The following is a 50510-nucleotide window of genomic DNA, read 5'->3' as shown; positions in this document are numbered from 1 at the left end:
GAGCGCTACGCGCTCAGGACCGAACGGCCTCGCTGCGCTCGGCCGGGGCCCTTCGGGCCCGGCTCTGCGCTTCGCTCCGAGCCATGGCCGGCCCTTCGGGCCGGGGTCCTCCGCTTCGCTTCGGACTGCTCGAGTTCCGCTGCGCTCCACTCTCGACGGGGGCGGGCCCGGGCGCGCTTCGCGCGGTAGGTGACCCCGTTTCACGGGGTCCGAGCCTTCGGCCTGTTGGGGTGTCCGCTTCGCTCCCACCCCGGACCCTTCCGGCTTCGCCTCCAGGCTTTAGGGCCCGCTACGCGGTCCCGGCTGGCAGCAAGAGGGGCGCTAGTCACTTCATCCCCGGGTCCTGGAGTGAGCGCAACCGTTGAATCCTGTCCCCAGGGTGTCGGGGTCACTCGTTCGTGCCGGGTTCCAGTATAGCGCATGCATCAGGATGATGCAGCATGTACCTTTGGAAGAAATTAGACGTAGGGTCCTGGTTATTCGGTCCAGGCTTTCCAGCCGTCGACGCCGGAGTCGCACTTCCGCGATCAATTGCCCTTTGATGAGCACCCTCTGGCGACTGGTCAGGAGAGCTGAAGGAGGCGAATGTTGCGGTCACAAATGCGCGCTCCGTCTGCGACCTGTGGCAGGGCGTCGACGGAGCGCGCACGCGTTAGCGGTTGCTGGTGCTCATCAGATGTGCGGCTACTCGCGATCCGAGCTCGCCACCGATGATTCCCGCGATGAGCGCGATGACGAATTCAGCAAAGCCGTCAACGGGGAGCACGATCAGGGCGAGCCCGGCGAGTCCCACAGCTCCGGCCATGTGGGGGCCGTGGTTGTTGAGCAGTGCGGCGAGGCGGCGAGTGGATGCGGTGGAGTTCATGCTTAAAGACTACGGGATTACTTCCAATTACGCAATACTCGGAGGGCTGCCACTCCGGGTGGTGGGTGCTAGAGATTGTCGCGAGGGGCGGCGCTGCTTGGCCGGCTCTGTCCCCGCCCTGCGGAGACCTGTTCACCGCGTTCGCTGCGTCATCCAGTGTCTGTGAAGCGGGCACAAGCTAGGTCAGCACACAGCACGGCAGTGGACAGGGAACCAGAATCCCTTTCGGCGTACTCGATTTCTGCTCGCGCATCCCGTCGCCGCACAGTCAGGGTTACATCGGCATCCAGCGCTGTCACCAGCGCTGGATCGTCGGTGTCCACCGCAGCCACGACAGGCACATGCAACACTCGCGCGATGTGGGTCAGCGCCTGTACCGCCGCGGGCAGCGCGCGGCCGGACAGTGGCACGGCCGGGTCGTGGGCCCGTTGTAGTCGGTCAACGACGACCAGCGCCAATCCTTCGATGTCTCTTGAAACCTCAGCGATAGTTGATGCCGTCGACCCTGCCCCGTCGTCGATGTGCCACACCGAACCCGCCAGGCCCGAAAGCTGTTCACCCACGGCAGCCGCTCGCTGCTGATCTTCGTCGGTTAGCTCGCCTGTTCGCAGAGCCCGGTAGTTCACTAGGGCCTCCGCCGCGATCACCCGCATCGCTACATCCGCCCGAGTTAGCCCCGAAGCCGCGTAGAGCACCGGCCGATGCCGGCGCAGCGCCGTTTCCCTGGCTACCGCAGCGACAAGCAGGGACGGCCCCGAACCGGGGGCGCCTGCAACGAGGGTCAGCTTCCCTGGCATCAGCCCGCCCACGAGCTCGTCCAGGGCGTTCAGGCCGAACCGCGCCGCCTCACGCGACGGACCGTCCATTCCCTGGGGCGCCAGCACTTCCTGGAGCACGTCGCCCAACGCCGATACAGACCGGCGGCGCACGGCGTCAGACGGTACGGAACGATCGGGCATGGAGGACTCCAGAAGACAAGGCGCAGACGCTCGGCGCACGCCGCTACGGCACATCGACCTGTAGCAAGAAGAGGGGCGGCGCTCGTAACACTAGTCCCTTAGCGGGTACATACGACAGCCCAATCGACATTGTGTAATTGCTTTTATTGCTGTACTGTGTGAGTTGCGGCCAGCGAGGCCGACCTTGCCCGAAGAGGTCACGTTAAGGAGCTGGGAACATGAGGAAGTGCAGCCAGTGCGACACCAGCAATGGTCCGCAGGACAAGAACTGCATGGTCTGCGACTCCCCCTTTCCCGCCTCCCGAGTCCGCATCAACCTGACGGGGCGCAGATCGACCGTTCGGCGCGACCGGCCCGGCCGCTGATCCGGCCGACACGGGACAGAATCAGGAGCTCACACCACATGATCACGAACACCACCGAGAAGCTGCCCCTTCAGGCCAACGGACATGAATTTCCTGGGGTCAACGAGGTGGAGGTGATGTGGTACGTCGACACGCCATTCGTACACACCATGACCACGCTCAACTGCACTGTCTGCGGCATGTACCCCAAACAGCAGGTCGTCGACAAGGCCGTCCAGGTGCTTGACCCTTGCCCCTACCCGAATGGCATCATCACCAAGATCACCCTGAACGTGACGTCCGGGAAGATCATCGTCGCGGCCGACCTGCGGCCCATCTACGACTGGGACAGCCGCGCTGTCCCCAGCATCAATTCGAGTCTCGGTATGGCCCAGGCGTCGGAGGCCATGGCCGCTATCGGCTGCGCCTACGGCTTCGTTCTCCACGGTGCCGGTCTGTACCGGACCGGCCCCGACAGCTACGTCATCGCCAACCCGGAACTCGACCAGTACAGCGACCCGGTGCTCCCTGAGGACGACTGTCTGGCGGACATCAGCGGCGCGGTGTGGGCCTACTCCATCGCAGACTTCGAACACTGGAAGGCCCGAGGCGGCGACCGCGCCGCACTCGACCGGCTGCACACCGTTGTGGACGTGCCACCAGGGGCCTACCAGTTCACCAACCACCAGGGTGAGCGCGACTTCGTGGCCGACTCCGCCGACACTGTCATCTTCACGCACATCGAGCGCATCGCCTGATGCCAGTCAGCTGCGCCCCATTTGGAGCGAGGACTCTCCCCCTGGGGCGGAGCAGGAGGACAATCTCCTAGGGGCGCCGAATTCACCGCCCGCCATTGATACCGGAGGTTCAATTATGCAGACGCTCAGCGCCGGCCCATGGCGCCGATGGTCTTTGTTCTGGGGCGCGCCGTGCGCGGTCATCGCGCTCGGCACTGTGTGGCTCGCCGTCGCGACAGGCGTTCGTTCGACGGCCGCAACCGCCATGGTGATCGTCGGCGCCCTGGCCGCTCTCTTCACGTTCGTTCTGTCCATGCCCCGTCATGGCAACCGTCGCGACGAGGGGTGATCTCTCCTCCCCGCCCCACCCGACCGGCCGCTCACTCTGAGCGGCCTCTCGCATGTCCGATTTATCCACGCGGGCTCAGCCCGCCCCCACCCGCCCCGGCAACGCACCCACCACACCCGTCGACACCCCTTCCGCTATCGCCGCATCACCCAAAGCCCCTACCGAACCCAGCACCCACCCAGCCACCTCACCCCCACAGCACCCACCCCCGAACCACCTCACCTCCCACGGCACCACGCCCAACCACCTCGCCTGGCCATCTCTCCGTTTTCAACTCACCGTGTCCCCTTCGTCAATCTGCTCTCCCCTGCTCTGCTCCGCTCTTCTTGCCCTCCTACTCCTCCTCTCCAATTCGCCGGCCTCTCTCACCCCATCTCGCCTTCCGTTCCTGCCTAACTAGCCCTGTAGGGAAGTAGTCGGCGTTCCGCGGCCCTTCAAAAGCATGGCCTGACCTGGTCTTTTGACCCATTCAGAGGTTGGTCCCGGTGCGACCAGAGGCGCGACCAGGAGCGCGACCAGAGGCGCGACCAGGAGCGCGACCAGGAGCGCGACCAGAGGCGCGACCTCGTACGACCCGGCGCAGACGGACGATCAGCCGCCGTCCCTACCTGACGCCGGCCGCATGTCTCGGGCGACCTAGGCCCGGCTCACCTGACGTGCGCGGTGTTGCACCCGTTAGGGGTGAATTCGCCTCCCTGGATCGCTGGACGCACGAGGTAGACCTAGATCACCCCACCGCCGCCGTGCGGCCACCGGGGAGATTCCACCTCCTTCGCCGACCAGGACGGGCCTCCTGCTGAGGTGTTTTCTCCTCCGTGCCTAGTTCCGATCATGAAGGGTGAATTCGCCCCTCCTGGAGGAGGGCGGAATCACCTCCGGCGGCCGGTTGCCAGCTCGGCGGTTGGGGGGCGGCGGTTCCTCCCTGGCACACGGCGTGGCGGCTCCGAGGGTGGTGCTCCGGGTTATGCAATCAGGTCGACCGGATGCAGGCAGCAGCAGAGGTGACGTTCGCCGCTGCTGTAGGTGTAGCCGTGGCCGTGGCAGTCGGGGCAGTTCCGGTCGTGCTCCTGCGGGACACCGGCCGTGCAGTCGACCGGTTCGGCCCAGACGGGCACGAAGATGTCGTCGCCCTGATCGTCCCAGGTGAGGGTGGCCATGACGATGCCGTCTCCGCCGCAGCCGCCGGGACAGTTCGGTTCGTGCGGTTGGTCGTCCTCGTCGCCCAGTGCTTCGAGATACGTGTCCAGCAGGTACTGGCGGGCGTTCTCTTCGGTCGTGCGCGGGTGCCCGTCGAGTTTTCGTACGTGGTGGCCGGCCTGAGCTGCTGCCTGCTCAGCGGCGTGGTCGGCGGGTGCGAGTGCCGCCGCCTTCCAGAGCAGGAGCCCGCGTGTGACGTGGTGTCGGCGCATCTGGGCGTACGCATCCGTGGCCAGGCCGCCGTTCTGGCATGCCTTGGCCACGGCATACGACCGGAGCATGTCGCGGACGAGCCGGGACTCGGTCGGGTAGCGCGAGGGCAGGGCGGCGGGCTCGGCCTCCTGGTCCACGGCAGAAGACATGAGGGCGGCTCCGGGCCGGGGGCCGGCGTGGTGGTGCAGGTCGGCGTAGGTGGTGCGCAGATGGTCGATTCCAGAGCGACGGGTGGTTGGCAGGTGGAAGCCGTCGTGGGCGAGGAGTTCGGTCCCCAGTCCGCGTGCGGCGTTGTGGACCTCGGGATCGTGGGCTCCCCGCAGGGCAAGGACATCGTAGAGGGCGCCGAGGTGGATGAGGTGGGCTCGTCTGATCCGGTGAAGTTGGTCAGTGCGGTAAGTGTCGGGGTGTTCGAAGGTGTCGTCGCGCTGCAGGTTGGCCCAGCGGGCTTCGAGGATCACGCGCTGGACGGATGCGCGTTCCTGGGCGTAGGCGGCGATGGCGTGTTCAGGCAGGTGCGTCGTCGAGATGGCCACGGGTGTCGTTCCTGTTCGGTCGGGAGGGAGCGGTGCGCGGGCGTGATCGCGATGCAGGTGGTTGTGGTGATGCCGTCGAGCCGGCCCTGGTCGTCGTAGGCGAGCTCGAGTTCGAGGCTTCGGTGGTCCACGTGCGGGCGCGGGGCGAGGCCGCAGGTGCTGTGGGCGACGTCGCCAGCGGTGTGTGGCGGGTTGGCAGATGTTCCTGCGGCCGAGGACCAGATCGACGAGCCAGTCCTGTGTGGCGGCGCTGTCCGCGCGCCAGGTGCACGAGGGAATCGGCAGGGCTGGGATCGGTTCGGTGTCCGTGGGCTGGTCATTTGCCTCTGGTGTCTAGCGGGGGTCGTGGATCGGCGAAGGGCCCGGCGAGTGCTGGGCCCTTCGCCGGTTCAGGTTCAGAAGTGGTCGCCGACTTCGACGCTGTCGTATTCGTCGGGGGTGACGGTCTCCCAGCCGGTCTCGTTGCCGTCCTGCAGCTTCAGCTCCCACTTCGCGGGGGTCCGGTATCCCTTGAAGACGGGGACCGCGGTCATCCCGCAGGGAGCGGAGGAGTCGTTCTTCCCTGGTGTGCTCGGGCCCGGGGCGGAGTGGGGCGGCGTCTGCTTGGAGGCGTCGCCGCGGGACGGGTTCGATTGGGGCTTCGGCTTCGGCTTCGAGGTGTCGGTACGCGGCCGAGGCTTCGGAGGATTCGGGCGGGAGAGGGTGGTGCGAGAGGTCTGCGAGCGCGCGGAGCGGCAAGCGGCCGGCCGTTCGACGTTCTCGTAGATCGGGCCCGCAGCGGGCCGGACGCGCTTCTCCACGACCTTTCCGTGGTCCAGGTCGGCGTCCCCGCATCCGGTGAGGATCAGGGCCGCGGAAATTGCTCCTGCCGTGGTGATGGAGCGCAAAGCGGTGCGGTGCATGGTGAGTCCTTGAGGTCTGTGGCTGATGTGGTCAGGCCGGTGGGCGGCCGCGTGGCGATGTGCGGCCGCCCTGCTTGTCTCAGGTGCCGGGAAGCCCAGCGACCAGGCGGTTGTAGAGCTCGATATTGGACAGAGCTAGCGGGTGGGCGCCGGCGGCGCTGACGCCGATGTTTCCGGGGAGTCGCCTGAGAAGGTCGAACCGACGCTCCGCACCGAACGGGACGAACTGCCAGCGCACGTTTTCGTGGGCAGTGGCCTGGAGGAAGTCGCGGGTGGCCGGTTCGTCCTGCGGCTCTACATCGGTCTGGAACACGACGAAGGCTGGGATGGACGCCTGGTAGGCCGTGGATGCGCGGTAGTGGGTGCGGACTGCTTCCATCGCCGGGCGGTATCGCGGTGTACCCGTGCCGCCCAGGAGTTCGTGCAACTCGCCAACGCGGCCCTGGTGCGCGCCGAGAGCGTCTACAAAGGCCTGCCGGCTCTGGAAGGCACCGCGTCGCGCGAACGTGTACATCTCGTCGGAGAAGAAGCCGACCGGAACCTTGCCGTCAGCGTCGAGGTGTGCGGAGAGGCTGAGGACCTGGTCGCCGAGTCGTTGGACTGCCCCGCTCTCGAAATGGTGCCTCATGGGGGCGGAGCGGCTGAACAGGAAGTAGACCGCCCTGCGGCTGCCGATGAGTTCTCGGGCTCGGAGGCTCTTCTCGGCGTCCTTGTACATGGCGATGAGGTCGGGCGCGGTTCCGGCTACCTTGTCGAGGCTGATGGCCGACGTCTTCTCAAGGGAGTGGGTGGCGGGCATGACGGACTCCTGGGTGGGAACGGCGGTTGGTCACTACTAGAGGTGTGCTTCGCAGCGTCCGTGTGACATCGCGGCGTGATGTTTCTCGGGCGAGTGGGAGGGGACGTCACCCCGTGGCATCGGCCCGTGTTCCCGTGCGGTCAGTGGGCTAGGAGCTCGTCGAGGATCCTGTCGATGTCGAGCGCGTCGGACTCGCCGTTTTCGGGCACCGCCTCGTAGGTCTCATCGAGCCACGACGTGACGGGCGCCACGAGGCCTTCGAGGCGTGCGAAGCCGTCGGGGGACTCCAGCTCGATGCTGAAGCTGGGGTCTTGGGTGGCCCCGATCGGGGTGATCTTCACGTCCCCGATGCCGGCGGGTGCCGTCATACCTTGCGCCAGCAGCTCGCGGGCGAACGTCCATAGGACTACCTCGTCGGGCAAGACGTCGAAGGAGAACTGAACGGCGTAAGGGTCGGCGCTCAAGTAGTAGAGCCTCACGGGCACGGGGACTCGTGTGCCGTGCCTGCCCACGAGCGTCATATGGATCTTCTTTTCCAGACCGGGAAAGCCCATGGATGATTCCTGTTCTTCGGCGTTGAGAGCCCGCCGATGACGGCGGGGTGGGGCGGCGGTTGGTAGCAACGCCCTGCAGTACCAAAAGACTACCGCGCTATTTCCATTTAAGCAATATAGAAGTGCCTCCTCTCCCGTCTCTTGGGAACTTCGCCGGCGAGGCGCTGTTTGGGTGCGAAGGCCGGGTGGTGGATCTTGAACGGCAAGATCGGTTCTCGCAGGTCACCATCGGTTCTTGATCACGTCGCGCTTTGAGCCTGATCGGCCGGGGCCGCTGATCATGGCCAATCAGGATCCGATGGACGCCGATCAACCGTCCATTCACCGCAGGGACTCGATGGCCTCCTCCAGCGCGGCCAGGTAGAAGCCGCGAGGCGCGCCGTCGAGTTCCCTGATTCGCTCGGAGGTCAGCTCGACCTGCGCGGCGTCCAGTTCGCGCCGTACGGCTTTGCCGAGCTCCCGGAGACGGTGGATGTCGCTCTTCTCGTCCCAGCGGCCCCAGCGCTCGGCGTCGAGGGCCCGCAGGTGCGCGTGGAGCTGGTCGTAGGTGAGATAGGCCGGGTTCTTCTCGAGCATGAAGGCTCCGCGCAGGACCTGGAGGATCGTCGGCAGTTCCTCGGGCCTGTCGTGGTGTGCAGCGGGTGTGTCAGCGGCCAGGAGGTCCAGGAGTGTCCGCCATTGGGCGTCGAGACTGGCCTCGGAAAGGGTGAACGTGAGGTCGGGCAGGCCCGCGGCCGCGCGCTCGGCGCCGACCTTGGCCGCGTACTCCGCGGTGACTTCGCGGACCTTGTACCGCATCGGGCGGTCAGGCATGCCGGGCAGGCCTTGCGCGTAGATCTGGCCGGCATCGTTGACCTCGGTGTGAGTGGCCGCCCTCAGGAGGTCAGCGCGGTAGCCCTCGGCGAGTGCGCCGGCGCCCAGGAGTTCGGTGACGTCGACGCGGCGGCAGGAACCGAGCAGTTTCCCGGACAGTTTCGGGCCGACCGCCTCGCCTAGCCAGTCTTTGGTGCCGAATTGGCTTCCGCCGATCACCCAGATTCCTTCTTTGCGGCCGACTAGAAGCAGCCGGATGAGCAGGGTCTTCGCCTGGGGCGAGAGCTGGGCCCACTCGTCGACGAAAACGACGATGGCGGGGTGTTCGGGCGAGACGCGCCACTTGTTGCCCCAGCTGTAGCGGGCACGTAGCCGGGCTCGGGCAGAGCACAGTGTGAGGAGGAACTGCAGGGTGGCGACGATCTTGTCGTCATCCATGCAGGCGTCGAGGGTGATTGCCTCGCCGAGGTCCCCGACGCCGGTTCCGACCGGGTCGAGGTTGAAGGCGACGGCGTCGCGGCAGGCGGTGACCACTTCGGCCAGCGCCAGCATGACGCCGCTCTTGCCGGCGCCGGAGTCGGCGACCATCAGAAGCATCAGCCCTGCGAGGGCGAAGGCGAGCTCCCGGGTGTCCATGGAGACGCCGTAGTCAGCTGGCTCGGTGATCGACATGGACAGTGGGGCGCGGTACGGAACGTCGCCGACGAGCTCCGGGCTGAAGGCAGAGCGCTGCATCATGCGGATGGTGCAGGCGTCTCCTGCGTCAGGATCACCTTCGATGAGCAGGCCGTTGCGGCGCAGCTTGAGCAGGGTGATCAGGCCCTTGTAGGTGTCGTCCTTGTTGAGGTCGTCGGGGGTGCCGGTGTTGAACGTGACGCGAGCAGACCATCCCCAGGGTTCCCCGGTGACGTCGGTGACCTGGTCGACGTCCTGGCCTTCGTGCAGGAGGGCGCGGAGCAGGGCTTCGCCGGCTTCTTCGGCGGTGGATGCCTGGGCGATCGGGAAGGGGGTGCGGTCTTCCTCCGGGCCGTCGCCGCCGGGGGCGCCGGCCGTCGTTGCGTCCTCCGGCGCCGGAGGGTCCAGTTCGGGCAGCAGCAGGTCCTCGGGGATGGGACGTTCGACGAGTTCAAGGGGATGGTGGGTCAGCCACCCTCCGCCTATGGCGAGCATCGGGACAGCAGCGAGCAGGCTCGCGGGGACGCTCGCGGCCGCGGTGCCCGCGGCGCCGAGGGCGGGAACGAGGGCGGTGAAGCGGCCGAGTGCCATCAGGGAGCGGGCCCTGCGGATCTGTTCTTGCGACGGCTGGTCGGCTGTGAAGGGGACCGCTTCGAGTGCGGTGAGCCCGTTGCGGTGGCGCCGGATTTCCTGGCTGAGGCTGCGGATCTTCTGCTTTTCGGACGCTTCGATGCCATAGGCGGCCGCGTCTTCGAGTAGGCGGTTGAGCTTCCTCTCACCACGGCGGATGGCGCTTCGTGCTTCGTCCCGGCGGGCTTGGTCCGCTTCCAAGGGCTTGTTGATGATCCTGCGGCGGATCTCATCGTCGGACATGTAGCCGGCGCGTAGCCAGTAGCGGGCTGCGGAGAGGCCGTGTCGCAGGCCGGGGAGAGTGTGTCGGGCGATGGCGGCCGCCGCCGTGTGGGTGCAGTGGGCCACGAGCCGGACTGCGATCCGGAGTCGCTGGCGGATGCCGGGACGAGCCGTGGGTGCCTGCTCTTCTTGCTGGGGGCCGGAGTCCTCATCGTCGACGAGCTCGGCGAACACGAGTTCGCCGTAAGGGGCGAGCTCTGCGCTGTCCGGCGCGGCGTCCTGGGGGCGGCGGTGCATGCGTGTGGGCTCCTCGAGCAGTGGTGCGGGGCGGAAGCGGTCCGCCGCTCACGTGCGGGGCAGGTGCGCGGATCACCGTCGGCGTCAACCGCCGAAGATCCAGAGGCCGACGTTGTTGCCGGTGAGTGTGGTGGCGCTGACGATTACGCCCATGAAGCCGAGTGTGGTGCCGTAGCAGACGGCCGCGACGGTTGCTAAGGCCATCTCCTTCCAGTCCCGGGGCTTCCCTTTCGCGGCGTACAGGCGGATGCCGTACCAGACCAGTCCGCACAATCCGATCCCGGCGCCGCCCGCGGACACGGGGGTTACTGCCGAGCGGGGCGGATTCACGTTGACGGTGGCTCCGGCTACCCCCTCCGCCGCTGTCGCACCTGCCACGTTCATGACCTGGCGCGCGGCGCCGGCGGCCTCACCGAGGACGCCTCCGGAGTTCACCGTGACCAGAAGGACGAAGATGAAGACGAGGAGGAACGTCTTCCACTTCTTGAGGACCTTGTACTTGAAGCCTGCGACGACGGCCGTGGTGGCCATGGCGCCGAACAGCAGTGCGCCGAAGCCGGCGTTGGCGGTCGAATTGTTGAAGAGGTCGATGGAGAGGTACATGCTCAGGCTCCGGTAAGAAGGTGTACGAAGGCGCGCCAGGTGAGGATGGCTGCGCCTGAGATCAGGGCCCAGATCACAGGGCGGGTGATGATCCAGCCGAGGCGGGAGCGTGCGAAGAGCCAGGCGAGCCGTCCTGCGGTCTTGACGGTGGTGATGGCGGCACGGCACACCGTCCCAACCGGACCGCGGACGGCGGTTCCGATGCCGATTGCGCCAATGGCCCCCAGGACGACACCTGCCGTGACCAGGGGTGCCGCCGGCCCCCGGACCGTTGCGGCAGCGGCCACCCAGTGTGAAGCGGGGGCTCCGTGGATGGGCACAAGGTTGGCGACCGCGAGGCACAAGAGGTTTCGGGCAATCTGTAGTCGGCTCCAGTCGACGTCATTGCCGTCGGCATCGGTGTTGTGCGTGCGTTCGATAATGGCGGCGAGCAGGTCGGTCCAGCCCAGCCCGAACGCGGCTCCGGCGAACTTCTCGACACCGCGGCTGAGGACTTCGGTGAGGTCGAGGCCAGTGTCAGCAGGAGTAGGAAGATGGTCTGGCAGCTCGGGAGGTGGGACGGTGCCAGTGACTGCGCAACGCGTCAGGCTGGGGTGGGCCAGAGGGCAGGTGTTGCTGAGTAGGCAGCCCATGCAGCAGCCGGCCGGCGTGCCGAGGGGGGCTGGTTCTCCCTGGTTCTTCGAGACGTTGATGTATGGAGAGGTCATCCGTGGCCACCCGTTTCGGCCGTGGGCGTGGAGGTCGTGCTGGGCCGATGGTGCGTGGATGGGGTCGAGGTGCTGGTGACCACGTACAACCCGGCCCTGCGGCGGTGCGGGGTATCCGTACCGCTCACGACAGGCTCGGTTCGTCCGCTCGGTACGGCGAAGGGTGTGAACGCTCCTCCCTGTCGGCCGTCGGCATGCCGCTGGCCCGGGCTCGCGTCTTCAGCAGCCGGGTTGAAGCCCGGGGGCAGCATGGGCAGGTGGCCGTGCAACGCGTGCGGATCGGCTCCGGTGCTGGTCGGGACGATGGCTGTGGTCGGCTGGGTGGATACGTGGCACAAGTCCGAGCCGTCTGCTCCGGAGCGGTGGGCTTCTCCCTGGCTCGTGGGGCTGCAGGACACGTAGATCGTTTCCTCCCACTGCTGACCTCTCTGTGCGGCGTGCCGTATTTCCTTCTGCCGGCGCGCACGCTTGGCCTGGTCTTCCGTCTGTGCTTCCAGGCGGCTTGCGCGGTCGGTGGCGGACTCCTTGCCTTCGTAATGTGTCTGGGCGAGCCTGTGGTCGTCACTGGCGAACAGCCACTGCAGGCCGATCAGCCGTAGGCGAAGAAGCGGTCGTCCTCGGTCGGGGCGGTGGGTCATGGTGAGCTGGCTCCTGATCTCTGGAGGGGAGTCCCGTCCAGGCCCGGGAAGAGTGGGCCGGCGCTCCCTGTGTGACGCTCTGGGGCCGTCGATGGGCTGGAGCGGATGTTCAGATGCGAGCGAGGTGCTGTCCAAGCTGGTGCAGCGCCTCGGCGTTGAGGTAGTTGGCGAGCTCCAGTGCACGGCTGTCGGCGATCGTGTCCCCGTCCGTGCGGACCTCGTCGGAGATGCTGCGCTTGCTCAGCAGCTGCCGCTTGGCGACGAGGCGTTCCACCGCCGCGCGCTCCTTGGCCTCGAGCACCATCTGCGCTGCCTCGCTTTTCGCACCGCTGGGGCGCTCGTCTTCGTACTGGTCGTTCCGGTGTGCCCGTTCCGCTCCGACCGGGGCATCGCGTTCCCCTGCCCGATCCGTTCCGCTTCGCTCCGCCGTGCGGCCGTCGGGTGTTGCTGCATAGGGTGCGAGTTCTGTTGCCGGGCTGCTCGCACCGGCCGAAGTACGGGCCGATAGGGCGCGATGGAGTGGAACGCGGGGAGTTGCCTGGTCCGTCGTGGGGAAGTCGAGTGGAACGGCGGCTTCGCTCCGGCCTGCTGCTCCGGTGCGTGCTCCGGCGTCTGGGGCTGGTGCCCGCTCTGTTCCGTTCGGCTGTTCCCAGATGGCGCGCCTTGTTCCGTCCGGTGCGTACTCGATCCGGTGGAACAGGGGGATCGCCCCAGGGCCGGCGCCGCCGCCGGCGAAGAGGCTGGCAGTCGGAACGCGGGGGATCACGATGCGGTGCAGGGTCGTCCCGGAACGGAGCGCGTTCCGGTCGGCCAGCTCGGCTCGGGCCGCGTTCCAGGCGCGTTCCAGGGTGGAGAGCGACGCGTTCTCGATCGTCAGGGACCAGGCCGTCCAGGACCGCACTGGGAAGCGGAGCCAGCGGATCAGTCCGATCTTCGGTCGTGCTCGGGAGACCAGCCCTTGCTCGCGCAGGTACTCGCGGTGGACCAGAGAGGCGTACAGCTCCCACAGCACCATGCCGACGATGCTCATCGTCGCGAAGGCGACGGAGGCCTGGGTTGGCCGCCCGCCGGGGCCGCAGTGGTGGGCGTAGTTCATGGCGGCCGCGCCGGCCGCGAACACCCAGGTCATGATCCGGTAGACGGTTCCGGCATCTCCCTGCTGCCTTGCCTGGTGGTACATCCATCCGGTGAAGGCAGTGGTGAGCTCCCACGCGGCGGCGAAGCCGAGGGCGAAGACGGTCCACCACCCAAAGGCGTCCTTGGCGTAGTCGGTCTGGGACCACCAGGCCACGGCCATCGGGGCGAGGATGGGGCCCGAGACCAGGACGCGGCGGGCCTGGTTGCGCACGAGCTCACGTGACCATCGGTGCGTCTGCGCGAGTCGGTGGGCGAGCGTGGGGCGCCCCTTGGACCTCCTGTGTTCGATGCGTTGCATCGCACGCCGGTGGCGACCCTGCTGTCGCACCTCTTTCCGTTCCTGCCTGCGCGCTGGACGCGATCGTGCTCGCGCCCGGGCTTGCGTGGCCTCGGTGAGCAGTCGGTCGGCCTCGTCGCTCTTCTTCGTTGCCTCGACGTGGCGGTGGGTGGCCTGCTCGATCAGGTCTGCGGCTCGCTGCTCAGCGGACGTGACCATCGTTGCCGCGGTCCTGCGCAGGTCCTCGGCGTCGCGGGTGGCGCGCTCCCGCTGTGCTGCGATGTCCAGCATCGCCTGACGGCGCAGTTCCGTGTCGGTGTCCGCCGCTTCCTGGCGGATGCGCGTGGCTTCAGCCTCAGCGCTGCGGAGCCGGCTGGTGGCCTGGGCTGCTTCGAGCCGGGCTGCGCTGCCGAGCTGGTCAGCTTGAATCTTGGCCTCGTCGAGGACTCTGTCGGCACGCTGCTGTGCCGTCTCATCGGTGGTGCGCGCCCGGGTTGCCGCGTCGTCGAGGACACGCTGGGCTTTCGCCTCCGCGGCGCTGATGATCTGGGTCGATTCGCGAAGGGCGGCTTCCTTTGTCGCTGCGGCTTGGTCAGCTGCGCTGGCCGCGGTGATCGAGCTCGCTTCGCGTGTCCGCTGCTGGATCTCCCGTGCCCTGTGTTCCGCCTCCTCGCACACGCGGGTGGCCTGGACGCGGGCGGCAGAGAGACAGGCTTCGGCCTGCGTCATCGCTTCGGTCCTGATTCCCTCGCGCTCTTCCTTCGCCAAGTCGACGATGTCGGCTGCCCGGTCACGGGCGTGCGCGGAGAGCACCAGGACGTCGACTGCTTCCGGGGTGGCGAGCCCCTGGCTGGAGATGTCCGCGGACCGCCAAATGGTCGGGGCCGGCGAGGTCTTCGGGGGCTGGCGCCGCCGGCGACGAGCCTTGCTGCTCACCGTCGTGCTCCTTCTTCGGGGCGTGCGCTGTCCTGATAGGTCTGGCGCGGTGTCTGGGATGGCGTGAGGGGATGGCTGACACTGCGACGGTGGCCTCCTTCCCCGGGCTGGGGCCGACCTTCCGTGCCTGTGCTGCTGGCTGTTCCGGGTCCTGCGCCGCGTCGGCGTCGTAGGGGCCGAAGAGCGCTTGGTCCAGGAAGGCCTCGTTTGCGGTCGGGCCGTCCAAGGGCGGGTTCGTCACGGAGCTCATGAAGTGTTCGTCCGGCGTCCGAGCGCGAAGAGACGGGCGCACATCCCGTGTTTGTGGGCGTCGGCCTGGTCGTCGAATCCGTAGTGGGCGAGCAGGCCAGCGTCGATGGTCAACTGGCAGGTGGCCGGGCGGCGGAGGTGCCCGCTGTGGACGCCGCGTTTGCTTTGGAGGTTGTTCTCGTTCTTCGTGAGTGTCATCGCGTTACTCGCAGAAGTGACAGAACGGGGGAAACGGCAAAGAAGGCGCAGTCGCGCATCGACTGCTGCTCGTAGCCGAGATTGCTCTGCAGGGACACCGTGGAAGTCACTGCGGCGCGATGAGGCGCCCATGACGGACCTGGCAGGCTGCCCCTCCGTGGCCGATGCACCTCGTCAGAGGTCGCCGCGCGGGCGGGGCCGGCTGTTCTCGTCCACGTTGTTCTCCGTCGTGCGGGCCAGCTCCCGCCGCGGGAGCTGGGGCCGGTCGTGAAAGTGCACGCTGGCGGAATCGGCGGCGCTGCCGACGGCGGTCTCCGTCCGTACGGGAGCGGGCTGTTCGAGCCATTGGCGGTAGGCGTCGGCTTCCCTGCGGGCCCGCCCCCACAGGATCAGGAGGACACCCACGAGAGCGTCCAGGCGGGGCTCAGTGCCGTCCTGCGGCAGTCTCAGCAAAGTGACCGGCGTTTCGGCCTTCGCCTGCAGCGCTTGCATCAGGGTGTGGTTGAGGGCGCGGAGCTGGTCGATGTCGGAGGAGGGGGCGGGGGGCGGTGTGCCGTGCTCGGTCATGCCGTCCACCCCGTCACCAGCCGGCGTTCGCGCGTGAGGGTCTGGTAGTCACTGGCGGCTGCCCGGAGGGCGGTGTCCGTCGCATTGCGAACCTCCGGCTTGAGCGACAGCCGCATGTAGGACTGGGCGAGCTTCGTCACCTCGCGGGCCGCGCACAGTCGCTTGGAGCGCTGCTCGGCCGGGCGGGCGTCGAGAGCCTCGGCCTTGGCCAGCCGCTCGCGATGGGCTTTGCCCAGAGCCAGCTGGTCTTCCTCGGTGGCTCCGCCGCGCACCATCAGGTCGCGAGGGTGTTCGGGATAGCGCAGGGCGAGTTCGAGGCAGGCAGCGACGACGGGGCACGGCGCGCAGTATCGGGCGATGGTGCTCTCGCGGCGCCTCTGCCACTCGTCGGTCGGCTCGTCGTCGGCCTGCTGGAAGGCGTCGACGTCTTTCGTGCCACTGCAACGTCCGAGCAGGAGCGCCTCGCTCAGCCTGGGCTCACGCATCTGGCCTGCGATGAGTCGACCGTCGGGGCCGGAGAGGTAGCCCCCATCGGCGAGGGCGGCCACCGAGTACATGCCGGCCAGCGCGGTCGCGATCTCGCCGTCGGTCTCGTCGTCGGTCTCGTGCAGTAACTCGTATGTCGGACTGGTCATTGCGTCGTCTGTCCTTCGTAGGCGGGATCGGGTGGCGGGCATGTTGCATCGCCCGGCGCATCCAATCTGGACTATCTGGAGTACTCCAGGTAGTCCAGATGGTGCAGTGCTTTCCCGATCCCGTCAAGTGGCACTGCCACGACGACAGCCCTGCATGCCCCCGCACTTGCGCGTGCGGCAGTATGTGCCACATGGCCACGACCCCGACCAGCAGGCTCAGTCTCGCCGACCAGCTGCGCGCTGAGATCCTCAACGGCGTACCCGGCCGCGCGCCCGGCACCATCATGTCGGGGCGCCAGCTCGCCGAGCATCTCGGATGCGCACGCAAGACGCTGATCGGGGCCATGCAGATCCTTGAACAGGAGGGCCTGATCAGGCCCGTCCCCAAGGTCGGCTACGTCATTCTTTCGCCGGCTAACGCCTTCGCCGCGCACATCGACGCGGACGGCCGCGTCCGCCCGAACCAAGCGCAGGCCGGCGATACGGTCGAGCTGGTCACCACCACCGTACAAAGGGCGCCCGACGTAGTCGCGGCGGCACTGGGAGGGCCGAAGGAGATGAGCGTCGTCCTGCGCCAGAGTGTCCTCGGGCGAAGCGGCGTTCCTTGGGCGGTGCGCGAGCTGTTCGTTCCGCGGGGTACCGTCGACACCGCAGCCCGGCTCCTGGAGCCAGACCTCGTGGATGAAGCCGCAATCCTCGATGCGGCCGGCCTGGAGGAATCCGGACACCGGCACGTCATCTCAGCTCGGCTGGCGACCGGCCAGGAGACTGCGTTGCTCAAGTCCCGCACGGGTGTCGCACTTTCAGTCCAGCGCGTGAGCTACAGCGGGTCGAAGGCACGGAGTTGCGAGTTCACGATCATCCGCGCAGATAGAGTCACTTTGACCGATCAGTCTGGGAAAGTGCCTAACTATGGCGAATCTGGGGTGGAATGATCCCTGATCAGCGCGATGTACGGCTTGTACCCGTCCATCGACAGGCTGTGCACTTCCGTTGCCGTTGGGGATAGGGTGACCCTCGATTGATCTACTGCTAGCCCTGACAACACGATGCCCCCGGACCTTGAGCAAGTCCGAGGGCGTGTATCGAGTTCGAGAAACCGAATAAGGCGGTGTCTCGTGGTGGAGCGTACCCGCACCCACACGCAATTGCACAGTCAGCCCGGCTTCCTCGCCGCGCCCAAGGCGCCGACGGACCGGGGCTTTTTGCTGTGCGGACACCGCTCATCGCTCACCGCCCTGATCGAGGAGGGCGGGATGTCGTAGAGATGCCGGGCGGGCGCCCCCCAGCAGGGAGCGCTCCTCGCCCTTCTGTGCCGCATCGGAGTTAGCAGCTCCCATGCAGGCCCTCACCGCTCATTCGGAGTTACCAGCCCCGTCGAGCGAAGAACCAGACCGCGAGGTCTGGATGATCACTGCCTCCCAGCAGCAACGGCCCCGAGGGGCCTCATTCATCCCTGGATAGCACCAGGGAGGAACCGGAGTACATCTTGCAGTACCGCGATGCCTTTTGTCAGCTCAGCAGCCCTCCAGGGCCGGCGTTCTCGGCCATTCGTCGATCAATCGCCACCTCCCAGTCACACGACGTGACGGCATTTCGCCCCGGTGTGCCCGAATCGGGAGTCTCGTTCGCTTCTGCTCGTCGCACGGGGAGGGGCCACCTGCCCAGCAGGTCATCGGCGTCCGCACCGTGCCCAGGTGGCACCGCGCGCTGATCCCGCTCCCGCGGTCAAGGTTTGGGTCCAGGTCCCCTTCGTCCTGGTTCGCCTTGGCCACGGGCTGTCCGCGCTCGTCTGCACCGCATGCCGTGCTTCAGGAGGCGCGCGTCCGGCACCTCCGGGTGCACTGATGACGCCGCAGGGCTGACCCCCTCTGATCGCAGCCGAGCGTCTGGTCCTGTCTGCAAGGCCGTCTTCTCCGTCCACCGGAGGAACGGCACCTCGAGCACCCGTCGACGGGTCGTCACCCCGCCGACGACGTGCGGGAGAAGTGTGTCCAGATCTGTAATCCTCACCACCGCCGAGTCGCCCGGTCCGGTCCTGCCACGGCCGACGCCGGCCCATTCCCGCGTGCCCGGCTCGGATCGACCGATACGGCGCCAGCGCGTCAAGGTGCCGATGCGCCTGGTTGAGTGCTCTCACTACGCCGACGTCGCTCTGGCCGTCTACATGAAGATCAAAGCCCTGGGCCAGCGCCCCGAGGGCTGCACTGCCGGGACCACAGTCCTTGCTTCCTACCTCGGGCTTTCGCGCTCGTCCGTCGAGCGTGGCATCGCCCAGCTACGCAGGCCCGGGCCGGATGGCGTGATCGAGCTGCCACTGAACCAGCGTCGCTCTCTGCCAGGTGGTTCCGGTACCACCGCCCGGCGTCGCGTTCGACCCATGCGGCGTGACGAGCGTTTCATCTGGCTGCCCGTCGCCGCCTGTGAAGATCTCAGTCCGCGGGAGCTCCGCGCATTCGCCGTGCTCTCCTTCGCCCAGGCCCAGCGCATCCCGCTCACCGAGGGCGAGCTCGCCGACCACCTGCACCACCACTCCGGTCCTCGTGCCGGCAGCGCACTGTCTGCGTCGGCCGCGGGGAAGGTCGTTGACGCGCTCGAAGGGTCCGGGTGGATCACTGTCCTTCGGCGGAGCGGAGCACAGGGCCGGCATCAGGTCATCGCCCACGACATCCCGTCGGCTCCAGGGGCGCCCGCGCCCGCCACAACGGTGTCAGCGTCTGTGTGCCCTGATGAGGGATCGGGTGTGGCGGCTGATGAAGGATCGCTCGCGTATAGGGAAGACCACAGTATTGACCGACCTGATGACGAGCGACCTTCCTCACCCGCCGTAGGCGAGCTACAGGTAGTAGAGGGCGCTCCTCCTGTGGATAACTCCAGCCTTCTCCACGAGGCAAGTTGTGAAGACGAGGACGACTTCGCGCTCCGCGCGGATGAGGTACTCCCCCACGCCCAGGACGGCCAGACCCTCCGGGCACGCTACAACGGCCCGTCGCTGACCCTGCACCCGCGGATCATCAAGGTTCTCGAGCCGGTGCAGCCGCTGTTCCGGGAGGCGAATACGTTCATGCAGCGGCGGATTGCGCGCGAGGTCGGCCGTCAACTGGACCAAGGCTGTGACTCTGCCCGGCTCCGCCAGCGCCTGACGGCGCGATTCGCCAGCGTGTCCATGACGGACATCAAGGACCCAGCCCGGTGGCTGATGGGCGCGGCTCTTCCGCGCTGGGGGTGCGGTCACCAGAGCTGCGAATCCGGGGTGATGTGGCCAAGCGGCGAGGCCTGCGCGGCCTGCGCCGACATCGTGGCCACCCGCCGGCGGGAGCGCTTGCGGTTCGAGCGGATCGAACTCGGCCAGTGCCCCGATCACGGCCTGGGTGGACCCGGTATGCCCTGCCCGACGTGTTTTGCATCAGGCCCTGGTCACCGATCTCTCGAGCGTGAGGTTCTGGCTTCGCCCCGCCCCACATGCCAAGCCTGCGGGTCCCGAGTTCATCGGCTTGCCCCGGGTCTCGGAGACCCGCTCTGCAAGCCCTGCCGGGAGCAGTTGCCCGCGCCGATCCCACCGCTCGAGCCGGTGTTCCTCCCCACTACGCCCCGATGTGTCGGATGGGCTGCGGAAAGCTGCGACCGACCGGCACTTCCGACGAGAGCTGTGTGCGCTCGACACCGCACCAGACAACTCCTCGCCGAAGAGCCGGGACGATGAGTTGCACTCCGTCCGCCCGCGTGCGCACCGCCGTTCACGAACCACGCTCGGGCCGGCGCTCGCGTGCGCCTGGCCGGGTGACCCGGGCTGCCCGAAGCACCAGCGTCCCTCTGCCGGCCGGCGCACGGTGCGCGCCGGACCGTTCCAGGAGCGCACCTCGCTGTCCGAATGGTGCGCACCTGTTGAGCCCGCAAGTCGATCGCGTGCAGCCAGCGCACCGTGTAGGGCGCCAGGCGCACCGGCGGTCAACCATCCGGAGCACCTTCAACGGATTACCGACGTGACGTCCGGCAGCACTGCCTGAGGGGCGAGGGATCGTCACCATCGGTGAAGAGGATGGGCTTGCTCGACCGTGCTCCGCACGCCGAAGTACCCCTTGTCCAGGTTCGGAGCCGCACGGCTGCCACCCCTTGTCCGAATCTCGGAACGCCTTCTTCCGCCCCTTGTCTGCAGCTGCGGCGTGGTGCGTCGTTCCTTGACCAGGCTCGCTACCGGTCGGCTGGCATCCCGCCTCGGCATGACGCGGCTGGGTGGCGGGGATTCACGACGAGGGGACTGCACCCACGGTTGAGCCGCCTCCGCCATCACATTGTGTTACTGGATGCTGTTGGGCGCTCCCTCGGTCTGGGCCCGCGCAGGCTGGGATGACGTGATGTCGTGCGCCGGCTCTCCCTTCGGCGAGGCGCAGGGTTCCTGGGTGAGGAGCCGCACGGTGCGCCGAAGGAGTCCGCTGGAGCGCCAAGGCTTCCGCGTCCACTGAAGCCCAAGCGCACTGGTGCGCCGGGACGGGCGCACCGTGCACCGCACCCGATCTCGCCTCCGTGCGCCTTGGAGAAAACGTGGGGCGCGCACCGTGCGCGCACCACTAGTGCGTCTGGGCGCCGCGGCGTGCGCCGCACCCGTACCCCTTGTCCGGGTCGCGCACTGGTGCGCGCACCTCGCACCGAGCCCCTTGTCCGGTGCGCCCGGCGCTGCGCGATAGCCACGTTCTGCCTTGACCGTCCGCCTCGGACTGCGCGATCAGACCGCGGACAAGGGGCTTCGAAAGATCGTCAGCGGCATCCCAGCAGATGACGAAGGACGGTCTCGGATGTCGCACCGCACAAGCCACCTCAGCACCCTTTCCGCCTCGGCCACCGACGAGGGCTCCAGCACTCTGCGGAGCCTGAACCACGACTGGGCGGCGCTCTCCAACGACCTCCGCGCCTGCGATCTGGTCGCCACCTGGGCAGCCGAACACACCCTGTTCGCCGGGACCCGAGCCCCTCAGGACGTGGTCGACGCGATCATCGCCCTGTACCGCCGCGGCGCCTGGGAGGAACACGACCAGGCGATGGTGATCCTGCTGCAGCGCGCCAAGGGTGTCGGCGCCGACCAGGACCTGGCCTGGCGGACCGCGGCTCGCGTCATGCTGCCGAAGGTCGTCGCGATGGCCAAGTCACAGCAGCGTGAGGACGCCCGGTGGGACGACACCGTCGCCTCGATGTTCAGCGCGCTCTTCGAAGTCGTGGGCACCTACCCGCTGGAGCGCCGCCCCCGCGGGGTCTTCGCGAACCTCTCGATGGACACCCTCGTCCTCGCGCAGAAGACCATGGCCGCCGACCACGACAACCGCTCGGCGCTGCGGGACATCGGGAACTCGCTGCTGCCCCTCGCCGGCGACCGGTCCGCCGCGCTCATGCCGACCCCCGAGCCTGACCCGGTTACGCAGGTCGCCCTGGCCGACTGCCTCGTGCGCGCCGTCGAGCTCGAGATCGTCAGCAGCGACGAGCCCGAACTCTGCGCCGGGGACCCGCGCGCCGAACTGCTCTCTCTCGTGATGTGGGCGGTCGACATCCAGGCGCTCACGATCTCCGACGCTCAGCGGATCGCGAGCTACTACCTGGAGTCCTCATCTCTGCCCGGGCGCACCCCGCGAACCCGCCGGTCGATGGGCAGCGAAGGTGACCGCCTGCGTCAGCGCGCCAGGCGGGCGGTCCAGCCCCTGCGCCAGGCCGTCCGGTCCGCCGCCTGAACTTTTTCCCCTCCTGCTGTCACACGGCGGCCCAAAAGCACACCTCTACGGGTGATCCGCGCACGGCCACCTGATCACTCGACTTCACGGGAGCAGATCCATGAATGCCGCCCATCCCACCGCAACCAATCCCTCTGCCGGCCTGCTCGCGGACGACGACGAAACCCGCGTGGCCGTCGCCCGCATCACCGCTACCCGCCTGGGCACCGCGCTGGTGCGCGATCCCCTCGACCGCAACGTGCACGACGAGATGCGCCGCTTCCTCGAACACGACTCCGAGCCTGCCCTCACCTCGTGGGAGACGCTGAAGTCCCGGACCCCCGAGCAGCTGAAGGCCCGCATCTCCGCGCTTCTGACGGCCCAGGCCCAGCGGAGCAGCGCGTGAAATGGCGCCGCCCGCGAGAGGGGCGCCCGGACGGCCACAGCGACAAACGTGAACAGCCTGCGAGCGGTGAACCCGACACCGGCGAGATGGAGACCGGGTGGGTCGCCACGACCGTAGCCCTGTCTGGGATGACCACGCTCGTGAGGGCTGGAGCCTGGACCCTGATCGTCTCCGGGCCGCTCCTCGGGCTTCTCGGCTTCCTGAGTTCCCAAGGTCCAGTCCAGGGCGCTCCGGCTCCGACGGTCTCGGCCGCGGCGTCCGCCTCCGACACCGGACCCTCCGGCTTCGCCCAGCTCTACGTGACCGCGTACCTGGAAGCCGGCCGGGGCAGTGAGAGGAGCCTCGCGCCGTACTACTCCGGTTCGGTCACGCTGACCAGCGCGCCCAACTCTCGGGGTTCAAGCCGCACCGTCGCCGTGGCCAGCAGAGAAGTGACGTCCGGCTACTGGAGCGTCACCGTGGCGGCCCGCGTTCTCAACCGGGACGGCAAGGGCACGGTCACGGACGCGGGTCTGCAGTACTTCCAGGTGCCAGTTCAGGTCGTCGGTCCCCCGCCGGCCGGTGGAGCATCGCAGGCTCAGGCGGTTCTCGGGTACGCGGCTACGGATTTGCCTGCGCAGGTAGCGGCGCCGGCGTCGCTCACTCCGAGCGCGCTCGGCTATCCGACCAGCCGCGGCAACAACGCGACGGATCCGGCGAATCAGACCGTCTCCGGATTCCTCAGCGCCTACCTCGCGGGCAAGGGCGACCTCACCCGGTACACCTCTCCCGGAATCACCCTGCTGCCGGTGACCCCAGCCCCCTACGGGGGCGTCAAGATCACCGAACTCTCGGACGACTCCTCGAAGGCCTCCGACAGCGCCGTACCGGGCGACGGCAAGAGCAGGCAGGTGCTGGCGAGGGTCACGGCTACGGACTCCGTGGGCGCCGAGCACCCGATGAGCTACGCGCTGACCCTGCGATCGCGCGGAGGGCGATGGGAAGTCGCATCGCTCCAAGCCGCGCCGGTCCTCCAGGCCGGCAGCGAGCCGGTGCTGCCCACGGCGCCGACCTCCATGAACTCCGACGCCCCGCCTTCCGCAGGAACCCAGGCCCCCGCCTCGCCGACGCCCACAGCTTCCTGACCTCAACACCCAACGGAGGAAACCATCGTGTACACCACTGGCCCCGACACCGTCGTCCTGGCGGGGGACATCCTCACCTGGGCCGACACCAAAACCACCGCTGTAGGCAACCTCGTGACCGCCGTTGCAGCGGTCATGGTGGTCATCGCCATCATCAGCGCCTACTGGCGGACGAAGTCCTGGGTCGCCACCGCCGTGGCCTTCCTCCTGGGTGCCCTCGTCCTCTGGGGCATCGCGAACATGCCGTCGCTGCAGGGCAAGGTCGGGTCGGAGATCAATTCGGTCGGCACCCGCACCGTGCAGGTTCTCGATTTTCCGGCCATCGATGACGGCCTGGTGCGGTGAGCGCCGACGAGGAGGAGCTGATCGGCCACTCGTACACCCGGGCCCGCAGGCACCCCTTGGTCATCGGAAAACTGCCGGGAGCCGGCCGCCTTCCGGGCGGCCCGTACACCGTCACCCAGATCGTGACGATGGCAGGAACGTTTCTGTTTCTGGTTCTCACCCGCCAGCTGTGGGCGTACTTCGGCATCGGAAACGCCTTCATCATGATCGCCGCTCCGTGGGGCTTGGCCTGGATCCTGCGCTACGCACGTCTCGACGGACGTGATCCCGCCCGTGCCGTGCGGAGTCTGATGATCTACGCCTCCGCCCCGAGCGGGGGCCGGCTCGGCGGCAAGCCTCAGCGCCGGATCCGTCCACGGCTCGCCATAGGCCGGTGCACGATCCGCCTTTCCGACCCGTCCATCGGGCCGGCCCCGACAGCTGGTGCGGAAGCCGTTGATGAACGGGCGTCCACACCGACACACGGGGGCACCACGCAGCGCGGCGCTTCGGCAGCGACCACCCCCATGCAGCCCGGCCCGGCCGCAGGCCTCCCTGCGGCCGGGGCCGGCCCGCGGCCACAGGCCCGCACCGGGCTGCAGGCCCTACTCGCCTCACTCGAAGAGCGCTGAGCCCCAACAAGGACATCCACGAACTGCGTAAGGACTTGCCATGCGTCTGCCCATCCGGCACGTCAGCGGCCATCTGATCTGGACAAAGCACGCTGCCGTGTGGGGCGTGTGGAAGGTCGACAGTGAGAACTACACCCATGCCTCCAGGGCGACAAAGCGAGCGCGTCTCGACGCGCTCGAAGCCCTGTTCAAGTCGTTGCGCGGCGAGGTACTCCTGCTCTCCCTGTGCCCGCAGGTGGACGCCGCCTCCGTCGTCACCCGCATGACCTCGGGCGTTGATCTCGACAAGTCCCCCGACTACATAGACCTCGCGCTCAAAGTCCTTGACCAGCTGGAGGAGTGGGACCTCACCGGGCGCGTCGACTTCATCGCCATGCCGCTGGTGAACGCCGACTTCAAGCAGACGGCGAAGGCCACGGCTTCCTCCGCCCACGCCGAACTCCTGGCCACGCTCGGCCTGCCAGTCCCGCCGGTCAGCCGGGCCGAGGAGGAAGTCCGCTTCAGCCAGGCACGCCGGCTTTCCGCCGCATGGCCGACCGGCATCAAGCTGCGACCGGCCACCGAAAGCGAAATCCTGTGGATCTACGGACACAGTGCGCGCCGCGGAATCAGCGAGCCGATGCTGCCGGAGGAAGGTACCCCCCGAGCCCTTCGCGGCCGCGGGCACACCACCACCGCCCACACGCAGGTGGTCCTCGACGAGGGCGGCCGCGGTGACCGCTCTTCCAAGGCCCCGGCCAACCCCTTCCGCCGCCGCTACCTGAAGGCGAGCAGCGAGCACGGCGACAGCTACCAGGCCTTCTCCGTCCTGTCCGAGATGCCGGAGGCCTTCATCTTCCCCGGATCGGAATACCTGTCCGCCCTGGATGACTTCGGCTTCGCCGTCGACTGGGCCGTGCGCATGCACATCGAGCCCGGGGCGAAGGCAGAGCCCAGGAGCCGCCGCCAGCAGCGTGAACTTGCGCACCAGCGCGGTGAGTACGACGGCGAGACCGCCGGCGTGCCCGCATCCCTGGACAAGGCGAGTTTCGCCCTGGACGAGTACCGCGACCGACTCACCGCTTCCGCCACCGAGGTCGAGATACGGGCAACCGTCATGACCTGCGTGTGGGGCGCCGACGCCGACGAGGCCGACGCAAAGGCCTCGGCCCTGGCCAACCATTTCGGAGGAAATGACTACACATTGACCCGGCCGGTCGGCGACCAGGAAAGCCTCTTCCACGCCATGCTGCCTGGCGTACCGACACCGAAGCCGGTCCTGGACTACACCCAGTACCTCCTCGCCCGCGACTTCGCCATGGCCCTCCCCTTCTGCGGCGCAGCCCTGGGCGACGACACGGGAAACCTCTACGGCCTGCAGCTCAACGGCGGAGGAGTCCGCCCCGTCCTCGTGGACTTCAGCCACGGACCGCGGGTCAACGCCTCCGCCTCGGCCGCCTTCGTCGGCGAGCTCGGGTCAGGCAAGAGCGTGGCCATGAAATCCGCGATGTACGGAATCCTGTCCACCGGCCACCGGACGAACACCGTGGGCAGCCGCGGACGTGCGCTGGTTATCGACCGGACCCCGCAGCAGGAGTGGTCCCGCTTTGCCTCTGCCTGCCCGGGCAGCACTCAGATCATCCGCGTCGACGAGACCGCCGGCATTTCCCTCGACCCCCTGCGGGTGTTCCGCGGCCCGCGGGCCGCGCGCTACTGCGAAAGCTTCCTGACCCCGCTCCTGGACATCGGCTCCATGAGCGTCGAGGGCGTCACCCTCGCCGAGGCCATCGAGACCACCCGGCTCGGCCCGAATCCCAGCATGACCACCCTCGTCGAGAACCTCGCCCTGCGCGCCAAGACGCCCGACCCCGACGAGCCCAACGACAACAACGTCCGCGCCGCCGCCTCGGAACTCGTACGCACACTCCGCGCCCTGGCCAAGAAGGACCTGGGCCGGGTCATCTTCGACCCGACCCTGCCGGTCGTGCAGATCACCGACGCCGACTCCATCGTCTTCGCCGTTGACCGGATCGGGCTGCCCACCAAGGAGGAACTCAGCGAGCACCGCCTGCCCAGTCTCGAGATCGAAAAGCGCATGGGCTGGCGCCTGATGTACCTGATCACCGCACTGTGCCGCGAGGTCGCCTTCTCTAGTTCCAACGAATTCTGCGGCGTGTTCCTGGACGAGTGCTGGTGGCTCACCTCCAGTGCGGAGGGCTCCAACCTCCTCCTGGAGCTCATCGCCGACGGACGCAAGCACTTCGCCGGCGCCTTCGCCGGATCCCACGACCCGTACGACATCGGCCCGAAGAGCGAGATCGGCGACAAGATCCGCGCCCTGCTCTCCCACGTCTTCGTCTTCCGCCACCGCGGCAAGACGCTGGCAGCCCGCTGCCTGGAATTCCTCGACCTGGACCCCACCGACGAGCAGATGATCAAGCTCATCACCGAGAACCTCAGCCCGATCAACCTCTCCGACACCGAACGGATCCTGCGCGCCGGCGAATGCATCTACCGGGACCTGCGCCGACGCATCGGCGGAATGAAAGTCTTGATCCCGGCCGACGAGCACGCAGCCGACGCCATCCTGACGACCCCAGGGCAGACCACCAAGGACGAGAGCTCCTTCGAGGAGAGCTACGTATGAGCGCCCGCGCGCGCGCAGGCCGCCGCGGAGGGCCGACGTGGCACCTGCGTTGGCTGGTAGTCATCGTCGTCGCTCTCCTGGCTGCCCTCTCAACCACGGTCGCCGCCGCCGATCCCTCACCCACACCGCCCGGACCTGAGCCGAGCATTTCCGCCACGCCTCCTCCTGCCCCTACTCCCATGCCCGGTCCGGCAACACCCCCGAAGGACGCCAGCGACGGACTCCTCCAGCCGTTCAACGTGACTGACGAATTCGGTGTCCCCATCTCCGCGTACACGGTCAGGGCAGACTCCGGCGACTGGAACGACATCGATCTGAAGATTTGGAACGTACTGGCACAGCTCTTCTTCGGCGTCGCAAAATGGTTCATCGGATTCTCCTGCTGGTTGATCGATTGGGTCCTCGAGTTCGGCCCGGCAAAAATCTTGGTGAAACCGGCCGACGAAATCGCCGGCACCATCCGAGACCATGTAATCAATCGACTCGGGTTGCCCGGCCTGTTCCTGATGTTCGCCGCCTTGTATGCGGGCTGGAACATCATGTTCAAGCAGCGGGCCCGTGGATTCGCCGAAGCGGCCATGTCCCTCGTGATCGCTGCTATAGCCACCACACTGCTGGTCTCTCCCGCACAAATTCTCCTCGGCAACCACGAACAGTCCACTCCTGGCGGAAGCTCCATGCTCCTGTCGGAGGAAGGGTTGATCGGCGGCGCCAGGGACCTGTCCTTGCAGGTTTCGGCTGTCATCCTTTCGAACGACCCGAGGGCGACCGAAGCAAAGCCTGAAACCGTCAGCAAACCCATCACTGACGCCCTCGTCGACGCCTTCATCGTCAAGCCCACACAGCTCATGCTCTACGGCGAGATTTTCAAAGAAGAGGACTGCGCGCGAGCCTTCGCGGAATACAAGCTCGTCGAATACAACTGGTCGCAATCCGGAAAAGCTCTCTTTGGGCCTGAAGCACTCGTCCCCGGAGTGACCAGCTTCGAGGAGGTCGGCGAAGCCAGCGAACGGTTCGGCGCGATTTGCAAACAGGGCGACAGGGAAGTCCTGGACACCAAAAAGGCGTCAGCAGACATGGCCTTCAGTGCCATTTTCGTGGCCTTGGCCGCCATCATCGTGTCCGTCCTGATGTGCCTGGTCGCCGGCGGGTTCCTCGTGGCCCAGGGCTGGATCGCCTTCGAGGCCATCCGCGGACACTGGGCGCTGTGCGTCGGCATTCTCCCTGGGGGCGGACGGGCCGTTCTGTGGCGCTGGGTCGCCGCGATCACCAAGGCCGTAGTCGCAGTCGTGTTGTCGATCCTGTTCCTGGCGATCTTCATTCTGATCATCCTCGCCTTGGTCAAGGCGCAGACCGGATCGATCCTTGCCGTCAAGTTCCTCTCGATCGACATCGCAGCGCTCGCGGGACTGGCCGGCCACAAGAAGATCAAGGAAACAGCGCGACAGATCTCCGTCAACCTCAACCGCCGACTCCACAACGCACGCATCGGCGGCAGCCGTAGGTCCGTGTTCAGCAGCTACGGCCGATTCGGCGAAACCGCCCCTGGACTCAAGCAGGTGTGGGGCGACGCACGCGGGGAGGCCAGCAAGGTCACCAAACCCCTCGGCGCGATCGGTCGAACCGCCAAGCAGCTGTGGACCGGATCGCCGCAGGGCGGCAAGAAGGGCGGCCGGCTCAGGGCCGCCGCCCGAATCGCCGGCAACGCGGCCGCAGTCGTCGGCACCGGGGGCGCTGCCGCCGCGGGGAAGCTGGCCCTGCAGAACGCGGCCAAGCAGACACTCAAGAAGCGGCTCGCCAGTGCCGCCGCCAACAAGTTGTCCCAGACCCGCGGCGGTCGCGCCACGATGGCAACCGGCAAAGCCGCCTTGATAGCCGGCAAGTACGGGGGCAAGGCCGTGGTCAAGGCCGGAAAGTTCGGCTTCATGGCCACCCTCGGAGCTCCCGTCGGTATTCCGCGCGCTGTCGCCGCGACGAAGCGCGGCGCCCAAGGAGCCATGGCCCGGGCGACCGCGGTCAAGGACGACCTCGTGGCAGCCAAGGACCGGGGATTCGCCCACGCCGACAGAAAATGGGGTGAGGCGGCTGAATTCGGACAGGAGTGGAAGCGCAATTCGGGGACCGCGTTGAGGTTCGCTGGCCGGCACGCCGCAAACGCGCAGATCGGTCTGGCACAGCCGTTGCTGCCCCCCACGCCCAGCACGCCGGGAGGCAGGCCCGCCGTCGTTGCTGGCCGCATTCCCGGCGGCCCGAACCCGCCCTCCCCCACGCGCCTTTCCCCGCTGCCCTCTACACCCGGGAGTCGGACGAGACGTCCTTCGGTGGCCGCCAGCGCGCCCTCCACCAGCACCCCGGCGCCTGCGAGTGCACCTGCTCCCGCCTCGATTCCGGTGGTCCCCGCGGCAGCACCGGGCCGGCCCCGGCCCACACCAGTGACCAACCCGTCCGTCGGCATCTCCTCGGCGCCTGCGTCAGCCTCTGGTCCCGCCTCGATTCCGGTGCTGCCAGCGCCACCGGGCCGGCCCACGCCCGTGGACATCGTGTCCGCCAGTAGCGATGCGACGCCGGCCAAAGAGGTTGCGAGACCTCGCCCCCGTCGCGTCACGCGTCCAGCTGGGCCGGCGACGCCGACCAGCTGACACGTCCTGTGAGGAGCTGCCGCGGAGCACCGCGGCGGTTCCTCACATCTGTCTTTCGCCTACCCGCATATGCCGACCGAATTCCGGGGGACCCCTATGCCGCGTATCCGGCGTGAACACGACCACCGCTTCGGCACAGCGGTGATCACGGTCGTTGCCTTGATGCTCGCCGTCCTCGGCGCCGTCCTGCTCACCTGGTCCTCAGGCAAGAAGGAGGCAGCCATATCCCTCCCGGAGGCATCGACCGCTGCCGCCACTGGTCATGGCGCGGCTCCAGTACCTGCACAGTCGTCGTCTCCCATCTCAGTGCCTTCCCCTGATGCACCAGCTCGCGACGAACCGCCCACACCCGTGGTCCCCGAAGAACTGTCCGTCCTTGCACGGAACTTCGTGGAAGCCTGGGCGAGTCACGACGCCCGGCACGGCAAGGACTCCTCGTACGGCGAGGCCGGAAGACGCGCCGCTGCCCTGGCATCGCCGGCGCTGGCCAATCAACTCACTGCTTCGCAGTCCAGATCCGCACGACAGTGGAAGACCTGGACCGATGCGCAGGCTCAGGTCACAGCCACTGTCAACGACGTCGTGATCCCCGACGGCGCGCCCGCCCCGACTGCAGAACACGCTTACCTGCGCGCGCTCTACACCGTCACCACCACCACAGCCGGTGCACCACCCACCGCCAACGAAGAGCACCTCGCGCTCGAAATGCGGCGCAATCCGTCAGGCGCCTGGTGCGTCGCCTCCCTGCCCTTCGCGTGACGGAGCCCTATGGATACCGCTCTGAAAGCTCTCGGCTGCCTGGTCACTCTCGTCATCGGCGTGGTCATCGCCACCGTCATAGCCGTCGCCATGGCCGTCGCCGACAGGGGGGATGCAGAAGATGATCTAGGCAATGGCGGATTCGGCGGTGGCATCGCCCAGGATGCCCCTGTCCCCGACTGGGTCCGCGACCTCATCCTCAAGAACATAGCCGCCCACGGCTGCCCAGAGCTCACCCCTTCACTCGTCGCGGCCCAGCTCTACTCCGAGTCTTCGTTCGACCCAAAGGCCCAGTCCCGGGACCCCGCAACCGGCGAGCCGATCGCTGACGGAATCGCACAGTTCATACCGTCCACCTGGGCACAGCACGGGGTGGACGGGGACCACGACGGCGACAAGGACGTCTGGGACCCGAAGGACGCGATTCCAGCTCAAATGTCGTATGACTGCTCGTTGGCCAATGACGTAAAGGATGTTCCTGGCGACAGAACGGACAACATGCTTGCCGCGTACAACGCGGGTCCCTCTGCTGTGCAGAAGGCCGGCGGGATCCCTCCTTTCGAGCAGACCCGTGCGTACGTCAAGGCTATCCGCGAGCTCGCCACCAAGTGGGCGGCCGTCGACGGCGAGGGAGGAGTGCCGCTTCCGCCCGGCTCCGGCGGCGCTGCGCAGGCGATCGCGACGGCCAAGCAGGCTCTGGGGACCATGTACCAGTGGGGAGGAGGCTGCGAGCCGCCGTTCGATCATTCGCGCAACCGAGGCTGCGACTGCTCGAGTCTCATGCAGTACGCATGGGGCTCAGCCGGCGTCAATCTCCCCCGGGTGACATACGACCAGGTGCTATCCGGCTCAGCCGTCGATGACATCGCGCAGCTTCGCCCCGGCGACCTGCTCTTCTCCCGTATAGGAAGCCGCGGGCCGGAGCATGTTGGCATGTACATCGGCAATGGGGAGGTGATCGACGCTCCCAGGAGTGGCCTGGCCGTCCGGATCAAGCCGCTCAGTGAATGGGCATCCCAGATCATCGCTATGCGGCACGTGGGCTGATGCGCTGGGTACGTTCCCGGCGCCCGTGTCGCTGTCCGGGCGCTCAGTCGGGTCCATGGCACCCGCTGGGGACGTAGCTGGGCGAGCGTCCCACCAGTTGGTCGCACCGACAGGATGTCAGATCCTGACCGCGGAATCCGACAGATCAAGCGCGAACCTACACACTCCGGTCGGGGATGCGACAGGTCGGCTGGACGAATCCGCCTCGAAGGGTCTGGGCGGTCGCGAACACCCGCAGGTTACGGCAGAGCCGACCGGTAGGTGAAGCCGGAGCCGACACGCAACACCAATCGAGGCTGTTTGCCTGGTCAGACGCCTCACGGTCGGCGCCTGACGGGTGTAACCGCGTGCCGCAACGACCGCGGCTCATCTGCGAGATCAAAATGCCTGCCTCGTTCATGTCACACCACCACTGTTTTCCACACCTCTATGGGCATCCGTACTCCCCAGTGCCCTGGAGCTCCACATGCATACGTTTCCCACCTGCTCCGCGTCTCCCCAGACTCGGGCACGCAGATGACGACCACGAACGACGTCATCGACCGGCTGATCGACTTCGGCGACGACCTGCCGACGTACGTCGACGCCATCTCGGCGTGGGTGGCCGGCAATACATGGCTGCTGGCCCTCGTGCCCGCAGCAGTCGCCCCAGTCGTCACGGCCATCGCCCTAACGCTTCGCTACTTCAGCAGGGGGGCCCTCAAGGACCGCCAGGCCTTTGAGGTTCTGCCGACCACGGGCTTCGACCCTGGCCTCGAGGACGTCCTGCGGTTCGCCAAGCAACTGGCACAGGCGCAGCGCAGCGTGTCGCGCTGGGCCTTTACCCCAGTGCGAGGGACCGCGGTGCGCGTACGGCTGCTGTCCCAGGGCGGCCTTCTGACCATGCGAGTCGAGGGGCCGGCCCGGGCGGCGGCGGTCCTGCGCCACCAGAGCTACGGCCAGTGTGAGATGCGCGCCGTCGGCGCAGCCGGGATGCAGACCGAGCGCCCAGAGATTCGTCTCGGCGCCAACCCCCAGACCGCACTCGCGGCGTGACAGGACGAGGGAGACAATCATGAGCGAGCAGCCGAAGTCACCCGGTGGGGACGAGCGTGGCCCGAGTGGGCGAAAGCCCACGCAGCATGTTGCTCGGGCTGAACTGGCCCTGGCCCTGCCGGACTACCTGGCCCTGCGGGAGGTTCCGCTCAAGCCCGACCCGTTGGAGGCGCTGGCGGCCGCCGTCGCCGATGTGCGCGAGGACCTGGACGAACGGGCCGACGTCGTCCTGGACCTGGTTCCGATATCGCCGTCCAGAGTCAGCCGCCGGCGCAGCCGCCTGCTGGCCCAGGCACGCCGCAATCCGAGCAGCATGCCCTCGATTCCCGGCCTTCCGAGGCAGGCCTCGGGCGGCTTCAGCCTTGGAAGCCTGGGATCCCTGGGCAGCGAGATCGCCGCGGAGATGCGTGGACAGCAGGGCCGGGGCGGCCAACGGCCGGCGCCGCGGCAGCGGATGCCCAGCGTCTCCGACGTGAAGGCAGCCATGGGCAAGTTCGGGCCCGGCGCCGATCCCGTCTTCGCGATGCAGCTGCTGATCCGGACCTGCTCATCCGACCCGGCACGGCCGCGCATGCTGCTCGAGCAGATCATGGCGACACTGGAGAGCTGGGCCGGCGACAACCACCTGCGCCCGGTCGGTCTCAACCTGCTCGTTACCCGGCTACGCGCGGACTCGGTCCTCTACCGGCGCAGCTTCGACCGCCGTTTCGCTACCGGTGAGTTCGCCCCGCGGCGCGGCAGCTGGGTGACGGGCACTGAACTGGCCGGGCTGCTGAAGCCCGCCACGAAGCACAACATGGCCGCGAACGTGGCTCGCTCAGGTGGCGTGGTGCCCCCTCCGCCCCCGAGCCTGCCGACCTGGACTGGACAGCCTGACCTCCTGCCACTGGGCTGGGTAGCCAAACCGGGTGGCGGCGAGCGGCTGGCCGGCCTGCCCCTGATCTACCTGCTCTTCGGTCTCTTCCTCGGAAAGGCCGGCTACGGCAAGACGGAGATGTCGCTGGTCCAGGCGATCGCGCTCGCGCACAACGGCCACGGCATCTTGTTCCTCGACCCGCACGGTGACGGCTGGCAAAGGGCCCGTCCGTACCTTGCGCATCCGCAGATAGAGCCGCGGCTGTGGGAGATCGACCTCACCTCCCCGGACCTCGACGCGATGGTCGGATCGTGGAACCCGCTGTCCATGGAGGGCCGCGGAGAGTCGGAAATCCCCGACATCGTCAACTCCATCGTCACCGGCTTCGCGAGCGCTCTGAACTGGTCCGACAGCGCGGGCCGTGCGAAGACGATCCTCACACGTTCGGTCGAGACCCTCGCCCGCCTGTCGTGGATCCTTTCGCAGGCCGGCCGGCCCAACCTGGCTCCGACCATCTTCCAGATCCGTACCCTGCTCAACGACGAAGTATGGCGCGACGCGGTCGTGCCGTATCTCCCCAAGACCCTGCGCGACTTCTGGGTTCACACCTACCCGAAGTACTCGAACGAGGCCACGCCCGTAGTCACCAACATCATCGAGCGGCTCGACAGCTCGAACAGCCTCAAGGGGTTCCTCGGTTCGTCGCTGAGCACGTACGACATCCGGCACGCCATGGACACCGGGAAGGTCGTCTTCGTGTGCCCGTCGGGGACCGGCGACACCGACCGCATCGTCTCGTGCCTGTTGATCTACGACCTCTTCCGCGCCGGCCTGTCCCGGCGCACCATGCCGGTTGCCGACCGCAAGGACTTCTACGCCTTCATCGACGAGCTCACCGCAGTGGACGGAGCCAGCAAGGGCACCCTCGCCGCCATCGCGGAGCAGCTCCGAAAGTACAAGGTCAAGCTCTTGGCCATGACCCAGATGGCACAGCGACTGTCGCCGACGACTCGTCAGGGCCTGCTGCAGAACCTCTCGATCCTCTCGACGACCGCCAGCGACATCGACGAGGCCCAGATGGTGGTCCGGCGTTGGGGAAAGAAGGTCGCGCCGGACACGATCTCGCAGCTCCAGCGCTACCACTACGTCATGTCGGTCACTCTCGACGGCGGCCAGAGCGACCCCTTCCGGGTGCGCGGGGCGAGCGTGGAGGAGCTGTACGGCGATTACCTCCGCCAGGACGACGTCCCCCAGCTGGATACCGCGGTCGATGCGAACCTGCGTCGCCGGCGGGTGCGGGACATCCTCGACGACCTCGCCAAGCTCGACAACCGCCTGCGGCTGTTCCTGGCCACGTTGCCGCCCCCGCCCCCGGACGACGATCAAGGGCCCGACGAGCCCCCGATCGACGACCCCGGCCCGGAGCCGCCGGATGACGATCCGGGTCCGCCGCCGGAGGAGGCCCCGGTCCCCGACAACGTCACATTCCTCGTCAAGAACAAGGGATCACGAGTGGGATGAGCATGCTGACCGATCACGAACCACTGCGTCAGCCGCAGCGCGTTCAGGCCTTCCAAGCGCTCGCCAAGTCGATTTTGGAGCTTCTCTATCAGCACCGTCTGATGACCACCGGCCAGCTGCACCGGCTGCTCACTCCTGCCGCCCGCGGCTCGTCCTACCTGCGCCGGCAGCTCGGCGCTCTCGAAGGAGCCGGCCTGGTCCAGCGTCTCCGTGCGCAGGGCGCGTCCAGCGGCGGTAACCGGCTCAACCAGCCATTCGTCTGGTTCTTGACCGAAGAGGGCGCCGACGCCGTGGAACAGGCAGCGGAGGTGTTCTCCCGTCGCTACCGGGTCACGCCCGAGTCTGCGGCCAGTACCCGCCAGGCACACACCCTGGCGGTCAACGAGGTCGGGATCGCGTACGTTTCGCATGCCCGCCGGCTCGGCCACGACTGCACTCCCCTGTCCTGGACGCCGGAGGTCGCCCACCGCATCCGTGACGGGCAGCGGCGGTTCGAGGACGACCACGTCATCTCCGACTCCGTCCTGCACTACGTGCACGTCCACCGCGGGGCCCGCACGATGCTCAACCTGTTCATCGAGCTCGACCGGGCCACCATGACCGCGGCCGACCTCGCCAAGAAGGTGTCCGCATACGGGCGTTTGTACGAGTTCGTGCCCCAACATCCCGACCGCGCTCGCCGCTCGGCCGCCTCGACCCGCCCGGCCTGGCAGCACACGTACCCGGCCTTCCCCCGCCTGCTGGTTGTTCTCGACGGGGCCCCCAGCCCCACTCTGGCCAAACGCCTCGCCGACCGCACCGAGGACCTGTACACGCTCACGCGTGTGGACCCTCGCCTGGCCCGCCTCGCCCAGCATCTCGCAGTCGGGGTCACCACGCTCCAGCACCTGCGTGAGCAAGGACCCTTCGCCAAGATTTTCACACCACTGCTGCGTGGAACCCCCGAGGAGCGCCACCCCGTGACCGACATGCTCCTTCGCCAACCGGGCACTCAGGCGCCGGCCCGCCACCCCCCGGCCCGGTCCCAACCCCGATGACCCGAAACGCGCCTTGCCTCACCTTGTCCGACGACGACCAGTGAAAGGAGGATCCCCCGATGAGCACCTCTGCCGAAGCGCCGCCGGCCACCATGCCCGCCGTACTGGGCCTCGCCGAGGCCCTGAACAGTTCGGAGCAACTGCGGCAGCGTCGCTTCGAGATGCTGCCGATGCACGGCTCCGTCTACACCGACGTCCAAGGGCGCGGCCCCGGGCCGAGTACCAGCCCCGAAGGTCTTGCCGACCTGATCACGTCGATCTCGGCCGTCGGTGTCCTCCACCCCGTCCTGGTGGAGGAGCTGCCAGGCCCGGGCGACCGCGTCCAGCGGCGCCTGGTCATCGGTGAACGCCGCTACCGAGCCTGCCGCTGGGGTGCCGTGAACCAGCCAGACAACCCACGGTTCGAAAAACTGCCCGCCGTCATCTGCCCGGGCCCCATCAGCGAAGAGGACCGCCGGACCTGGCAGCTGGTGGAGAACCTCGCACGTGAAGACCTCCAGCCCGGAGAACTGGCCAGCGCCCTGCTGCTCGAGCGCAGCGCGATCCTGCGTACCCAGCTCGCCAACGCCGGCATCGAGGTGAGCGAGGACATCCAGCGCCTGGAGGACCCCGTTGCCCGATTCGAGGCCATGGAGAAGCTGCGCGGCAGCGACGCCAACCTTGCCGCGCCGTGGAACCTGGTGCTGCGCCGGCTCGGCCTGCAGATCACCCCGCGACGCGCACGCGAGGTCGTGGCCGCCTTCCGGACGCTGCCCCGCGAGCTGTCCGCGGACATGGATCAGCACCAGGTCGCGCTCGCCGCGCGGACGAACCTGGCCCGACTCAGCCGCGGCCGCCGTGAGGCCGCCAGCGAGCTGTGGCAGGCCGTGAAGCGTCTGGGCCGAACCGACCTGCTATCCGCCGCAACCCGGGCGCAGGTCACGAATCCGGAGTTGCCGGCCGAGGCAGCCGTCACCGCGGCGGTCGTCTCGTACGAACAGGCCAACACCGAGCGGGCCGCAGCGCTGGCCCGCCCCACCGTCGAGAACGGCGCTGGCGAGAACGGACCTGCGGCTATCGAAGAAGCAGGCCATGACGCCCCGTCCCGGTCGGTCGGCCAGGGCTATGCGTCGGCTCCGGCCGGTTCGCCCGGGCAGGCCGACCCGCAAGTCGCACCGCTGGCGCCGAGCGAAACGGGCCCTGACACAGCACCGATCGAGGACGGACAGGAGGCCGCGGCCGATCCGGTAGACCCGCCCGTCCTTGCCTCCGCCCTCGAAGGGTTGCGGGCCCTCAACACACAGCTCGCCGAGGGCCGCACCCTGCACCGCTTCGACACGGGCTCGCTCCGCATGCTCCTTGCCGACCTCCAGCGCCACACCAGCGCCGGCCCCGAAAGGACCGCCGCATGACCGTCTCCCTGCCCATGCCCGGAATCGGACAGCCCGTCCCGTCCCCCGCGTCCGGCTGCGACTGCAACAACTGCCCCTTCTTCATGGACAACCCCCGCGCGGTCGAACCGGTCTGCTCGGGCTGCACCTCCAGCTGCGAGTACTGCGGCTGTGCCCGAGCCGAAGACCCGGTCCCCGGGAGCGAGCCGGGCCTCGCCTGCACACGCTGCCCCATCCGCTGCGGCACCCGCCCCGACCGGGAAGCCTGGATGCGGGACATCGGCGGCACCATGCACTTCACCGGCCTCCGGGCCCCGGGAACGCTCCCCGGCCTGCCCCTCTTCACCCCCCAGGTCGACGGGCACGACGTACGGACGCTCGACGCCCAGCTCAAGTGGCCCGCCTACGCTCTCGGGCTGCGGCGCGTCATCAGCCCCAGGACGCACAAGCTGTTCCCGCGGTGGGAGGGCAAGACCGCCCACCAGTTCCTCGACCTGCGCCCAGAACAGAAGGCGATCCTCAGCGGCTACGCGGAGGACCCCCTTGTCGAGGCCTACTGGACAAGGCGCAAGGCCGACGGCTTCGCCGACATGCTCGCCGCCCAGAAGTGGGACCTCGTTCTCACGCCGAACGCCAGCATGTACTTCAACCAGCCCCGCGCCGAGAACCTGATCAACATGCGCCGCAACCTGATGCTCGCCACCGAACTCACCTCAGCCGGCGTCACAGCGGTCCCCAACATTTACTGGCTCCGCCTGGAGGACCTCGACCGCTACCTGGACTGGCTCGACGAGTCCCCCGCGCTCCCTCCAGCCCTCGCCATGAACCTGCAGACCTTCCGAACCCAGGCCGACTGGGAGGAGATGGCGATCCCCGGACTGACCTACCTGGCCGCCACTCTCCCCGCCGATCTGCCCATGGTCCTCACCGGGGCGAGCCGTGCCGACCGCATCGCCACCCTCCGAGCCCTCTTTCCTGGCCGCCTTTTCCTGATCAGCCAGAACCCGCTGCAGTACGCCCGACACGGCGCCGTCATGACGGCAGAGGGACGCGTCGACACCCAGGCACGTACCGAAGACCTCTTCACCGCCAACGTCCGCTTCTACGCCGGGCTCGCCGACGGCACAATCACCACACGAGACGGGGCCTGACCATGGGCTCGGGCAGCAGGATCGATCACCAGCACCATCTCGTCGCCACAACCGAAACAGCCCTGACCATCCAGGCCCCCGTCGGCGGCGTCGACCTCCTGCCCGAGGACCAGCAACAGCTGATCGATCGCGCCCTGCAGATCCAGGCAACCTGGGAGGCCAGCAACGGGGCCTCGACCCCCGAAGACGCCGTGGAGTACTGGAGCCTGCGCGACCGTCTAGGCAACGAGTACGGCCTGTGGAACGGGCATGGGCTCATCCAGGATGCCGAGCCCGAGGACGCCGACGCGCACGAATCTTCCCCGGCCCTGTCTGATCTCGTCGACGCACCGTCAGCCAGCGTCCCCGTCCAGCGCGCCGCGGCGCAACTGGTCCTCGACGAAGTCGCCGGCGAGCACCATGCCGCGATCGCGATGTCCCTCCAGGCCCGAGACCGATGGCCCGACGCCCCGGAAGTCAGCTACGAGCACGAGTTCGACGCGTTCCGAAGCGTCTACGAGGCTGCCTGGGAACGCGCGACCCGCGGCGACGAAGCTGTCCCCTACCTGCTCGACGACGCAACCGGCGGACTCGGCGCCCGCGAAGGCGGCCGCAGCTTCGGCCTGGAAATCGAATTCGACACCGACGGCGACTACGACGACCGTGACGAGGCCCTGCGCGCCATCGGCCGTGACCTCTACGACGCCGGCCTTGCCCGTGACCGCTACCAGCACGGCTACCACTCCCAGCAGTACGCCGGCTACACCGACGCTCCCAACGCCTGGCGGCTGGAGGAGGACTCCACCGTGGCGGGCGAGATCGTCTCGCCGATCCTCTACGACGAGCGCGAGTCCTGGCAGAACCTCGCCACCGTATGCGAAATCGTTGAGCGCCACGGGGGCGGCGCCAGCGAGAGGACTGGCGGCCATGTCCACGTGGGCCTGCACGACTACGACCACGACGTAGCCAACCACCACCGGTTGATGCAGTTGTACAGCGACCACGAGGACGTCCTGTTCCGGCTCGCAGCCAATCCGGACGCTCCGCACGCCTCCCATCGCGGCATCGATTGGTGCGAACCCAATAGCGTGCCAGGGACCGGCTACCGGTCCCTGGCCGACGTGGTGGCACGTGCCCAGCACGGCATGGCCGTCAATCTGAGCGCGGCTCGCGGCGAGCGCAGCGACCACGGCGAGTTCCGGCTGTGGGATGGCTCCGTCAATCCCGCCATCATCCAGGCCCAGGTCAACGTCTCCCTGGGGATGGTTGCTGCGGCTGTTCGGCAAGGGAACTCCCCCGCTCGGCGCAGCAGGCAGGGCCCGCCGATGACGCTGGGGAGCCACCGTCGGCAGTTGTACGAGGACGGCTGGAGGCCCCAACAGCGCTTGCCACCCGACGCTCTCGAAGCCGACAGCCGAGGCTTTCGGCGCTTCATCGACGACATCTTCCACCGCCGGCAGGAAATGGAGCAGGCCACCGCACTGTTTGCCATCACCCGCTGGCAATGAATCTGAGGACACATGACCGCTAACCACGGCAGAAGCCCCATCAACGCCACTCGCATCACAGGACCCGACACCCGACGACCCGTGAGGAGGACCTGACACATGGGATCCGGCAGCAGGATCGACCACCAGCACCACCTTGTTGCCACGACTGCAGCAGGGCTGACTGTCGAGGCCCCGAGCAGCAACGTCGACCTGATGCCCGAGGGTCAGCGGGAGCTGATCGATCGCGCCCTACAGATCCAGGCGCGCTGGGAGGCCGTCGGCGGGGACTGGGGCCCGCCCATGGAGGAGGCCATGGAGTACTGGGGCATCCGCGACCGCCTCCGCAACGAGTACGACCTGTGGAATGGCCACGGGCTCATCCAGGACGCCGACCGGCCGGACGGAGACACGCGGGACGCAGCCAGCTCCGGGCTGGCGACCCCCGAGGCGGTGGAAGCTCTCCGGTCAGCGATCAGCAACGGCATCCCCTCCCAGCGCGAGGTCCAATCCGAGGTGGGCTTGTCCCCCGATGATCGTGCTGTTCAGCGCGCGGCCGCTCAGCAGGTTATGAACGAGGTCGCGGCGGAACATCAGGCAGCCGTTGCGCTTCAGGAACAGGCCCGCGAACAGTGGCCGACGGCAGAGACCGTCAGCTACACCGGCGACTTCGACTCATTCCAGCGCGACTACGAGGCCGCCCGCGAGCGAGCGGCAGGCGGAGAACAGGTCATTCCCTACATGACGGACAACGCCACCGGTGGGCTTGGGGCTCGCGAAGGAGGCCGCGGGTTCGGCGTTGAGATCGAGTTCGACATCCAGCCTGGCGTCGACCGGCGTCAGGCCATCCAGAACATCGGCCGTGAGCTGCAGGAGGCTGGTCTGTCCCGCTCCGCGGAGCAGTACGGTTACCACGCCCAGGCGCAGGCAGGATATACCGATGCACCGGACGCTTGGCGGTTGGAAGAGGACTGCACGGTGGCCGGCGAGCTTGTCTCACCGATCCTCTACGACGAGCCCCAGACCTGGCAGAACCTCGCAGCTGCCTGCGACATCATCGAGCGCAACGGCGGGCGGGCGTCGTTCGGCACCGGCGGTCATGTTCACGTGGGCATGCACGACTTCGACCACGACGTCGCCAACCACACCCGGCTCATGCAGACGTACGCCGCCCATGAAGACGTCCTGTACCGGCTCGCACAGAACCCGGCGTCGGAGGGCAATCGACACCGCGGTACTCGCTGGTGCAGTCCCAACTCGGTCCCGTCTCAAGGGTATGAGCGGATCACGAGTATTGACGCATACCACGGCATGGCCGTGAACCTGATTGGAGCCAGGGCTGGTGGGCAAAGCGCACACGGGGAGTTCCGGTTGTGGGACGGCTCGCTGAACCCTTCCGTGATCCAGACGCAGGTCAAGTTGTCCCTGGGGATAGCTGCCGCGGCGGTCCGGCAGGATTCTGCCCTCCCCGACGCCCGTATGCCGCTGGGCAGCCACCGCAGGCAGCGGCGCCAAGCTGGAATCGGCGAGCGTCGGCGGCTGTCGGGTGACGATTGGCGTACGACCACCGCCAACTTCCGGCACCTGGTCGACGCGCTCTTCCAGCGCCCCGAGGATAAGGCGCAGGCAACCGCCCTGTTCCACGAAACCCGCTGGCAACAGCGTTAGGCACTGGAGATCTCATGGCTTTCGTCCGCACCCGCAACGCCTCGTCCGCCGCCACGCCGCTGGCCCCCCCGACGAAGGAGGACGGCAGCACCTACGTCTTCGAGATGATCTACGACGGTGGGAGCTGGCGCGGATACTCCGACACCCCGACCGGGCTCCTGCAAGGTCTCATCCCCGAGTACCCCGAACTCATCAGCCCGAAGGACAAAGCAGCCGCCCGCATCCGGCTCGCCCTGCGCCTCCAGGTCCAGCTGCAGGCCTTGCTCGCGGCATCGGACGAGTTCGCTCAGTGCACCGCGGAGCAGCAGCACGCCATCCTTGCCCCCCGGGACACTCCCCCGATCCAGAGTCACTGGGACGCCCCAGTCCCGCTCGTCCTGGTCACCACGTTCTACAAGCCGGCCGGCCGCCTAGCCCGCCCTGAAGGGCCGGACGAGGCGCTGATCTGGATCGAGCCTGACGACGAATGGAGCCTGTTGGTGTCGCTGCATCAGGCAGGCGTCATCCACTTGGCGGCAGACCAAGGTGCGCTGCCGCCGAACCTCCGGGGGGCATGAGTATGGGGTCAGGAAGTCGCATAGACCACCAGCACCACAGCGTCGCGCCGACGCGCGGCACGGACACTCTTGTCGCCGAAGCCGCGCCGCTCACCATTGAGGAACGGGCTCCGCGCCCGGAGGTACGGATCTTCGATACCTCCCCTGCCGACGCGCCGATCCTGAACACCTACGTGATCAATGAAGACGGCCACCTGGTGTTCCTGCCCCGCAGCCCGAACATCATCCAGGGGCAGGTGACTGACGATCAAGATGCCCTCGTCACCCTCGGGGGCGCCGTCGCCGACGAGAGCGGGCGTCACTACATCGAGGGTGACGTACGGATCACCCGCGGCCCCGAAGGCCAACTGATGGTGAGCCCGGAGAACCTGCAATGCACCGGCGGCGCCGGGCATGCTGGCGATGAGGACGGCATCTGCGCCCACCAGACCGTGCTGGCCAGCCTCGTGCAGGAGCAGTTCGCCTCGAGCAGCCGTGCGGGTGTTGACCGGGCCGCTGCCCAGGAGGTCCTCGGCGAGGTGGCGGCCGAGCACGCCGCCTCGATCGCCGCCCAGGAACAGGCGCGCGCCGAGCGCGCGGCTCGGCCTGCCGTGCGGTCGTACGCGCAGGACATGGACGCTTTCCAGGAGGCGTATGACCAAGCCCGTGAGCGCAGGGGAGCGGGCGAACAGTTGGTGCCGTACCTGACGGAGAACGCCACCGGTGGGCTCGGGGCGCGCGACGGGGGACGTGCGTTCGGGGTCGAGATCGAGTACGACTATCCGTCAACGATGTCCTACTCGGAGCAACAGGCTGCCAACCAACGGATCGCGCGTGAGCTGCACGAGGCCGGCATAGCACCCGACGCGCACATGCATAGATGGCACCAGTCCGCGCGTGAGGGATACACCGATGACCCGAACGCATGGCGACTGGAGAGCGACAGCACGGTGGCCGGCGAAATCGTCTCGCCGATCCTCTATGACGAACCGCAGACTTGGAACAACTTGGCCCAGGTGTGCGAGATCGTGCGGCGCAACGGTGGCATCGCCAACGCGCGCACCGGCGGCCACGTCCATGTCGCGGTGCCCGACTATGATCACACCGTCGCCAACCACAACCAGTTGATCAACACGGTGGCCGGCTACGAGGACGTCATCTACCGGATTGCCCAGAACCCGGCCAGTGACCGTCACCGCGGCCTGAACTGGTGCACCCCCAACCAGCAGCCTTCAAGTCCGTACACCTCGGTGTCAGCCGTGCAGCGATACAACAACAGCCACCACATCGGGCTGAACTTCCAGTCCGTCAACGGGCGGGATAGCGACCACGCAGAGTTCCGGATGTGGGACGGATCGCTGGACCCGGGAACCATCCAGGCGCAGGTCAACGTGTCGCTGGGCCTGACGGACGCGGCACTGCGTGAGGCCGGCACCACTGCGCCGCCGGCGCGGCAACGCGTTGGTCACCACCGCCAGGCGGCGGCTGTAACGGGACGGCGCGGACGGCTGAGCGGTGACGCGTGGGCCAGCACCACGCAGTCGTTCCGCAGCATGGTGGACAGGATCTTCAGCCGGGAGGAGAACCGGGCCCAGGTCACCGCGCTGTTCGCCGGCACTCGCTGGCACAACGGCCAGTACTGATATCACAACGGCGAAAGGGGGCCGGGGCACCGCTTGAAGCGGTGCCCCGGCCCCCTTTCGCGGGTCGCAACTCCCTACTTGGGCGAGAGCCACAGGGTCGGCGGGACGGTCGGGATGGACCGGGACCGCTGGGGTTCACGGAGCGTGCGGTGGCCGCACACGTCCCGGTCGGCCAGCTCGTCGTCCAGGCTGAATCCCCGGTAAGCGACGATGTGCGCCAGACGGTCGTCCTTCGCACGGGCCGTCGCCGTGAACGTCCGCCGGTCGACGGGGACCGGAGCGCCCGAGGAATAGTCGACCATCATTAGCGTTCCCTCCGGAACCATCAGCACTTCCGCGATGGAGACGCCCGCCGCGCGGGCCGCCGTCTCGAACCAGCCCGGGTTTGACGCCCAGTACAGGTTTCCGTCCGTGTCGACGGCGACGGAGAGCGGGCTCACCGCCGTGCGCGCCAGCATGACCAGCTGCGGCCAGCGCCGGTCGATCCACGCCAGTGCAGCCCGCCCCACAGTGGACTCCAGGACATCACGGGTGGGCAGGATGACCCCGCGAGCCTGGTCCAGTGCCTGGTACAGGACCTCAGTGTCGGTGTCACCGGTTGGTCGCGGGAGGTCGAAGGTCGACCGAAGCGGCCAGGTATCCACGTCACCGTTGTGGGTGCCGATCAGCTGTCCCACCTGCAGTGGGCTGGAGTTGATCAGCGTCTTCGCGCCCTGGGTGGCCCAGCGGGTGTGTCCGAGAGCGACCGGAGCGGCATCGAGCGCGCTGCTGTACGCGGGCTTCCAAACGTCCCGGAAGCGTCCAGATCCCTTGATGATGCGCCAGCCGCCAGCCGTCACATCGCGACGGTTTGTGACCGGGCGCCGGTCGAGCTCCTTGGTCGCCGAGGTGGCGAACGCCAGCCCCGCAGAGTCCTTGCCCCGCTCCTCGGCCAGTTGGCCCAGGGCGACGCACATGATGGTTGCGCGGGTGGGATCACAGGTCTGGTTGCGGATGATTCCGAACAGACCGCACATGGTTGTTCCTTACTTCGCCTCGGCATCCGGATGGGGCCGAGGTGCACTGCTCAAGCCGTCAGGCCGCGCCGCGCGCGGCCTGACGGGTTTCATGGGATTGAGCCACCGACGCCCGAGGAAGAGGGCTTCGGTGGCATTGTGGCTACCAGGAGCGCCGGGGGTGCCCGGATTCGGCCTTCACGAAGTCCCCTCCGGGGATCTCCTCAGCGTCGGTGAACCAGGTGCGGGACGACTCGCTCGCGAGGTAGACGTACGCGTTGATCGCGCTGCCGTCGGCGAGGGTGACGGTACGGACCTCGCGGTCGTACATGTTGTCGCGGTCCTCGCCTCGGTAGCCCTCAAGCCGGTCGAGTCGGGTGAGCACGGTGGACCACAGGCGCGGGTTCACGTCCATGACCTCACCGACCACGATCCGGCCCTCGCGCTTGACAGCGAAAGGGACACCAGACCCGAAGAGGGTGTATCCGTTCAGGGTCGCCGGGCGCTCCTGAACAGTCGTTCCCTCGAGGATGTTCAGGTAGTTGCCCTGTCCGGCACGGAGCGTGCCGTAGACGAAGACGGGCTTCTGATCAGTGGTGAACAAGTCGTTCCCCACCCTTCTGTGCTGCTCGCCGGCTATCTGCTCCGGCGTTGATAGCTCCAACTGTACAGCAACATTTCCAATTACACAACAAGATGCTCGATGGGGCGCGCCTGGCCGGCCGCTGACCAACGCGCCGCTAGTGCTGTGACCGGAAAGGTTCACCGGTAGAAACCGATGCCGAGATACCCCCCTCAAAGCGAGACTGAATTCAGTCTGGACTGGATTCAGTCTCGCGAGTATGGTTTGAGGCATGGCGACGAAGATTGACGACATCCGGCCTGAGCTTGACAACTACCTGGGGGCTAAGCGCGCCTTGGTCGACACCATGACGAGTGCGTTCCGCTCCGGAGCCCCAGCCATGACGGTGTGGCGGAGCGTTGCCCCGGCATTCAGCAGGGACCAGGTGAAGGAGTATCTGGCCTCAATCGCGCTGATGGACGCGGCTCGGAGAGCAGCGGATGAGGCCGGGATCGCCGCAAGCTTCGACGTGTCAGTGACCGGCATTGATGCACCTCGTGAGGCGCGCTTGGTCATCGCGGCGGACCCGGCGGAGACCCCCGGTTACGCCGGTCTGGCTGGGAAGATCCGCTCTGCACTCCGCGATTTCCACATCACCCTGGATCTCCCGCAGGTTGATCATGACGAGATCACCGACAGCCTGATCGACGAGCTCATGCTTGACGGCGAGCCGGTGCGCCTGGTCAGGCTCAAGCCGCGGTCCTGATCTTCGTCCCGGCAGCTACTGCAGCGAGCGGGCGTCCGCCCCATCGGATGCCTTTCTCGCTGCGGATGCGGGCGCGTTCGCGTCGTTGGGCGGCGAGGACGTCGGGGTGGCGGGCGTTCTTGTTGCGCCAGCGCAGGTAGGCGTGCAGGGCCCGTGCCTGGACGGTGTGGTTGGGGTGCTTCGAGTTGGCCAGGGTGAACTGCCGCAGTGGTCCGAAGTGCGCCTCGATGGGGTTGGCCCAGGAGGCGTAGGTCGGGGTGAAGCACAGTTCGACCTTGTTCCAGTCCGCCCACCTGCGGATTCTCCAGTTCAGGTGGGCGGAGAGGTTGTCGAGGATCACGTAGATGGGGGCGCCGTCCGGGCGGGCTGCCCGGATGGTTCTCAGGGCGGCCCAGGTGCGGTCGATGCCTTTGCGGCGCCGGTTGGTCCCCCACATCTGGTCGTCGCCGACGGAGTAGCAGCCGTGGAAGTAGGTGATGCCGTGGGTGCGCCGGCAGGTGGCCGGCAGGCGGTCGGGCCGGGACTGCTCAGCCCAGCAGGAGCCGGCGGTGGGGCGGATTCCCAAGGGCCCGAACTCGTCGAACGCGAACGTGCGGTCCGGCCGCTCGTTGATCGCGTACTCGATCCGGGCGAGCTTCGCGTCGAAGGCCGCGTCTGGGGACTCCTTCCAGGTCTTCGTGCGCTGGAAGGAGATCCCGCGGCGGGCGAGTAAGCACCGCAGGGCCTCCCGGCCGATGACGACGGGCCGGGCACGGTTGCGCCGCAGGTGGTCGGCGAGCTTTCGGATCGACCAGCGGGTGAAGGGCTTGCCCAGCACGGTCGGGCGGGTGGTGGCCGTCTGGATGACGAAGTCCTCGTCGTCACGATCGAGAAGGCGGGGACGGCCTCCCGCCCAGCGAGGGTTCAGGCATGCGAGCCCGATCTCGTTGAACTTGTGGATCACGCCGCGGACGGTGTCCTCGTCCGCCTGGACCAGGCGGGCTATGACGGGGACCGTGCTTCCGCCGGCCGAGGCCAGGAGCATCATCGCCCGCCGGAACTGCACCGAACTCGTGCTGCCCCGCCGGACGATGTGCTGGAGTTTCTGGCCCTCCTGCTCCGTCAGCCCGCGAACCCGGACCGGTTTCGCCATCCCGCCTCCCCACGCTGCTTGGAGAACTCATTTCCAACCAGCACCAGGAACAACCCGGCGAACCTTCCCGGTCACAGCTCTAGTGTGATGCGCCGGAAATTTCAGGGTTAAGTCTGTAGCCTGTTTCCATGTCGCCGGGTCCTCGTGCCGTTGAAGTCCGCCTATCCGATGAGGAACGCGCGGAGTTGTCTCGTTGGGCGAGTGGGGCGGTGGCGCCGCGGTTCGCGGAGCGGGCGCGCATCGTGCTGGCGTGTGCGGGTGGGGCGCCGAACGCGCGGGTGGCGGTGGAGGTCGGCGTGACCGCCGCGACGGTGAGGAAATGGCGTGGGAAATTCGCGGCTGAGGGGATGGCCGGGCTCGAGGATGCCGCGCGTATCGGCCGGCCGAAGGCCGATCTGGTTCTGAGTGAGGCCGAACGTGACCAGCTGATCCGGTGGGCGAGGCGCGCGAAGACCGCCCAGTACCTGGCGCTTCGCGCGAGGATCGTGCTGCGTTGCGCGGAAGGCGGGACGAACAAGCAGGCCGCGGTCGAGCTTGGTGTCGACACCTCGACCGTGGATCGCTGGCGCGGTCGTTTCATCGCTGACCGTTTGGACGGTCTGGCCGATGAGCCCAGGCCGGGCCGGCCGTCCTCGATCCTCCTCGACCAGGTCGAGGACGTGATCGTGGCGACGCTGGAGTCCACTCCGGGCCGGGACACCCACTGGTCACGGGCCTCGATGGCCGCTCGCACGGGGCTGTCGAAATCGACGGTCGGCCGGATCTGGAAGCGGTTCGACCTCAAGCCTCACCTGCAGGATTCCTTCAAGCTGTCCACCGATCCGCAGTTCGTCGACAAGGTCGTCGACGTCGTCGGGCTCTACCACAATCCGCCGGAACGGGCAGTGGTCTTATGCGTGGATGAGAAGAGCCAGATCCAGGCTCTGGACCGCTCGCAGCCGGTGTTGCCGATGATGCCGGGCATGCCCGAGCGCCGCACCCACGACATGGCATCACCAGTCTCTTCGCCGCCTTCAACATCGCCGACGGCACCGTCATCAGCGAACTCCACCGCCGTCACCGCGCGAAGGAATTCAAGAAGTTCCTGATCACGATAGACAAGGCCGTGCCGCACGAGCTTGATGTGCACCTGGTCTGCGACAACTACGCCACCCACAACACCCCCGAGATCAAGACGTGGCTGGCCAAACACCCCCGCTTCCACGTCCACTTCACCCCCACAGGCTCGTCCTGGATCAACCAGGTCGAGCGGTGGTTCGGCCTCCTCACCGACAAGCTCATCCGTCGAGGCGTCCACACCTCGGTGAAAGCACTGGAAGACGACATCCGAGCCTGGATCGAGACCTGGAACCAGGACCCGAAGCCCTTCACCTGGACGAAGAGCGCCGACGAGATCCTGAAGTCCCTCGCCGACTACCTCACCAAAATCAACCCACCAGCCACCAACAACCAGCCGCAGACTTAACCCTGGGATTTCCGGCGCAGGACACTAGCTCCCTCATCGCCCACACAGGGGCCGGGTCTGCCGCCAACCCCAGCCTTGACCGCGGGCGCCCAGCCCGCTCCGCCCACACGCGGCTCGGCGCGCGGACTTCGCCTTGCGTGCGTCGATCGAGCCGAGAACCCTCGTCGCGCCACCGAGGTCACCTTCGAGCCCAAGGTCGACCGAGGCCGATCACTCAGCCCGGGCGATGAGGCGGCACGCGGGCCACACTCCGGGTGGGCCACGGAGCGAGGGCGACAGCCCCCGCGAGGCGTGGGTAACGAGCGCCAATGAAGCCCGTCTATTGCCTAATTGAATTTACCACTGTAGAGTTGCGATATGTGACGGGCCGCGTCCGTCGCCTCCCTACCACCGTGAAGGAGCCGCCTCGTGCGGCTCAGCCTCCGCCGCCCCTCCCAGCGGGCGGAGGCTCCGGGCCCGGGCGCGCCACTCCCCCCTGGCCGCCCGGGCCCATCCCCCAATTCTTCCCACACCACAAGGAGTCGACCTTGCGGTTCATCATGAGCGCCCGCGGCCTCGGCCGGCTCGACCAGGCAGCGATTCGCGCCGCCCGTGAGCGGGAAGCTAGCGGCCGTGCAGACAGCGTCGGCAACTGGGCATCCCCATACGCCGAGTTCGCCACGGCCGACCGTGCGAGGTCCATGCTGCGCCGGGTCCTGAAACTGCAACGATGGGTCGCCGTCACCAGCCGCGCGGACAGCCTTCACCGAATGGACGAGGACTCCGTGGCCCGGGCCATCCGACTACGGATCTCGGAAGGCCCTGATCCCCGCGAGTTCCTCGCCGCGTACGACATTGACCGGCGATTCACCCTGAGCGCCATCGGACCGTGCCCCCGGTGCCGCGCAGCCGTTCCCACCATGCACATCAGGACCCTGGCCGACTACGGCGACTGGCTCACCAACGCGCCGAACCTCATCGAGTCCCCCAGATATCGCACCTCGCCCGCCCATCGCGACGGCTGCTCAATTTTGCGCGAGTAGCGATCGACAGACGACAGCCTGATCCGTGGTGCGCGGGTATCGCGCACCACGGCAAGTCACATGGAAGCAGTACCGATGAACCCCACCCCGTTCCCGTCTTCGCCGGTCGAGCGGCGCATCACCGTCGTCCAGGTCGCGGCTGTCCGTCGGCTGACCGAGCGAGAGCAGGTCTTCCACGACGGGCTCACCGAGCATCTTCTGTTCGCGCTGCCACTTGCCATGTTGGAGGTGAGCCAGATGCCGGCTCACGCCCTGGACGCGGTCCGGGCCAAAGCCGCCGCGGCGATCGGCAGCCTCGGTGATGCCCTCCAGTTCGTGAACGCGAAGCGCACGGCTGTGGCAGGCACGCAGCTGGATTTGGGGCTTGCGTACCTGGCGGTGATGACGCCGGGTGGCATCACCAAGTTCGGGGTGCACGCCTGCGCCGCGCCTCATGCCGACTGCCCGGCCGATTCCGCATTCTCTGACCAGCCTGAAAGCACAGCATGAACTCCACCACCAGCCCCGACCAGCCCCACTCGAAGAGCCCTGCCCGCCGATGGCTTCTGACGCAGAACAGGCAGCTGCGGGCCGAGAAGATCTTCAACTGGCCGCTCCCCGCCTGGGCCGGGCGCTTCCCGGACGGCACGACGTACAACGCCTGCCCGGAGGCCGGCGCGTGTGCGAAGTTGTGTTACGCCCGAGTGGGAACCTATAGGTGGCCAGTCGTGCTGGGGGCGCACGAACGGAACATGTGGATGGTGACGCATAGGCTCGCCGATTGGGAAGACCAGATGGCCGAGGAAATTGGCCACAAGCGATACCAAGGGAAGTGGATCAGGCTGCATGACTCCGGTGATTTCTTTTCCGACGATTACCTAAAATGTTGGCTGAGAATCATTCGGAACGCCCCTTCTGGTAGGCATTTCTACTGCTACACAAAGGCCGTAAGTCGTTTCCAACGCTTGGTCGTCCCAAATCCGCCAGAAAATTTCCTGTGGTGTTACAGCCTGG

Annotated in this window: 46 protein-coding genes and 1 pseudogene; 28 read left to right on the top strand and 19 right to left on the bottom strand. The window is 67.6% G+C overall.

Annotated elements, in window-relative coordinates; translation table 11 throughout:
- Positions 1-652: 652 nt before the first annotated feature.
- Positions 653-865, bottom strand: coding sequence for a hypothetical protein (locus ACODT5_RS00235; RefSeq protein WP_422517086.1), 213 nt, complete (start codon positions 863-865; stop codon positions 653-655).
- 149 nt (positions 866-1014) lie between these two features.
- Positions 1015-1824 (bottom strand): DnaB-like helicase C-terminal domain-containing protein, encoded by an 810-nt coding sequence (locus tag ACODT5_RS00230; protein ID WP_422517085.1) that lies wholly within the window; start codon positions 1822-1824, stop codon positions 1015-1017.
- Positions 1825-2042: 218 nt separating this feature from the next.
- Between ACODT5_RS00230 and ACODT5_RS00225 the strand changes: the two genes are divergently transcribed.
- The 3 genes from ACODT5_RS00225 (at position 2043) to ACODT5_RS00215 (ending at position 3254) form a co-directional block, all read left to right on the top strand.
- Entirely contained in the window at positions 2043-2189 is a 147-nt protein-coding gene (locus ACODT5_RS00225; RefSeq protein ID WP_422517084.1) for a hypothetical protein, read from the top strand.
- Positions 2190-2227: 38 nt separating this feature from the next.
- Positions 2228-2926 (top strand): hypothetical protein, encoded by a 699-nt coding sequence (locus ACODT5_RS00220; RefSeq protein WP_422517083.1) that lies wholly within the window; start codon positions 2228-2230, stop codon positions 2924-2926.
- A 115-nt stretch (positions 2927-3041) separates the two neighbouring features.
- On the top strand, positions 3042-3254 hold the full coding sequence (locus ACODT5_RS00215; RefSeq protein ID WP_422517082.1) for a hypothetical protein: 213 nt from the start codon (positions 3042-3044) through the stop codon (positions 3252-3254).
- A 962-nt stretch (positions 3255-4216) separates the two neighbouring features.
- On the opposite strand, the gene ACODT5_RS00210 is transcribed toward ACODT5_RS00215, so the two are convergent.
- From ACODT5_RS00210 to ACODT5_RS00155, 12 genes are all read right to left on the bottom strand, one after another.
- Positions 4217-5200: a hypothetical protein gene (locus ACODT5_RS00210; protein ID WP_422517081.1), complete on the bottom strand. Its 984-nt coding sequence runs from the start codon at positions 5198-5200 to the stop codon at positions 4217-4219.
- A 395-nt stretch (positions 5201-5595) separates the two neighbouring features.
- Positions 5596-6102 (bottom strand): hypothetical protein, encoded by a 507-nt coding sequence (locus ACODT5_RS00205; protein ID WP_422517080.1) that lies wholly within the window; start codon positions 6100-6102, stop codon positions 5596-5598.
- Between the two features lie 79 nt (positions 6103-6181).
- Positions 6182-6901 carry a VWA domain-containing protein gene (locus ACODT5_RS00200; protein WP_422517079.1) on the bottom strand — a complete coding sequence of 240 codons (720 nt, stop codon included), beginning with the start codon at positions 6899-6901 and terminating at the stop codon, positions 6182-6184.
- A gap of 140 nt (positions 6902-7041) precedes the next feature.
- Entirely contained in the window at positions 7042-7455 is a 414-nt protein-coding gene (locus ACODT5_RS00195; protein WP_422517078.1) for an SsgA family sporulation/cell division regulator, read from the bottom strand.
- Positions 7456-7776: 321 nt separating this feature from the next.
- Positions 7777-10092 (bottom strand): hypothetical protein, encoded by a 2316-nt coding sequence (locus ACODT5_RS00190; protein WP_422517077.1) that lies wholly within the window; start codon positions 10090-10092, stop codon positions 7777-7779.
- Positions 10093-10176: 84 nt separating this feature from the next.
- Complete coding sequence (locus ACODT5_RS00185) at positions 10177-10695, bottom strand: hypothetical protein (RefSeq protein ID WP_422517076.1); 519 nt, start codon at positions 10693-10695, stop codon at positions 10177-10179.
- A gap of 2 nt (positions 10696-10697) precedes the next feature.
- A complete protein-coding gene (locus ACODT5_RS00180; RefSeq protein WP_422517075.1) occupies positions 10698-11402 on the bottom strand; it encodes a hypothetical protein in 705 nt (234 codons plus the stop codon).
- Entirely contained in the window at positions 11399-12040 is a 642-nt protein-coding gene (locus ACODT5_RS00175; protein ID WP_422517074.1) for a hypothetical protein, read from the bottom strand. Before ACODT5_RS00175 ends, ACODT5_RS00180 begins: the two co-directional genes overlap by 4 nt.
- A 109-nt stretch (positions 12041-12149) precedes the next feature.
- A complete protein-coding gene (locus tag ACODT5_RS00170; protein ID WP_422517073.1) occupies positions 12150-14390 on the bottom strand; it encodes a coiled-coil domain-containing protein in 2241 nt (746 codons plus the stop codon).
- A 246-nt stretch (positions 14391-14636) separates the two neighbouring features.
- The gene (locus tag ACODT5_RS00165) at positions 14637-14837 is read right to left on the bottom strand and encodes a hypothetical protein (RefSeq protein ID WP_422517072.1); all 201 of its coding nucleotides are present in this window, start codon (positions 14835-14837) and stop codon (positions 14637-14639) included.
- Positions 14838-15011: 174 nt separating this feature from the next.
- Positions 15012-15404, bottom strand: a complete 393-nt coding sequence (locus ACODT5_RS00160) for a hypothetical protein (protein WP_422517071.1) — start codon at positions 15402-15404, stop codon at positions 15012-15014.
- The gene (locus ACODT5_RS00155) at positions 15401-16039 is read right to left on the bottom strand and encodes a WhiB family transcriptional regulator (protein ID WP_422517070.1); all 639 of its coding nucleotides are present in this window, start codon (positions 16037-16039) and stop codon (positions 15401-15403) included. The genes ACODT5_RS00160 and ACODT5_RS00155 overlap by 4 nt, the downstream gene beginning before the upstream one ends.
- A gap of 191 nt (positions 16040-16230) precedes the next feature.
- Between ACODT5_RS00155 and ACODT5_RS00150 the strand changes: the two genes are divergently transcribed.
- Together ACODT5_RS00150 and ACODT5_RS00145 are read left to right on the top strand one after the other, a co-directional pair.
- A complete protein-coding gene (locus tag ACODT5_RS00150; protein ID WP_422517069.1) occupies positions 16231-16974 on the top strand; it encodes a GntR family transcriptional regulator in 744 nt (247 codons plus the stop codon).
- Positions 16975-17157: 183 nt separating this feature from the next.
- Positions 17158-17304: a hypothetical protein gene (locus ACODT5_RS00145; RefSeq protein WP_422517068.1), complete on the top strand. Its 147-nt coding sequence runs from the start codon at positions 17158-17160 to the stop codon at positions 17302-17304.
- Positions 17305-18317: 1013 nt separating this feature from the next.
- On the opposite strand, the gene ACODT5_RS00140 is transcribed toward ACODT5_RS00145, so the two are convergent.
- Positions 18318-18569, bottom strand: coding sequence for a hypothetical protein (locus tag ACODT5_RS00140; protein WP_422517067.1), 252 nt, complete (start codon positions 18567-18569; stop codon positions 18318-18320).
- Between the two features lie 306 nt (positions 18570-18875).
- On the bottom strand, positions 18876-19148 hold the full coding sequence (locus ACODT5_RS00135) for a hypothetical protein (RefSeq protein ID WP_422517066.1): 273 nt from the start codon (positions 19146-19148) through the stop codon (positions 18876-18878).
- A gap of 1684 nt (positions 19149-20832) precedes the next feature.
- Here ACODT5_RS00135 and ACODT5_RS00130 point away from each other — a divergent pair.
- The 18 genes from ACODT5_RS00130 to ACODT5_RS00045 all read left to right on the top strand — a co-directional run bounded on the left by ACODT5_RS00130 (position 20833) and on the right by ACODT5_RS00045 (position 43575).
- Positions 20833-21756 (top strand): P-loop NTPase family protein, encoded by a 924-nt coding sequence (locus tag ACODT5_RS00130; protein ID WP_422517065.1) that lies wholly within the window; start codon positions 20833-20835, stop codon positions 21754-21756.
- 100 nt (positions 21757-21856) lie between these two features.
- Positions 21857-22141, top strand: coding sequence for a hypothetical protein (locus tag ACODT5_RS00125; protein ID WP_422517064.1), 285 nt, complete (start codon positions 21857-21859; stop codon positions 22139-22141).
- Between the two features lie 128 nt (positions 22142-22269).
- Positions 22270-23265, top strand: coding sequence for a conjugal transfer protein (locus ACODT5_RS00120; protein WP_422517063.1), 996 nt, complete (start codon positions 22270-22272; stop codon positions 23263-23265).
- 27 nt (positions 23266-23292) lie between these two features.
- Entirely contained in the window at positions 23293-23610 is a 318-nt protein-coding gene (locus ACODT5_RS00115; protein WP_422517062.1) for a hypothetical protein, read from the top strand.
- Positions 23607-24221 (top strand): hypothetical protein, encoded by a 615-nt coding sequence (locus ACODT5_RS00110; RefSeq protein WP_422517061.1) that lies wholly within the window; start codon positions 23607-23609, stop codon positions 24219-24221. The genes ACODT5_RS00115 and ACODT5_RS00110 overlap by 4 nt, the downstream gene beginning before the upstream one ends.
- Positions 24222-24261: 40 nt before the next feature.
- Complete coding sequence (locus tag ACODT5_RS00105) at positions 24262-26847, top strand: ATP-binding protein (protein WP_422517060.1); 2586 nt, start codon at positions 24262-24264, stop codon at positions 26845-26847.
- A gap of 239 nt (positions 26848-27086) precedes the next feature.
- Positions 27087-29486: a hypothetical protein gene (locus ACODT5_RS00100; protein WP_422517059.1), complete on the top strand. Its 2400-nt coding sequence runs from the start codon at positions 27087-27089 to the stop codon at positions 29484-29486.
- Positions 29487-29555: 69 nt separating this feature from the next.
- The gene (locus ACODT5_RS00095) at positions 29556-30245 is read left to right on the top strand and encodes a hypothetical protein (protein WP_422517058.1); all 690 of its coding nucleotides are present in this window, start codon (positions 29556-29558) and stop codon (positions 30243-30245) included.
- A gap of 9 nt (positions 30246-30254) precedes the next feature.
- The gene (locus ACODT5_RS00090; RefSeq protein WP_422517057.1) at positions 30255-31292 is read left to right on the top strand and encodes a bifunctional lytic transglycosylase/C40 family peptidase; all 1038 of its coding nucleotides are present in this window, start codon (positions 30255-30257) and stop codon (positions 31290-31292) included.
- A 516-nt stretch (positions 31293-31808) separates the two neighbouring features.
- Positions 31809-32327, top strand: a complete 519-nt coding sequence (locus ACODT5_RS00085; protein ID WP_422517056.1) for a hypothetical protein — start codon at positions 31809-31811, stop codon at positions 32325-32327.
- 19 nt (positions 32328-32346) lie between these two features.
- Complete coding sequence (locus ACODT5_RS00080; RefSeq protein ID WP_422517055.1) at positions 32347-34704, top strand: type IV secretory system conjugative DNA transfer family protein; 2358 nt, start codon at positions 32347-32349, stop codon at positions 34702-34704.
- The gene (locus ACODT5_RS00075) at positions 34701-35741 is read left to right on the top strand and encodes a replication-relaxation family protein (protein ID WP_422517054.1); all 1041 of its coding nucleotides are present in this window, start codon (positions 34701-34703) and stop codon (positions 35739-35741) included. Before ACODT5_RS00080 ends, ACODT5_RS00075 begins: the two co-directional genes overlap by 4 nt.
- A 59-nt stretch (positions 35742-35800) precedes the next feature.
- A complete protein-coding gene (locus ACODT5_RS00070; protein ID WP_422517053.1) occupies positions 35801-37132 on the top strand; it encodes a ParB/RepB/Spo0J family partition protein in 1332 nt (443 codons plus the stop codon).
- Entirely contained in the window at positions 37129-38262 is a 1134-nt protein-coding gene (locus ACODT5_RS00065; protein WP_422517052.1) for a hypothetical protein, read from the top strand. Before ACODT5_RS00070 ends, ACODT5_RS00065 begins: the two co-directional genes overlap by 4 nt.
- Positions 38263-38264: 2 nt before the next feature.
- Complete coding sequence (locus tag ACODT5_RS00060; RefSeq protein ID WP_422517051.1) at positions 38265-39749, top strand: amidoligase family protein; 1485 nt, start codon at positions 38265-38267, stop codon at positions 39747-39749.
- Between the two features lie 99 nt (positions 39750-39848).
- Positions 39849-41396: an amidoligase family protein gene (locus tag ACODT5_RS00055; protein WP_422517050.1), complete on the top strand. Its 1548-nt coding sequence runs from the start codon at positions 39849-39851 to the stop codon at positions 41394-41396.
- A 14-nt stretch (positions 41397-41410) separates the two neighbouring features.
- A complete protein-coding gene (locus ACODT5_RS00050; protein WP_422517049.1) occupies positions 41411-41953 on the top strand; it encodes a hypothetical protein in 543 nt (180 codons plus the stop codon).
- On the top strand, positions 41950-43575 hold the full coding sequence (locus ACODT5_RS00045; RefSeq protein ID WP_422517048.1) for an amidoligase family protein: 1626 nt from the start codon (positions 41950-41952) through the stop codon (positions 43573-43575). Before ACODT5_RS00050 ends, ACODT5_RS00045 begins: the two co-directional genes overlap by 4 nt.
- Before the next feature lie 74 nt (positions 43576-43649).
- Here the strand turns inward: ACODT5_RS00045 and ACODT5_RS00040 are convergent, their stop codons facing one another.
- Together ACODT5_RS00040 and ACODT5_RS00035 are read right to left on the bottom strand one after the other, a co-directional pair.
- Positions 43650-44591 carry a class II glutamine amidotransferase gene (locus ACODT5_RS00040; protein WP_422517047.1) on the bottom strand — a complete coding sequence of 314 codons (942 nt, stop codon included), beginning with the start codon at positions 44589-44591 and terminating at the stop codon, positions 43650-43652.
- A gap of 142 nt (positions 44592-44733) precedes the next feature.
- Entirely contained in the window at positions 44734-45174 is a 441-nt protein-coding gene (locus tag ACODT5_RS00035) for a gamma-glutamylcyclotransferase family protein (RefSeq protein WP_422517046.1), read from the bottom strand.
- A 250-nt stretch (positions 45175-45424) separates the two neighbouring features.
- Here ACODT5_RS00035 and ACODT5_RS00030 point away from each other — a divergent pair, with 250 nt between their 5' ends.
- Entirely contained in the window at positions 45425-45898 is a 474-nt protein-coding gene (locus tag ACODT5_RS00030) for a hypothetical protein (RefSeq protein ID WP_422517045.1), read from the top strand.
- On the opposite strand, the gene ACODT5_RS00025 is transcribed toward ACODT5_RS00030, so the two are convergent.
- Complete coding sequence (locus tag ACODT5_RS00025) at positions 45882-47030, bottom strand: IS630 family transposase (RefSeq protein ID WP_422517044.1); 1149 nt, start codon at positions 47028-47030, stop codon at positions 45882-45884. The genes ACODT5_RS00030 and ACODT5_RS00025 overlap by 17 nt on opposite strands.
- A gap of 128 nt (positions 47031-47158) precedes the next feature.
- On the opposite strand from ACODT5_RS00025, the pseudogene ACODT5_RS00020 reads away from it, so the two are divergent.
- The 4 genes and pseudogenes from ACODT5_RS00020 to ACODT5_RS00005 all read left to right on the top strand — a co-directional run.
- A pseudogene (locus ACODT5_RS00020) lies at positions 47159-48495 on the top strand (IS630 family transposase).
- A 527-nt stretch (positions 48496-49022) separates the two neighbouring features.
- Positions 49023-49517 (top strand): hypothetical protein, encoded by a 495-nt coding sequence (locus ACODT5_RS00015; RefSeq protein ID WP_422517043.1) that lies wholly within the window; start codon positions 49023-49025, stop codon positions 49515-49517.
- A gap of 75 nt (positions 49518-49592) precedes the next feature.
- Complete coding sequence (locus ACODT5_RS00010; protein WP_422517042.1) at positions 49593-50006, top strand: hypothetical protein; 414 nt, start codon at positions 49593-49595, stop codon at positions 50004-50006.
- Positions 50003-50510, top strand: a 508-nt coding sequence (locus ACODT5_RS00005; RefSeq protein WP_422517041.1) for a GP88 family protein, incomplete at its 3' end; no start/stop codon positions are given. The genes ACODT5_RS00010 and ACODT5_RS00005, both read left to right, overlap by 4 nt.

Source organism: Streptomyces tatrensis, assembly GCF_049310065.1.
Lineage (GTDB): Bacteria > Actinomycetota > Actinomycetes > Streptomycetales > Streptomycetaceae > Streptomyces.
This window is presented reverse-complemented; position numbering and strand designations above follow the sequence as displayed.

Excerpts from the sequence above, each read along its gene's own strand:
- ACODT5_RS00025 (WP_422517044.1), bottom strand. The coding sequence starts at position 47,030 with ATGGCGAAACCGGTCCGGGTTCGCGGGCTGACGGAGCAGGAGGGCCAG.
- ACODT5_RS00130 (WP_422517065.1), top strand. The coding sequence starts at position 20,833 with ATGTCGCACCGCACAAGCCACCTCAGCACCCTTTCCGCCTCGGCCACC.
- ACODT5_RS00080 (WP_422517055.1), top strand. The coding sequence starts at position 32,347 with ATGAGCGAGCAGCCGAAGTCACCCGGTGGGGACGAGCGTGGCCCGAGT.
- ACODT5_RS00180 (WP_422517075.1), bottom strand. The coding sequence starts at position 11,402 with ATGACCTCTCCATACATCAACGTCTCGAAGAACCAGGGAGAACCAGCC.
- ACODT5_RS00175 (WP_422517074.1), bottom strand. The coding sequence starts at position 12,040 with ATGACCCACCGCCCCGACCGAGGACGACCGCTTCTTCGCCTACGGCTG.
- ACODT5_RS00220 (WP_422517083.1), top strand. The coding sequence starts at position 2,228 with ATGATCACGAACACCACCGAGAAGCTGCCCCTTCAGGCCAACGGACAT.
- ACODT5_RS00150 (WP_422517069.1), top strand. The coding sequence starts at position 16,231 with ATGGCCACGACCCCGACCAGCAGGCTCAGTCTCGCCGACCAGCTGCGC.
- ACODT5_RS00215 (WP_422517082.1), top strand. The coding sequence starts at position 3,042 with ATGCAGACGCTCAGCGCCGGCCCATGGCGCCGATGGTCTTTGTTCTGG.
- ACODT5_RS00075 (WP_422517054.1), top strand. The coding sequence starts at position 34,701 with ATGAGCATGCTGACCGATCACGAACCACTGCGTCAGCCGCAGCGCGTT.
- ACODT5_RS00070 (WP_422517053.1), top strand. The coding sequence starts at position 35,801 with ATGAGCACCTCTGCCGAAGCGCCGCCGGCCACCATGCCCGCCGTACTG.
- ACODT5_RS00040 (WP_422517047.1), bottom strand. The coding sequence starts at position 44,591 with ATGTGCGGTCTGTTCGGAATCATCCGCAACCAGACCTGTGATCCCACC.
- ACODT5_RS00165 (WP_422517072.1), bottom strand. The coding sequence starts at position 14,837 with ATGACACTCACGAAGAACGAGAACAACCTCCAAAGCAAACGCGGCGTC.
- ACODT5_RS00120 (WP_422517063.1), top strand. The coding sequence starts at position 22,270 with ATGACCACGCTCGTGAGGGCTGGAGCCTGGACCCTGATCGTCTCCGGG.
- ACODT5_RS00055 (WP_422517050.1), top strand. The coding sequence starts at position 39,849 with ATGGGATCCGGCAGCAGGATCGACCACCAGCACCACCTTGTTGCCACG.
- ACODT5_RS00095 (WP_422517058.1), top strand. The coding sequence starts at position 29,556 with ATGCCGACCGAATTCCGGGGGACCCCTATGCCGCGTATCCGGCGTGAA.
- ACODT5_RS00190 (WP_422517077.1), bottom strand. The coding sequence starts at position 10,092 with ATGCACCGCCGCCCCCAGGACGCCGCGCCGGACAGCGCAGAGCTCGCC.
- ACODT5_RS00195 (WP_422517078.1), bottom strand. The coding sequence starts at position 7,455 with ATGGGCTTTCCCGGTCTGGAAAAGAAGATCCATATGACGCTCGTGGGC.
- ACODT5_RS00105 (WP_422517060.1), top strand. The coding sequence starts at position 24,262 with ATGCGTCTGCCCATCCGGCACGTCAGCGGCCATCTGATCTGGACAAAG.
- ACODT5_RS00045 (WP_422517048.1), top strand. The coding sequence starts at position 41,950 with ATGAGTATGGGGTCAGGAAGTCGCATAGACCACCAGCACCACAGCGTC.
- ACODT5_RS00160 (WP_422517071.1), bottom strand. The coding sequence starts at position 15,404 with ATGACCGAGCACGGCACACCGCCCCCCGCCCCCTCCTCCGACATCGAC.
- ACODT5_RS00225 (WP_422517084.1), top strand. The coding sequence starts at position 2,043 with ATGAGGAAGTGCAGCCAGTGCGACACCAGCAATGGTCCGCAGGACAAG.
- ACODT5_RS00030 (WP_422517045.1), top strand. The coding sequence starts at position 45,425 with ATGGCGACGAAGATTGACGACATCCGGCCTGAGCTTGACAACTACCTG.
- ACODT5_RS00155 (WP_422517070.1), bottom strand. The coding sequence starts at position 16,039 with ATGACCAGTCCGACATACGAGTTACTGCACGAGACCGACGACGAGACC.
- ACODT5_RS00060 (WP_422517051.1), top strand. The coding sequence starts at position 38,265 with ATGGGCTCGGGCAGCAGGATCGATCACCAGCACCATCTCGTCGCCACA.
- ACODT5_RS00065 (WP_422517052.1), top strand. The coding sequence starts at position 37,129 with ATGACCGTCTCCCTGCCCATGCCCGGAATCGGACAGCCCGTCCCGTCC.
- ACODT5_RS00205 (WP_422517080.1), bottom strand. The coding sequence starts at position 6,102 with ATGCACCGCACCGCTTTGCGCTCCATCACCACGGCAGGAGCAATTTCC.
- ACODT5_RS00085 (WP_422517056.1), top strand. The coding sequence starts at position 31,809 with ATGACGACCACGAACGACGTCATCGACCGGCTGATCGACTTCGGCGAC.
- ACODT5_RS00010 (WP_422517042.1), top strand. The coding sequence starts at position 49,593 with ATGAACCCCACCCCGTTCCCGTCTTCGCCGGTCGAGCGGCGCATCACC.
- ACODT5_RS00050 (WP_422517049.1), top strand. The coding sequence starts at position 41,411 with ATGGCTTTCGTCCGCACCCGCAACGCCTCGTCCGCCGCCACGCCGCTG.
- ACODT5_RS00125 (WP_422517064.1), top strand. The coding sequence starts at position 21,857 with ATGAATGCCGCCCATCCCACCGCAACCAATCCCTCTGCCGGCCTGCTC.
- ACODT5_RS00185 (WP_422517076.1), bottom strand. The coding sequence starts at position 10,695 with ATGTACCTCTCCATCGACCTCTTCAACAATTCGACCGCCAACGCCGGC.
- ACODT5_RS00230 (WP_422517085.1), bottom strand. The coding sequence starts at position 1,824 with ATGCCCGATCGTTCCGTACCGTCTGACGCCGTGCGCCGCCGGTCTGTA.
- ACODT5_RS00090 (WP_422517057.1), top strand. The coding sequence starts at position 30,255 with ATGGATACCGCTCTGAAAGCTCTCGGCTGCCTGGTCACTCTCGTCATC.
- ACODT5_RS00200 (WP_422517079.1), bottom strand. The coding sequence starts at position 6,901 with ATGCCCGCCACCCACTCCCTTGAGAAGACGTCGGCCATCAGCCTCGAC.
- ACODT5_RS00235 (WP_422517086.1), bottom strand. The coding sequence starts at position 865 with ATGAACTCCACCGCATCCACTCGCCGCCTCGCCGCACTGCTCAACAAC.